The organism is Anabaena sp. FACHB-1237 (assembly GCF_014696225.1).
GTDB lineage: Bacteria > Cyanobacteriota > Cyanobacteriia > Cyanobacteriales > Nostocaceae > FACHB-1237.
Genome location: NZ_JACJPV010000035.1, coordinates 1 through 41,652, shown reverse-complemented (window position 1 = coordinate 41,652; position 41,652 = coordinate 1). Strand labels below are relative to the sequence as shown.

The 41,652-nt window shown below is 33.7% G+C and carries 39 protein-coding genes and 2 pseudogenes; 9 read left to right on the top strand and 32 right to left on the bottom strand.

Annotation, left to right across the window (positions count from 1 at the left end):
- Nucleotides 1-131: 131 nt before the first annotated feature.
- Nucleotides 132-548, bottom strand: coding sequence for a DUF3110 domain-containing protein (locus H6F32_RS15625; protein WP_190370230.1), 417 nt, complete (start codon nucleotides 546-548; stop codon nucleotides 132-134).
- Nucleotides 549-929: 381 nt separating this feature from the next.
- Between H6F32_RS15625 and H6F32_RS15620 the strand changes: the two genes are divergently transcribed.
- Nucleotides 930-6,458: a translocation/assembly module TamB gene (locus tag H6F32_RS15620; protein WP_190370229.1), complete on the top strand. Its 5,529-nt coding sequence runs from the start codon at nucleotides 930-932 to the stop codon at nucleotides 6,456-6,458.
- A 1,370-nt stretch (nucleotides 6,459-7,828) separates the two neighbouring features.
- On the opposite strand, the gene H6F32_RS15615 is transcribed toward H6F32_RS15620, so the two are convergent.
- Nucleotides 7,829-8,527 carry a rubrerythrin family protein gene (locus H6F32_RS15615; RefSeq protein WP_190370228.1) on the bottom strand — a complete coding sequence of 233 codons (699 nt, stop codon included), beginning with the start codon at nucleotides 8,525-8,527 and terminating at the stop codon, nucleotides 7,829-7,831.
- Nucleotides 8,528-8,695: 168 nt separating this feature from the next.
- The gene (locus H6F32_RS15610) at nucleotides 8,696-9,352 is read right to left on the bottom strand and encodes a Crp/Fnr family transcriptional regulator (RefSeq protein ID WP_190370227.1); all 657 of its coding nucleotides are present in this window, start codon (nucleotides 9,350-9,352) and stop codon (nucleotides 8,696-8,698) included.
- Nucleotides 9,353-9,553: 201 nt separating this feature from the next.
- On the opposite strand from H6F32_RS15610, the gene hcp reads away from it, so the two are divergent.
- From hcp to H6F32_RS15595, 3 genes are all read left to right on the top strand, one after another.
- Nucleotides 9,554-11,185, top strand: coding sequence for a hydroxylamine reductase (gene hcp, locus H6F32_RS15605; RefSeq protein ID WP_190370226.1), 1,632 nt, complete (start codon nucleotides 9,554-9,556; stop codon nucleotides 11,183-11,185).
- 125 nt (nucleotides 11,186-11,310) lie between these two features.
- The gene (locus H6F32_RS15600) at nucleotides 11,311-11,724 is read left to right on the top strand and encodes a hypothetical protein (RefSeq protein ID WP_190370225.1); all 414 of its coding nucleotides are present in this window, start codon (nucleotides 11,311-11,313) and stop codon (nucleotides 11,722-11,724) included.
- Between the two features lie 52 nt (nucleotides 11,725-11,776).
- On the top strand, nucleotides 11,777-12,691 hold the full coding sequence (locus H6F32_RS15595; RefSeq protein WP_190370224.1) for a site-specific DNA-methyltransferase: 915 nt from the start codon (nucleotides 11,777-11,779) through the stop codon (nucleotides 12,689-12,691).
- A 99-nt stretch (nucleotides 12,692-12,790) separates the two neighbouring features.
- On the opposite strand, the gene phnE is transcribed toward H6F32_RS15595, so the two are convergent.
- The 20 genes from phnE to serS form a co-directional block, all read right to left on the bottom strand.
- A complete protein-coding gene (gene phnE / locus H6F32_RS15590) occupies nucleotides 12,791-13,585 on the bottom strand; it encodes a phosphonate ABC transporter, permease protein PhnE (RefSeq protein WP_190370223.1) in 795 nt (264 codons plus the stop codon).
- Between the two features lie 114 nt (nucleotides 13,586-13,699).
- A complete protein-coding gene (locus tag H6F32_RS15585; RefSeq protein ID WP_190370222.1) occupies nucleotides 13,700-14,497 on the bottom strand; it encodes an ATP-binding cassette domain-containing protein in 798 nt (265 codons plus the stop codon).
- 97 nt (nucleotides 14,498-14,594) lie between these two features.
- Nucleotides 14,595-15,569 (bottom strand): phosphate/phosphite/phosphonate ABC transporter substrate-binding protein, encoded by a 975-nt coding sequence (locus tag H6F32_RS15580; protein ID WP_190370221.1) that lies wholly within the window; start codon nucleotides 15,567-15,569, stop codon nucleotides 14,595-14,597.
- Between the two features lie 214 nt (nucleotides 15,570-15,783).
- Nucleotides 15,784-16,299, bottom strand: coding sequence for a DUF177 domain-containing protein (locus H6F32_RS15575; RefSeq protein ID WP_190370220.1), 516 nt, complete (start codon nucleotides 16,297-16,299; stop codon nucleotides 15,784-15,786).
- Between the two features lie 22 nt (nucleotides 16,300-16,321).
- The gene (locus tag H6F32_RS15570; RefSeq protein WP_190370219.1) at nucleotides 16,322-16,837 is read right to left on the bottom strand and encodes a R3H domain-containing nucleic acid-binding protein; all 516 of its coding nucleotides are present in this window, start codon (nucleotides 16,835-16,837) and stop codon (nucleotides 16,322-16,324) included.
- Nucleotides 16,838-16,839: 2 nt separating this feature from the next.
- Nucleotides 16,840-17,985, bottom strand: a complete 1,146-nt coding sequence (gene yidC, locus H6F32_RS15565) for a membrane protein insertase YidC (protein ID WP_190370218.1) — start codon at nucleotides 17,983-17,985, stop codon at nucleotides 16,840-16,842.
- Nucleotides 17,986-18,378: 393 nt separating this feature from the next.
- The gene (locus H6F32_RS15560; protein WP_190370217.1) at nucleotides 18,379-18,765 is read right to left on the bottom strand and encodes a PH domain-containing protein; all 387 of its coding nucleotides are present in this window, start codon (nucleotides 18,763-18,765) and stop codon (nucleotides 18,379-18,381) included.
- A complete protein-coding gene (rnpA, locus tag H6F32_RS15555; RefSeq protein ID WP_190370216.1) occupies nucleotides 18,752-19,153 on the bottom strand; it encodes a ribonuclease P protein component in 402 nt (133 codons plus the stop codon). Before rnpA ends, H6F32_RS15560 begins: the two co-directional genes overlap by 14 nt.
- Nucleotides 19,154-19,185: 32 nt before the next feature.
- Nucleotides 19,186-19,320 (bottom strand): 50S ribosomal protein L34, encoded by a 135-nt coding sequence (gene rpmH / locus H6F32_RS15550; RefSeq protein WP_190370215.1) that lies wholly within the window; start codon nucleotides 19,318-19,320, stop codon nucleotides 19,186-19,188.
- Nucleotides 19,321-19,425: 105 nt separating this feature from the next.
- Complete coding sequence (locus H6F32_RS15545; protein ID WP_190370214.1) at nucleotides 19,426-19,623, bottom strand: hypothetical protein; 198 nt, start codon at nucleotides 19,621-19,623, stop codon at nucleotides 19,426-19,428.
- Between the two features lie 197 nt (nucleotides 19,624-19,820).
- Entirely contained in the window at nucleotides 19,821-19,961 is a 141-nt protein-coding gene (locus H6F32_RS21115; RefSeq protein WP_313926655.1) for a hypothetical protein, read from the bottom strand.
- A gap of 46 nt (nucleotides 19,962-20,007) precedes the next feature.
- Nucleotides 20,008-20,241 (bottom strand): hypothetical protein, encoded by a 234-nt coding sequence (locus H6F32_RS15535; RefSeq protein ID WP_190370213.1) that lies wholly within the window; start codon nucleotides 20,239-20,241, stop codon nucleotides 20,008-20,010.
- Nucleotides 20,242-20,790: 549 nt separating this feature from the next.
- Nucleotides 20,791-20,958 (bottom strand): hypothetical protein, encoded by a 168-nt coding sequence (locus H6F32_RS15530; RefSeq protein ID WP_168651017.1) that lies wholly within the window; start codon nucleotides 20,956-20,958, stop codon nucleotides 20,791-20,793.
- A gap of 53 nt (nucleotides 20,959-21,011) precedes the next feature.
- A complete protein-coding gene (locus tag H6F32_RS15525; protein WP_242031155.1) occupies nucleotides 21,012-21,419 on the bottom strand; it encodes a type II toxin-antitoxin system VapC family toxin in 408 nt (135 codons plus the stop codon).
- Between the two features lie 263 nt (nucleotides 21,420-21,682).
- Nucleotides 21,683-21,904 (bottom strand): type II toxin-antitoxin system HicB family antitoxin, encoded by a 222-nt coding sequence (locus H6F32_RS15520; RefSeq protein WP_190370212.1) that lies wholly within the window; start codon nucleotides 21,902-21,904, stop codon nucleotides 21,683-21,685.
- A gap of 2 nt (nucleotides 21,905-21,906) precedes the next feature.
- Nucleotides 21,907-22,134, bottom strand: a complete 228-nt coding sequence (locus tag H6F32_RS15515; protein WP_096572020.1) for a type II toxin-antitoxin system HicA family toxin — start codon at nucleotides 22,132-22,134, stop codon at nucleotides 21,907-21,909.
- Entirely contained in the window at nucleotides 22,118-22,324 is a 207-nt protein-coding gene (locus H6F32_RS15510; RefSeq protein ID WP_190370211.1) for a hypothetical protein, read from the bottom strand. The genes H6F32_RS15515 and H6F32_RS15510 overlap by 17 nt, the downstream gene beginning before the upstream one ends.
- Before the next feature lie 344 nt (nucleotides 22,325-22,668).
- Nucleotides 22,669-22,800, bottom strand: coding sequence for a hypothetical protein (locus H6F32_RS20950; protein ID WP_277875074.1), 132 nt, complete (start codon nucleotides 22,798-22,800; stop codon nucleotides 22,669-22,671).
- The gene (locus H6F32_RS15505) at nucleotides 22,800-23,522 is read right to left on the bottom strand and encodes a hypothetical protein (protein WP_190370210.1); all 723 of its coding nucleotides are present in this window, start codon (nucleotides 23,520-23,522) and stop codon (nucleotides 22,800-22,802) included. Before H6F32_RS15505 ends, H6F32_RS20950 begins: the two co-directional genes overlap by 1 nt.
- Nucleotides 23,523-23,606: 84 nt before the next feature.
- Complete coding sequence (serS, locus tag H6F32_RS15500; RefSeq protein WP_190370209.1) at nucleotides 23,607-24,887, bottom strand: serine--tRNA ligase; 1,281 nt, start codon at nucleotides 24,885-24,887, stop codon at nucleotides 23,607-23,609.
- 457 nt (nucleotides 24,888-25,344) lie between these two features.
- On the opposite strand from serS, the pseudogene H6F32_RS15495 reads away from it, so the two are divergent.
- A pseudogene (locus H6F32_RS15495) lies at nucleotides 25,345-25,926 on the top strand (Uma2 family endonuclease).
- A 27-nt stretch (nucleotides 25,927-25,953) separates the two neighbouring features.
- Here the strand turns inward: H6F32_RS15495 and H6F32_RS15490 are convergent.
- The 6 genes from H6F32_RS15490 to H6F32_RS15465 all read right to left on the bottom strand — a co-directional run bounded on the left by H6F32_RS15490 (nucleotide 25,954) and on the right by H6F32_RS15465 (nucleotide 30,999).
- Entirely contained in the window at nucleotides 25,954-26,523 is a 570-nt protein-coding gene (locus H6F32_RS15490) for a DUF3611 family protein (RefSeq protein ID WP_190370208.1), read from the bottom strand.
- Between the two features lie 117 nt (nucleotides 26,524-26,640).
- A complete protein-coding gene (fabD, locus tag H6F32_RS15485; RefSeq protein WP_190370207.1) occupies nucleotides 26,641-27,531 on the bottom strand; it encodes an ACP S-malonyltransferase in 891 nt (296 codons plus the stop codon).
- A gap of 91 nt (nucleotides 27,532-27,622) precedes the next feature.
- Entirely contained in the window at nucleotides 27,623-28,624 is a 1,002-nt protein-coding gene (locus H6F32_RS15480) for a beta-ketoacyl-ACP synthase III (protein WP_190370206.1), read from the bottom strand.
- Nucleotides 28,625-28,807: 183 nt separating this feature from the next.
- A complete protein-coding gene (plsX, locus tag H6F32_RS15475) occupies nucleotides 28,808-29,833 on the bottom strand; it encodes a phosphate acyltransferase PlsX (protein WP_190370205.1) in 1,026 nt (341 codons plus the stop codon).
- 78 nt (nucleotides 29,834-29,911) lie between these two features.
- On the bottom strand, nucleotides 29,912-30,553 hold the full coding sequence (locus tag H6F32_RS15470) for a glycoside hydrolase family protein (protein ID WP_313926656.1): 642 nt from the start codon (nucleotides 30,551-30,553) through the stop codon (nucleotides 29,912-29,914).
- A gap of 245 nt (nucleotides 30,554-30,798) precedes the next feature.
- Nucleotides 30,799-30,999, bottom strand: coding sequence for a hypothetical protein (locus H6F32_RS15465; protein ID WP_190370232.1), 201 nt, complete (start codon nucleotides 30,997-30,999; stop codon nucleotides 30,799-30,801).
- Nucleotides 31,000-31,396: 397 nt separating this feature from the next.
- On the opposite strand from H6F32_RS15465, the gene mnmE reads away from it, so the two are divergent.
- A complete protein-coding gene (mnmE, locus tag H6F32_RS15460; protein WP_190370204.1) occupies nucleotides 31,397-32,803 on the top strand; it encodes a tRNA uridine-5-carboxymethylaminomethyl(34) synthesis GTPase MnmE in 1,407 nt (468 codons plus the stop codon).
- A gap of 181 nt (nucleotides 32,804-32,984) precedes the next feature.
- Here mnmE and H6F32_RS15455 read toward each other — a convergent pair whose 3' ends face one another.
- On the bottom strand, nucleotides 32,985-34,478 hold the full coding sequence (locus H6F32_RS15455; protein WP_190370203.1) for a phenylacetate--CoA ligase family protein: 1,494 nt from the start codon (nucleotides 34,476-34,478) through the stop codon (nucleotides 32,985-32,987).
- 555 nt (nucleotides 34,479-35,033) lie between these two features.
- Nucleotides 35,034-36,554, bottom strand: coding sequence for a mannosyltransferase (locus H6F32_RS15450; RefSeq protein ID WP_190370202.1), 1,521 nt, complete (start codon nucleotides 36,552-36,554; stop codon nucleotides 35,034-35,036).
- A gap of 194 nt (nucleotides 36,555-36,748) precedes the next feature.
- Here H6F32_RS15450 and H6F32_RS15445 point away from each other — a divergent pair, with 194 nt between their 5' ends.
- Nucleotides 36,749-37,888, top strand: a complete 1,140-nt coding sequence (locus tag H6F32_RS15445; RefSeq protein WP_190370201.1) for a hypothetical protein — start codon at nucleotides 36,749-36,751, stop codon at nucleotides 37,886-37,888.
- Between the two features lie 25 nt (nucleotides 37,889-37,913).
- Nucleotides 37,914-39,338, top strand: coding sequence for a DUF2079 domain-containing protein (locus tag H6F32_RS15440; RefSeq protein WP_313926654.1), 1,425 nt, complete (start codon nucleotides 37,914-37,916; stop codon nucleotides 39,336-39,338).
- On the opposite strand, the gene H6F32_RS15435 is transcribed toward H6F32_RS15440, so the two are convergent.
- Nucleotides 39,333-40,865 (bottom strand): glycosyltransferase family 39 protein, encoded by a 1,533-nt coding sequence (locus H6F32_RS15435; protein WP_190370200.1) that lies wholly within the window; start codon nucleotides 40,863-40,865, stop codon nucleotides 39,333-39,335. The genes H6F32_RS15440 and H6F32_RS15435 overlap by 6 nt on opposite strands.
- Nucleotides 40,866-41,017: 152 nt before the next feature.
- Here H6F32_RS15435 and H6F32_RS15430 point away from each other — a divergent pair.
- Nucleotides 41,018-41,527, top strand: a pseudogene (locus H6F32_RS15430) (DUF2079 domain-containing protein); the annotation flags it as partial.
- Nucleotides 41,528-41,652 lie beyond the last annotated feature (125 nt).

The window sequence follows — 41,652 nt, the reverse complement described above, 5'->3', positions numbered from 1 at the left end:
CAACTGGTATGAAGTACAGAGGAATCTGTTTACTTTAGTTGTACGTGAGCATATTTTTGCTAATCTTAATAGCGATCGCATGATCTAGAATACATAGATAATGTTTTTTGTCAATGCGTAAGTCCTAGAAATTATAATAGTCCTTCCAAACGCCGCCGAATATCATCTAAATCAGAATTAGACATTTCAGAAGTAGATGGAGAATTATTTAATGATTCTTCATAATTTTTGGTTTGTGTTTGGGATTCCCAGTCCGTTTGATCTACATTAGTTTCGGGAGGTATAACTAAATCCTGATCTTTAGGGATAAATTCCCAATCATAACCGGCGCTTTGACAAAATTCTTTAATATCATCAGCAGACATTTTTTCCACTGTGGGTTCGGGAAAGTCTTGGGCTTCTAGCATTAGGGCAAAACGGGTAGCATCGTCTTCAGACTCAAACATGAGGATTTTATTCCGTACTAATCCATCCGGTGTAATGCTGCGAATACTATGTACTCCTTCGTTGTCTGTGCCAGCGTTAAAAATTAGTACAAAAACAGACATGATTCATCCTTTAATCTCAATTTTGATATTCATTCAGATATTTCAAGCCTGGATATCTGGGGATATTCCTGGACATAGCGTGGCATAAACTAAAGTTTTTACCTCGGCAATATCTCGCAATGCTTTGAGGAAAATCTTCAAAGCGCAGGTTCAATCTCTGGGAAGAAAATGTCCACAATTTGGGAATTTGAACTTCTTAGAACCAGTTTAAAACTTTTGGGATTTTTTGGAAATTATAGATCAGGAGGTACATTGGTAGGGGTTACCAGTACTAAACCCCTACTAACTCCTAATAATTTTGATGATGTAAATCTATATTTTTGCCGCTCCTATAGCTATACTCTAAGAATTATTCCTGAGATGATGTTTAATTAAAAGCTCATGTTTAACTCTAATGGGGATTTTTCACCATCTAATAGTAATTTTTGGCGTTTGCGAGTGATTATTTTAAGTCGTGCTAGTTTAGCTGTGGCCAGCCTGTTATTGGTAGGAATTATGGGCGGTACTTGGCGGTTATGGAGTTTTATTAAACAAGATTTAACACCCTTGGCAACACATAATTTAACTAAAACTCTTAACCGTCCGGTGAAGTTGGGTCACGTTGCATCCTTTTCTTTAACTGGTGTAAATTTTGCTGCTTCAGAGATTCCTGCTACTGCGTCAGATCCCGATAAGGTAAGTATAAAATCAGTAGCGGTGAGGTTTGATATTTGGAGATTAATTTTTAAGCGTCATTTATTGTTAGATGTAACTTTGATTAATCCTAATGTATATGTAGAACAGGATGATCAAGGTAGATGGTTAACTACTACTATTGCAAGTCGAGAACCGTCTGCTTGGATTAGAACTGATTTAGATAAGTTACGATTTCGTGATGCTAGGTTAATTTTAGTGCCTAATGCAAAATGGAGAGGCGGAAATAGTGCTAATATCAAGTTAACATCTGTGGGTTTTGGTAGTGTTAATGGTAGTGCCAAATTGTTAGAAAATAACCGTTTAATTAGGTTAGATATTATGGCACAGTCTAATCATGGTGGTGATATTGTTTTACAAGGTGATTTGATTCCTAATAGTAAGAGTCTAGCTGGTGATTTTAGGTTGCGATCGCAAAATCTTTTTGCAGAAGATATTACTAGAATTGTGGGTTTACCTGTGAATTTGCAATCTGGTAAGGTTAATGGTGATTTAAAAATAAAAGCTACTCCTGATCAACCAACTTTATTATATGGTAGTGCGGTTTTAAATAATGTTAATATTGCTATTCCTGGTTTACCACAGTTATTAAATAATTGCCAGGGAAATATATCTTTTGATGGTTTGAAAATTAAATTAGATAATTTAGTCACTAATTATGGAAAAATTCCCTTAATAGCTTCAGGAATTATTGATCAGAAGGCCGGTTTTAATATTCAGGGAAAAGTGAATGCAGTTAGTTTAAGTAATGCCCAGAGTACATTAAATGTGAAGTTACCTGTTCCGGTTAGTGGTATAGCAAAGGCAGATTTACAGTTATTAGGAACTATTAAACAACCGATTTTATCTGGTGTGGTTAGTACAGTAAAAGTTGCCCAAGTTGATAAAATTGATTTTGAAAAAATTAATAGTAAATTTGATTTGAAGGTAGGAAATAATGATTCTTCTATTTTAAAGATTACAGATATTCAAGGTTTAGCTGTTGTTGGTGGTGAAATTAAGGGGGAGGGAATCATTAAATTAGGGAAAGATCCTCAACTTAATTTTAATTTTACAGCAGCTAATGTTCCAGGAGATGCGATCGCTAAAATATATAATATTAATATTAATGATCCCAAAAATAACCTTAAACCATCCTGGAAAATTGGCACAGTATCCGCTAAAGTTTCCTTGACAGGAACAGCGAAAAATGCTCAAACTTTAGTAAAATGGACAGCACCTCAAGGTACTTATCCCGCAACAGGTACAACAATTATCAATAGCGATCGTACCGTAAATTTTGAAAATGTACAAGCGAAAGTAGGAGGAGGTTTAGTTACTGCTAAAGGTAGTTATTTTAATCAAAATTGGCAATTTATTACTCAATCTTCAGGAATTAAATTAATATCTTTTATAAACAAGAATCAAGAACAGAATATCAACTTAAATGGTGCAGAATTTAACGGAAGTTTGCGTTTATCTGGAAAAACACAACCTTTTCTGATTGAAAAAATCACTCCTGAAAATGCTAATGTAAATATTGCTGGGGGAAAAGTTAATGTTAAGCAATTGGAGTTAAAAGATAACCAGTTTAATGTAGAATTAATAGCAAAAAATCTGTATTTATCCAAAATTATTAACAATGCAAATCCTATATTAAATAATCCCTTGATGGGAATTTTTTTCGTTTCAGGAAATAGAGAAGATTTTAGTTTACAAACATTAAATGCTAGAGGTTCAGCACAATTAAATCCCCAACAAGGTATCATTAATATTGATAATATTCAAGTTAGTAATGGCAATTATCAAGCCAAAATTCAAGCTAATAATATCAGTTTTCCCACATTACCAGGAATAGTGACAGGAGAATTACAAATAGCGGGAATTGTGGAATCTTTTAAGCCAGAAAATATTACAGGTTATGGTGCAGGAAAAGTAAAATTAGCTAATGGTAATATTACAGCTTCTAATATTAAAATTTCCCAAGGTAATTATCAAGCATTATTAACAATTCCTGGTTTAAAATTAACTGAATTTCATCAAAAATTACAGGGTAATTTATTTGGTAAATTACAGATTGCAGGTTCTTTAAACACTCCTAAATTAAGCAATGTAATTACAGCAGGAAGAATAGGTTGGAGTGATGATCAAGGAATTAATACACAAGCTGATATTGGTTGGAATGGACAAAGATTAATTATTAATAATGTTGGTAATGGTAAGTTACAAGCTAATGGTTATATATTAGCAAATGCTAAAAAACCAGGAATACCAGAAATTACAGATTTCAAGTTGCAAATTCAAGCAATAAATTATGATTTACAAAAGCTACCTGTGACATTACCCCAGGGAGTAAAAATAGCAGGAGGTATGGATTTTTCGGGAGAAATATCAGGAATACCAGCAGCACCAAATATTTTAGGAAAAATAGGATTAAATAATTTTCAAGTTAGTCATAAAATTCCTAATCAAATTCCTAATCAACCTGCTAATTTTGTCTTTGAACCTGTATTAAATGGTAAGATTGAAGGGGTTAGTGGACAAGGATTCGTTTTTGATATAGCAGGAAAAAAAGACCGTTTAGCAGTTAATTTAGATAAGAATAATCGTCCTCAATCTTTTTTGCTTCAATGGCAAGAAGCAGTGGCTAAAGGACAGTTTTTAGGCAATAATGGAGGTAGTAATTGGGGAATAAAATTAGCCAATTTTCCTTTAGATAAATTAAATTTGGCTTTACCTCAAAATACTCTATTAAGTCCTGGAGGGGTACAAGGGTTATTAACAGCAGATTTAAGAGTTAATCAAAACACATTAGCAACAGTAGGAAATGTGGAGATTATTCAACCAGAACTAGGAAGAATTAAAGGCGATCGCTTAACTACACAATTCCAATATCATACTAATAATAATACAGCTATTTTCACCAATAGTCAATTTACGAAAAAAGACAGTATATATAACTTTAATGCTACCATTAACCAATTAACCACTAAACCACAAATCCAGGCCAATATTAATATTCAAAAAGGGCAAATTCAAGATATATTAAGAACTGCTCAAATTTTTGAGATAGAAGATATTCAAAGAGGAATCAAAGCCCCTAACTATGGTAAAGCAAGTGATTTAACTATTAATTCTCAAGGTTTACCCAATGAAGATTTATTCACACAAATTCAAAGATTATCAGAGATTGATACTCTTATTAGTCAAGATGAAAAGAAACGGTTGGAAGCTAAAATTATTCCAGATTTAAAAGATTTGCAAGGACAATTTAATGGAAATATTAGTATTGATACCCACAAAAATCAAACACTAATTCTAACATTTGATTTGCAGGGTAAGGATTTTGTTTGGGGTAGAAAAGAGGAAACAGGACGTTTTTATCGAGCAGAAAGAGTAATAGTCAAGGGAGGTTTTGAACAAGGTATTTTTCAATTTAAACCCCTGAGAATTGAAACCAAAAACAAACTTATTAACTTTGCGGGAAATATTGGAGGAGAAAAACAGTCTGGACAGTTACAAGTGAGAAATTTTCCCATAGAAATATTACCCTTGGAATTATTAAATAATGTTGTGAAGTTACCCGGAGAAATTACAGGTAATTTGAATTTAACCGCAACCCTAGCAGGAACTATTAATAATCCCCAAGGTCAAGGAAATTTAGAAATTAGCCAGGGAACAATTGATCAGAAACCAGTGAAATCTGCTACATCTAGTTTTAATTATAGTAATGGACGTTTAATTTTTGATAGTAATGTTTTAGGAATAGGAACAGGTAATGAACCAGCCAATATTAATGGTAGTATTCCCTATAACTTTCCTGGCAGTTTAGCTGCAAACAAAGACGATATTACGCTGAACGTAAATATTAAAAATGAAGGTTTAACATTATTAAATTTATTTACCAATCAGATTAATTTTGAAGAAGGTAAAGGAGAATTAAGACTAGAAGTAAGGGGAAATAAAAAACAACCACTAGTAAAAGGAAAAGCTATTTTAGATAATGCTACATTTAGTGCCCAAGCATTACCAGGAAAACTCACAAATGTTACAGGAAATACTCAATTTGATTTGACTAAAGTTTTAGTAGAAAATCTGCAAGGTAAATTTAGTAATGGAAAAATAGAAGTTCAAGGAGAATTACCAATATCTAGCAACCAAACAGTCACAATTGAAAATCCTCTTACCGTAAATTTACAACAACTAGTTTTAAATTTTCAAGGATTATACCAAGGTGGAGCAAGTGGTAATTTACAAATTACTGGTTCTTTATTGCAACCGGTTATAGGAGGAAAAATAGAATTATTTGATGGTAAAGTGTTATTGTCAGAATCTACTAATACTAATAGTTCATCTTTGTCTAGTAATGATGTTAATAATAATGTGAATGTTAATCGTAATATAGAGAATCAATTAACTAAATTAAATAATTTAGAATTAACGCTAGGTAAAAATGTAGAAATTGCCAGCCCTCCGGTATTTAGCTTCCAAGCTATTGGAGATTTAAAAGTTAATGGTTCTCTTGCTAACCCTATTCCTGAAGGTACAATTCAATTAACAAAAGGTGGAGTAAATTTATTTACTACACAATTAAATTTAGCTAGAAATCAGCAACATACAGCTACTTTTAGTAGTCGCAACCCTCGTGATCCTTACTTGAATATTAGGTTATTTGCCAAGGTGTTAGATATCGTGCAAAATTTTGATTTAAGTAGACAAAATTCTCCTGGTTTAGCAGGTTTAGAAACTGTGAGAGTGGAAGCTAGTATTGATGGTTTAGGAAGTCAAATTAATGAGAATTTAGAATTAAAAAGCATTCCTTCCCGCTCACAAACAGAAATTGTCACTTTATTAGGTGGTGGGTTTTTAGATACCCAAGGAAGAGCAGATAGTAGGCTAGGTTTAATAAATATTGCTGGTGCGGCTGTGTTTAATAATTTTCAAACCGCATTTAGTGAAATTGGTACAGCATTTGGTTTAAGTGAATTAAGAATGTTTCCCACTGTTGTATCAGAAAAACCAACTGCTACTGGCAATAATTCCTCTTTAGAGTTGGCCTTAGAAGCAGGAGTTGACGTTTCTTCTAAACTTTCTGTTTCTATTATTAAAATTTTGACAGCTAATGATCCTTTACAATGGGGTTTTAACTACAGAATTAATAATGAGTTACGTTTACGTTCTTCTACTAATTTAACTGATGATGGTCGGATTGTCTTTGAATTTGAACGTCGGTTTTAAACAATACAAGAAAATTTACAAAAAATATTATAGTGATCTTATTATGCTCATTTAGGCATTTTTAGATATATTCTGTGATGACACTGATAATTAATTCCCAGAGGGCTTATTTGTTTAGCTGACTTACCTGCCTGTAACTTATAGCGTTCGTGCAGCTTGCCCTAAGTCATAAGCTGTTATGCTTTTAATTTGGATAATAGATGCAAGCAAGATGCTTGCACTACAGTAATTTTAGGTAGGTGGTCACTGAGCCTGTCGAAGTGTGGACTTTGCCTGTATAGTGGCGATAGCGTGGCGTAAGCCTTATGATATTCGCCCCATCGCCCCATAGTTTTAAAACACCCTCTAAAGTAAACTAAACTCCTGACTCTTGAGTGCGAAGTGCAAAGTTGAGGGTTTAGCATTGCTAAACCCCTAATAACTCCTGACTCCTATTTATTATTAATACTTTACTGTTTTCAGAACTAAACCTAAAGTTAGATTAGGGGTGTCACCCCTCATACTTAAAAACTTAATTTTAGATTATATGGATATGATGTAATTTAGTTACTGCCTATAAGTTAAACATTTTAAAAATAGACAGGAACAAGTACAATCAAGGGTGATGGGTCTCACCCCCTATTAATTATCAGGAAGAAAATGAAGTTAAAATCAAAATAAAAAGGTGAAAAATGAACAAATAAAAAGTTAAAAAAAATGCCAAAATGGCAACTAACAAGAAAATAAACAAGTTAAATTATAGAAGACAAGGAAAAACAAGACATGAGTTAAAAGAGTACATCAATTAACAAATTAATCTTGTAAACTTTGTTAACAAAATCAAAAATAAATAACATTTAAGTTTTGCTGCAATGGGAATACCTGCTAAGTATAGATGTTGTCGTTAACCTGCAAATTACCCCCCTAAATTAACGAATTACGTCTGTATTATATATTCCTGTATCGCTTCAGCAGCAAAAGGTAGAGTGGGAGAGAATGGCGCTTGGTAATGCCTCCTCCCACTCTCTTTTTTGGGGTTGAAAACAGTTATAGTGGTTTAACTTAAAAATGATACGTTTTTTCGCCGGAAACTCTTTGACTGCAAGCAAGATTTGTCTCAATCTAAAGTTAAATGACTATAAGCTCCAGCAAACAATATAGAGACGTTGTGTACAACGTCTCTAACGGAACTTAAACATTTTTGAGAAAAAAATAAGCATCAAACTATTGCAGGGTAAGGGTGCGTCAGACAATATAAATCATGTAAACAACCAATTGTTGATATCTGACGCACCCTACAACAGATTTTTTACTGTGACACTTGCGTAAGTCCTAAGAATATCAGAAAATAGGCATAAACGTCATTAAAAATTTACTGAATGTTTGATAAATTAATCCAATGGTTTAAAAGTTTTCTTACTAGCTCCACAAATTGGACAGTTCCAATCATCAGGAATATTATTAAAAGGTGTACCTGGGGCAATTCCCGAATCAGGATCACCCACTACAGGGTCATATATCATACTACATTGTCTACAAATCCATTTTTGAGTGTGGGGATCTTCGTTAATAATTTTAGTAGTTGGTTCTGCACCATTTAATATTTCTAAAGCCTCAGTGTAGCGATCTGCGTGGTAATTTTCAATGAATTTTAATAATCCAAATCTGTGGGCGGCAGTCTGAAATATGTTAGCATGATCTTGAGATTCTTGGGCTTGTTTGAGAAATTCTGCTACTGCGGGATCATCTCGATCTTTTGCTGCTGCTGCGGCAAATTCAGGATACATTGTGGTATATTCGTAGGTCTCTCCTGCAATTGCTAGGGATAAACAACGAGAAATAATTGCTTTTTTTTCCTCTTCATTTAATAGGGTAACATCTTTAACTACTAATTCTGGATGTAATAATTCAAAATGGGCAAATGCGTGTTCAGTTTCTTGATCTGCTGTTTCTTTAAATAATTTTGCTAGTTCTGAAAACCCTAATTTACGCGCTACTGCTGCAAAAAATAGATATTTGCGATTGGCCATTGATTCTCCACCAAAGGCTGATTCTAGGTTTTGTAATGTGGTAAAATTGGACAAGTCCATAATTTTCGATGGTCTATAAATAGGGTTATTTGCTAATATTAAAGCACGGTTTAATTATGATTACTATTAATTTTATATTAAAAGTAGATGAACTTGAGATCCCGGACTTCTTAAAGAAGTCCGGGATCTAGTTTTGATCTAGTTTTTTGTTTTTCCTATAATTAATAATCATTTAATGATTGTGATTTTTGTTCCATCCATTTTTAAAAAACCCTCTTGATGCAGTTTATAAAAAGCACGTGATAGGGTTTCGGGAACTGTTCCTAATAATGCTGCAAGTTGGGTTTTAGGAATGTCTAAGGTAATGATATTTGTATGATTTTTTTGACTAATATTTAATAAATAATTTTTCAATCTTTCTGGTACTTCTTGAAAAGAAAGAGTATCAACTAAATTAGTTAAATATCTCAGATGTTTGGCGAAAGTTCCTAACATGACTATTGCTAAAGTTGGATGTTGTTGCAATACTCTAAAAAATGAATTTCTAGGAATGAATAAAACTTGACTATTTTCTATTGCTGCTGCTGAGGCTGGAAAATTGCCACCATCAAATGCGGGTACTTCTGCAAAATATTCTTCTGTACCGAAAATATGTATGATTTGTTCTTTATTATTGCCTATTTTAAAAACTTTAATTCTGCCATTTTTGACAATAAAAAATCCTGTTGCTTCATCTCCTTCCCAAAATAAAATTTCTCCTTTTTTGTAATTTTGGATGATGGTAATATGGGCGATCGCTTGTAATTTTTCTTGATTAATATTGGCAAATATTGGTATTTTATGGAGAAAGTTTTGAATTTCTAAGAGGTTTTCTGTAAGTGTCATAATGATAATTTGGTTAGAAAACAGTTCATTTATTTACAAATCCATAAATCAATTTATTTATCTTATTCTAACTTACCAAATAGTTACATTTATTAAAAAAATTAATTTGTAATAAAACTTTACTAATACTCTTGACTTAAATCAAGGATCTTTAATTATCAGTAGCATATACTGAAAAAATCAAGACCGGAGGAATAAATTATGTTCTGTAACCAGTGTGAACAAACTACTCATGGAGATGTGTGTTATCAATGGGGCGCTTGTGGAAAAGGTCCTGAAGTTGATGCTTTACAAGATTTATTAGTACATTGTTTAAGGGGACTTTCTCAAGTTACATTACAAGCAAAATCTTTAGATATTACCACTCGTGAAGTAGATGAATTTACTTTAGAAATGCTATTTGCAACGTTAACCAATGTGAATTTTACAACGGTTGATTTTGTGAATTTTGTCAATCGGGCGATCTCTTTTCGTGAAAGTCTCAAGTTAAAAATCCAAGCATTAGGTAATAAAGTTAAAACTTCTACTATTAATACCTTTGAACCTGCTAATAATTTACAACATCAAATTAAACAAGGAAGAGATGTAGAATTAGCTTTCATCAGTCAATCTGAACAAAATGTAGATATTTTCTCTCTCAAACTTACGGTATTATATGGAATCAAAGGTTTAGCTGCTTATGCTTTTCATGCAGCAGAACTTAATCAACATGATGAAAATTTGTACATCTTTGTTCATCAAGTTTTAGCAAATTTAGATAACCAAGATCAAGACTTATCCTATTGGTTAAACCTAGCTTTAGAAGTTGGTAAATTTAACTTAAAAGCAATGGAATTGTTAGATGCAGGTAATATAGAAACCTTTGGAACTCCTACCCCAACACCTGTAATTTTAGGTTATACAATTGGTAAAGCCATCTTAGTTTCTGGACATGATTTACTAGCCTTAAAAGCGATTTTAGAACAAACTAAAAATACAGGAATTAAAGTCTATACTCATGGAGAATTATTACCTGGACATGGTTATCCTTTATTAAAACAATATCCCCATTTTTATGGACATTATGGCATAGCATGGCAACACCAAACCCATGATTTTGATCATTTTCCCGGTGCTATTATCATGACTACTAATTGTTTAGTACCACCCCATGAATCTTATCAAGATCGCCTTTTTACAATGGGTCCTGTAGGTTATCCAGGTTTACAACATTTACCGATGAATAATATTAGTTTAGCTATTAATAAAGCTTTGGAATTACCAGGTTTTACAGATGAACAAACTAAGGGAAATGTCACTACAGGTTTTGCTAGAAATGCAGTTTTAAATGTGGCTGATACTGTAGTTAATGCTGTGAAAAATGGTGATATTCGTCGCTTCTTTTTAGTGGGGGGTTGTGATGGTGCAAAACCTGGTAGAAACTACTATACTGATTTAGTAGATCAACTTCCTCAAGACTGTGTAGTATTAACTTTAGGTTGTGGTAAATTCCGCTTTTTCGATCACAATTTAGGCAATATTAATGGTATTCCTAGATTGTTAGATGTGGGACAATGTAATGATGCTTATTCTGCTATTCAAATTGCGGTAGCTTTAGCTAATGCTTTTGAAATTAATGTTAATCAATTGCCCTTATCTATGATATTATCTTGGTATGAACAAAAAGCGATCGCTGTTTTATTAACCTTACTTTATTTAGGGATTCAAAACATTCGTATTGGTCCAACCTTACCAGCTTTCCTATCAGCAAATGTGGTTAAAGTTCTCCAGGAAAATTATAATTTGCAGTTAATTACTACTCCAGAAAAAGATTTAGCTGCTATTTTGGGTTAATACATTAAGAAGTAAGAAGTCACGAAAGCGGGCAAAATGCCCGCTTGTACTATATAGCAGGATGTATACAGGTTATTTGGTGGGATTTTTTTTAATGTAGGCATCTACACATAGCGGATGTCATATTGCAGTTTTACAAGCAAAGGAAAGTCGGAAGCGGAGTAACAGCAGAGGTTTATGTTAAAGCAACAGCAGAAAACATTGAATCCAGTGGTAAATCGCCTAATATTACTTCTTATGCTCGTATTCGTACTGCGTATATTGAAGATCCTGACTACATTTTCATTATTCTTTCTTTAAAACACCATGTCTATTCTACTCGTAATCAAAGTACAGGTTTAATGGATGGTATTATGGAAGTTGTTGCATATAACGTTTATGACCTAAAATGGTTATCTGCTAAGGATATTAGCTATAAACCTGCACTTGAAACAGGACAAATTCAAGTTCGAGATATTCACTATGTCGACGTTGAAGAAAGAACTACATGGGAATTTTGCCAACTACTTGATCAAAAATATCTTCGGTCTGAACGTTGATCATTTAATGAATGGTTTAAATTAGCAAATAAATATGGATGGATAAAATCTCATGATTGAACAAAAGATAATTTTAGGAGATGCTATTATTAAAATGCAAGAAATAGCATCAGAAACAGTAGATTTAGTAATTGCCGATCCCCCCTATAATTTGGGAAAAGACTATGGCAATAATCACGATATCAAAGGTTTTGAGGAATATTTACAATTTTCCAGAGAGTGGACTAAAGAAGCCTATAGAATATTAAAACCTCATGGTACAATTTATGTATTTATGGGCTTTAGATTTATTTCCTATCTTTACGATATTTTAGATCGAGAATTAGGAATGTTTTTTAATAGTTGGATAGTGTGGCATTATACCCAAGGAATAGGCAAGAAAAAGGGATTTTCTCCCCGACATGATGATATTTTAATGTTTACTAAATCCAAATATTTTATCTTTAATTTAGATGATATCAGAGTACCACAAAAATATTATCGAGAACGTAATAACATGAGAGGATCAAATCCTGGGGATGTATGGGAATTTTCCCATGTTCACTATTGTCATGAAAATCGCCAAAATCATCCTACACAAAAACCAGAGGGTTTAATTGAAAGAATTGTCTTAGCTTCTAGTGATGAAAAATCTTTAGTTCTGGATCCGTTTTTAGGTAGTGGAACAACATTAAGAGTATGTCAACAATTAAATAGAAGTGCTATCGGTATTGAATTAAATCCTGATTATGTAAAAATGTGTTATGAGCGATTAGAAAAGGATTTTTCGGGGTTTGATAGTATTGATCCGAGAATGAAACGTATTCCTCTTGATTTGCGAAATGATATGATTAGAAATCAATACCTAGAAAATCATAAATCTTGGTTTTTACGTAATCATGATAACGCTATGCAGGATTTTCAAAAAACTGTAGAAACCATGTATCCTGAAAATTCCCAAACTTCCATACAAATAAATTTCTTATAAGTTCATCTAAATTCATCATAGAAACTTGCTATCTGTACTAAAAATTGCAAAATTACCCCGCTAGGAAGTCGGGGATTTGAATTAATACCTAATTAATACCTACATCTTCTCTAAATAACGCCTTAACTTGCTACTAAACCAATCAATAAACGTCACTACTACTAATAACACTAACATCATTGTTGTGGCTTTCGTATATTCAAATCCATCTATATAACTCTTTAATTGAAATCCTATTCCACCTGCTCCTACCACTCCTAAAACTGAAGCAGCGCGTATATTATATTCAAACATCCACAGGGTATAACCTAAACCTAACGGTAATATTTGTGGTAATATACCATACTGAGCAATTTGTATCTTTGATGCACCAATAACCTGTAAAGACTCTAAAGAACGATGATCTACAGATTCCATAGCTTGTTGATAAAATTTTGCAAGATAGCCAATGGTATATATGGATAACGCTAATGTACCCGCAGGTGCGCCTAAACCTGTCGCAGCAACAAAAATCAATCCTAAAATAATTGAGGGTACAGAACGCACAGCATTTTGTAACAAGTTTGCTATCCATCTTAACCATAATGGTGCTAAATTATTAGCACTAGCTACTGCAATTGGTAATGATAAAATTGCTCCTATGGATGTTCCCCATACAGACATTTGTACAGTTTCAATTAATGCTTTAACAGCAATATCCATCACTGTAAAATCAGGAGGAAATAACCGAGAAATAAAATCTGCAATGAAAGGTAAGCTATCTTTTATCAGTTTAAAGTCTACATTTAATCCTTGCAATGCCCAAATATAAACTCCGATCATGCTGATGGCAATAATTAAGGGAATAACCCAAGGATAACGATGGAAAATGGGCAAATTAGAAATGTTTTTCATGGTATGAAATTGTTTAATTAAGATGATTAATAATTAATTACTGGTTGATTATTTGTAAACTATTTGTAGGGGTTTAGCTCATGCTTTACCCCTACAAAATTACAAAATTTATGATTATGATAATTTATCTTGTAATTTATCTTGCAAATTTTCACATTTACCATCATAAATTACTTCACCTTTATCTAAAATTATGGCTCTTGTTCCATATTCCTGCGCTAATACTAAATCATGTAAAACGGTAATGATAGTTAAACCTTTTTGATGTAATTCTGCTAAAGTATTCATTACTTGTTGTGAGGATAATATATCTAATCCTGTGGTGGGTTCATCCGCTAAAAGTATTTGTGGAGACTGCATTAACGCACGAGCGATCGCTACTTTTTGTTGTTGTCCTCCGCTCAACTTACTAGTTTTTTGATATGCTTGTTTTTCTAATCCTAATTGTTTTAATAATTCTAAGGCCAATGTGCGATCGCGTTGAGGAAAACCCCATAAAGTTTGTCCTGTTTTTCTGATTCCTAATCTACCACATAATACATTATCAATAGCCGATAATTGTTTAATTAACCCTCCTCCCTGAAATAACATTCCCACATCCTGACGAATTTGTGCCAAATTGTGATTACTCACAGAAATACCATTAATATTAATTTCTCCCTTAACTAAGGGTACTAAACCAACTAGGGACTTTAAAAATGTTGACTTACCAGCACCATTCAAGCCCAATAATACTACAAATTCACCTTGATTAATGCGACAATTAATATTATTTAAGATAGGACGTTGTAGAGATGAAATATAATCTGATATCAGATGAGAACATTCAATAAAATTCACGATACTTTTAGAGAATTTATTAGATAAACTGGATAAATGAGAATTGGTATTTGCTACTTGATAAATATTCATGGCTCAACCGATAAATTTATTAGAGAATAACTAGACAAAATCGAATGTCCCCAACTTATTTTGTGATATCATGAGTTGAGGATCTGCAATAAATATTCTATGGTTCTATTCCCACATTTTTTAACGCTTCCCTAGTAGGTTTCAGATGACGATTATGATCAACTCTTACCAACTCTGTGGAATTGTATAAACTAGTTAGTAATTGATTATTTTCTGATTTATTCAACTTCAAGAAAGCATTAATTATTTTTTCTCGCATGACAACTGGTACATCATCATCAATAGCAATTCCATGTGCAGGAACACCAGAAATTTTATATAATACTCTTACCTTATCTCTATTTTCTGCTGGTAAATAAGGAGGAAATAGTGCGTATTCTGACACTACAGCCACATCCGCTTGACCTCTAACCACAGCATCTAATGCTTTACTATAATTACCACCATAACTAACTTTACCAAAGAAACTATCCACACGATCCTTATTAGGAACAAAACCCTGTTTTACCAACTCACTCACAGGAAAAATAAAGCCAGAACCAGAGGTAGGAGAAGTAAAAGCCATACTTTTTCCTCTTAATTGTTCTAAGGTTGCTTTAGCTGTATTCTTGCTTTTTAATGGACTATTATTAGGAACAACAAAAACAGAATTGTAAGTATATCTACCAGAATAATTTTTTCTCACTTCCGCTAAATATAATTTAGCATTTGCTAATTGTTCCGCTTTTAACGCTGGACGACTACTTAAAAACGCTACGTCTGCTCTATTTGCTCTTAATGCCTCCACTGCTGCTGTATCATCACCTACTTGCGCTTTTACAGGTATTCCCAACTCTTTTGATAAGAAAGCAGCCACATTATTAGCTTTAGTTTGTAAGTCTGTAGAGTCAGAACGACTAGGAAAAACTATAGTTAAAGTTTTAATATTTTGAGCAACTAAGCGTGGTACTGGTCGTTTTTCGGGAGAATTAGCAAATACGATGTTCATAGTTCCCAAACTGCTCAAAACCATTCCTGTTAAGGCTAAAACCCCTCCAGTAACACCCCATAACCCTTGTTTGCTCATTGCCATGTTTCACTCCAGTAAGAACCAGTAAGAATTATTATCAATATTTTTGCAAATTATTTGCAATTAATCCTAGTGAAAACTTTAGCCCTTTTAGGAATAAAAGTCAATAAGCAAACAAAAAAAATTTTAGGAGTCAGGAGTTAGCTTTTTATTATCAGCTGTTCGTGCAGCGTGGCGTAAACTATAAGCTGATAACTAAAAGCTGATAGATGACATATTACAGTAATTTCTTTTTCAACGCTTCTAAAGAAGCCCAACGACTATCTATAGGTTTTTCAAGCGTTTCCTGAGAACTATCATCAGCAATAGTATCTAAAATACCAGGACAATTGCGATCGCACAATTGACGTTGAGGTATTTCTAAACACATCTGTTCATACAACCATTCGGAGGGATAAAAATAACCATCAGGTGATAGAGTTTCTACTAAATCTTCCACTGGAACTTCCCGTTCCAACGGTAAATCATCTTGATCAGGATTTTCATCCAACCAAATCACTTCTTGAGTGTTGACACTTAAACGATGGTTATACTGTTTTAAACAACGATGGCAAATACAAGTAATAATTGTTTCTGCCTGACTGGCAATTTGTAAATAATTCCCCTGATGGCGAACTTGAATATGTCCGCGTACAGGGGTTAAAGTTTCCAAGCCAGGCAAAAACTCATCAACTTGAACTTCCTCGGTGCGCTCCGATGCTTTTGTTAGCTGCGGAATAAAAATAGCGTCCATTAGGATTCGTGAAATATCATCATTATGGTTCAAAAACTGGTTTAACTACTAAATGACGGTAAGGCTCTCTGCCACGGCTAAAGGTTTCTAAATCAGTAAAATCCTTTAACAGATTGTGAACCATTCTTCTTTCAGCAGCATTAAGAGATTTTATCTCTACCTCTCTCCCAGAAAAACGTACTTCTGCGGCAGCAGTTTCCGCTAAATTAATAATTTCCGCTTGTCGTCTGACACGATAACCATTTAATTCTACCGTGTACAATGTGAGATGCTCTTCTAATTGATTGAAGTTAAACACTGAATTAACTAGATATTGCATTCCATCCAGCACAGAAGCATCAGCACCAATTAACTTCCTAATTTGTTCAGGAGTTAAATTAGAGTCATCTATAGTTAACCAATAACCTTGGCTGACAGAAGTTTCATCATCTAAAGGGGAATTAGTGACTAATTCAGTGCGTACTGTAGTATTTACGCCCATGAATAGGAGTAAATCTTGTAACCATTGTTCAGCACTTTGTAGAGCAAGATCATTCATAATCAACTATTAGCCTTTTTCTTAGAACTTTTGGGTTCAAAAGGCAAAGCCTTTACATCTATAGTTTGTGCTGCTTTTTCCTGAGTTTCGACAATTTTCTGTATTTCCTCTGGTAGAGGTTCACGGGAAAGGATGTAAGTTTGGATAGTTTGGAAAATGTTACCAATTACCATATACATCAAGACTCCAGCAGGTAGGGGAAAAAACAGAAACATTCCTGAGAAAATCACAGGAGTAATTTTGTTAACTGTATCTTGTTGGGGATTACCACCACTGGAATTTTGCCCAGAAAGCATTTGACTAACGTATAAGCTAATCCCAAAGAAGACGATCATCGCTACTATATCCCAGTGAATTTTGCCATCGGGATCTATTGCGCCCACTCTGCCTAAAGCATCAATAAATAAGAATCCTTGATCTGCTGCTAATCCTGGAATAGTACCTTGAATTGTCACATCTCCAGGTTCTAAGGCTTCAATATTACCTTCAGCATCAATTTTAATGCGTTCTTGACCTTTAGTAACTGTCCATTGGGGAGTTAATTTACTTTCTGGGTGATCTGCTAAAAGTGTAGCAAATGATTTACCTTCAATGGTTTGATACTGAATCTTAGTTTTTTCTCCCACTGTTAATTTATTACCACTGGGAAGAATCGCTGTAATTTGCGTATGTTCGCCATCAGCAATATAGATATTTTGGGGAGGGGTAGCAAAGGCTTGAGGTTGAATTTGTTCAACTTGTGCCGCTGGAAAAATTTGTAAGTTGACGGAGTAATTAACTCCAGCAAAAGGCGAACCGCGCAATGTAGCAAATAAAGCCAGAAGTACGGGCATTTGTAGTAACAGAGGTAAGCAACCTGCTAAAGGGTTGCCAAACTCTCTTTGGACATTCATCATTTCTTCTTGCTGTTTTTGCGGATCGTCTTTATAGCGTTCTTTTACTTCTTGCATCCGCTTTTGCATAAGCGGTTGAACTACACGCATCCGTCGCATACTGCGAATAGAACCTGCACTCAAAGGGTAAAGTGCAAATCGGATGATTAAAGTTAAGGCGACTATTGCCAATCCATAGCTAGGAAAAACACCATAGAATAGGTCTATGATTGGCAACATGACGTTATTCGAGAGAAACCCGATACCAAAATCCATTATTCTAAATTCAACCTAGTTAATTTGACATTGTTATCTAATTTCTAATAGATGATATCCAAGGGACATCTTTTGTAGAACTTAGCATAATTTGAGTGCGGGGTGCGGAGTGCAGGATGCAGGATGCGCGGAGAAAATTCTTGATTCTAACTCAGTGACTCCTAGTCCGGGTTTAGCCTTGCTGACACGCCTGCTTGGAAATGAATTTCCAGGCTAATAGCCAAAGTTCACTAAAGTAAACTAAGGATTTGGATAATTCTTAGTCATCTTTAGACAACTTTTGCTAGGAGACACAGGAATTCATTCCCAGTCGGGCTATGGGTTTTACATTAAGTTGACACTTATGTTGCATAGCTGCTAAACCCATACTAACTCCTGACTCCTGATTGCTGTTTATTTCCCACTGCTATATTCGGGATTTTTAGCCATTACCCTTTCATTAATGTAGTCATACATTTCTCTAAATTTGGGAATTGCCCGCATTTCTAAGCGACTGCCATTTTTCAAAGTAATTACCATATCCCCCCATAGGCCAATACCACGAGGTACTGTGATGATTTTGACGATCTCTGAATAAATGACATCCGAGCGATCGCGCCCCATCCATCCTCCAGTGACACAAATTCGTCTATCTGTAATCCGAAACCGTAACCATAATGCCCTAACAATTGCACCTATAGCTAATGGTATTCCCACTACTGTCAGTCCAATCAGTAAGTTTAAAATCAAGTCTCCGATGTGGGGACCACCTTCATAATAAACTTCTTCACGAATGCCCATGTAACACCTCAGTTTTTACCAATAACTGCTCTAATTCTTGCAGAAATTTTTGGCTTCCGCACTGAGATTCTGCTGTTTTTGGTTTGACTACTAATACTATTCGCCATCCTGGGGCTATTTTTGGCAGTAGGCGATGTAATGCTGCCGTAATTTGCCTTTTAATTTTGTTGCGAATTACTGCTCTTTTACTCACTTTGGTACTTATAGATATACCAAATTTTGTGGGAGTAAGGGCGGTGGCAAGGACAGTATCCAAAGAAGGATTTTGAGAAATCACTGGTTTTAAAGCCCTCATCGTAAAATGAGAACTATGTCGCCGTATTCCTTCCCGGAAAACTGCCTGAAAATCCTGACGGGATTTGAGACGATATGCTTTGGGCAAAGCCACTTTTATTATTATCTGGGTTTAGGTAAACTTAACTAAACACTGAGACGATGACGGCCTTTCTTTCTTCTGGCTGTAATTACGTTTCTGCCATCTGGTGTCCGCATTCTAGCGCGAAATCCAGATGTTCTTTTTCTCTTACGGCAAGTGCCTCCTAATGTTCTTTGCATATCCTTCTCCTTTTACCGGATTTTCATAAAAAGTCACAATCTGACATTATACCACTTTTGAGGTGATAATAACAGATTTCTGGCTAGGGGTTTAGTATTGGTAAGCTATAATAATTTTTTCTCAAGTGCTATCATACATAATGCTATGCGAGTATTAATTTGTTTATTACTAGCTTCATCAAGACCTAATTTTACTTTAAAATGCTGGATATGATTTTGTACAACTCTAAGTGATATGTGAAAATGTTCATAAATGGCTTGATCTGTTAAATATTCATCACATAACAGCTTGAAAATTTGCAACTCTTTCTCATTCAGGTTTAATTCTTGACGTAAATGTTTTATTAATATTCATCTACATTTTCACAAAATTGCGCTAATTCTAATATTCTAGAATATCAATGGTATCGAGAAGATATTGCATTTAAAACTCCTCTATTTCATCAATAGGAAGTTGATCTCTAGTCATCAGAAAATTGATCTAAACTATCAATTACAGTTTACCAAGGATTATCTTTACTAATAAGAATAATGGCATTACCAATTTTTTTGATATAAACTTCTGTACCCGTCATTTTAAAATCTGGTGGTAATATTACCGTCTGCTGAGTACCATCACTGGTAAGTTTAGCTGTATTCATAATTATTGCCTCTAATTGATGTTAGTTGCTTATGGTTTAATTGTAGCTAAAAATTGTCATAATCAGGATATCCAGGATTTGAGGATGTACAGGATGGACTAACAATATCACCCAATGTTTTACCTTTACCAGCAATAGAAGCAGGAGGAGTACGGTGTTTTTTTGATGGTAAGTTTTCTTGTAGTATGGTGATAATCACACGAGCAGAATTGACTTGAGGTTGTTCTGATAACCATGTTAATTGCCCATTTTCATAAATTGCTTCGTAACTTTTGAGCATAGTAATTTGATGATGAATGATGGTTATATTTTATTATAGTTTAAACAATTGTATTTTGTCAGAATCAGGATGTCCAGGATTTAAGAATGTACAGGATGTTTTTTTTAATATTTATCTATATTTTCACAAAATTGCACTAATTTTAATATTCTGTTAATATCAAAATCAAATATTATCCTGTTAATCCTTTAATCCTGGTTATCCTGATTCTGACAGTTAAATTTTAATAGAAAACGGTGCGTTACATTTCATTAACGCACCCTACGAGATAAGCGATCGCACTTGATATCCCATCCAGCAATTTGTATAATTAACATACATTAACGTAGGGTGCGTTAGCTTTATTCGTAACGCACCGATTAAATATTAATAAAAGATGGTGCGTTACATTTCATTAACGCACCCTACGATATGAGCTGTGAATATCAATATCAAATATTATTCTGTTAATCCTTTAATCCTGGTTATCCTGATTCAGATAGTGCAATATTTTATAAAAATAATAAAAAATGGTGCATTAAATAAAATTGATTAACGCACCCTAAAAAATCAGCGTGATTTTACCACTGTCTTCAAGGGAAGAGAAATAATTTTTCTGCCACTTGTTGCTTGTTTTTTTCTTAAATCAGCACAAATAGCTGCTAAATCATAATTAAATGACTTAGCTTGTTCATCTCTGATTTTCCGAATTTCTGCCAAAACTTCATCATTCAACATAAATTATTCTCCTAACATTTCATAAGGTGTACATATTGTTGGTAGTTCATATCCTAAACTATCAGCAATTTGTGAGAGTTTTTTCTGAATATAGGGGTTAGCAATGTTAACAGATAATCTAAACCATAGACTGTAGCTGTAGCAATATGAACAGTATCATAAGCAGCAGTGGGTGGTAAATTACTTTGTTTTTGAAATTCCTGTGCTAAGTTTTCGACTGGTTCTGTGATATCAAGTAGAGGAAAGTTATTTAAAACTTCTATTCTTTTATTCACCATTTCCGGATCACCTTTTGCTGCTTCTTGCAATACCAGTTGAGAAATGTAAATAGTAAAAGAATTTCTCTGAGTATCCCACCAATCTCTTGTTATTTCCGCATTAGCAGCAACAATTAGATTTTTACTAGGTCTTGCTGTTAAATAACCAATAATACTTGTTTCTATGTATATTGTTTTGGTCATATTATTAAAGTGTGATTACTTTGCTAAATTTACTATACAGTATCCTGTTAATCTTTTTTTGTCTGAATCAGGTGGTTATCGAGCGACTTGTACTGAGCTTGCCCAAGTAAGTCGAGATAATGTCCAGGATTTGAGGATGTACAGGATGTTTTTTATATTCATCTACATTTTCAGAAATTGCACTAATTCCAATATTCTGTGAATATCAAAATCAAATATAATCCTGTTAATCCTTTAATCGGTCGAAATCCTGATTCTAAAATTTATACGCTACTTAGAGCTTTCACTTTTGCAATAGCACGTTCAACATCTGGTAATTTTTGACCATATTTTTCGGCAGTTTCTAACCATAAGTTTCTGACAATTATCAATTCTTGTAATGTTTCTTCTAAAGTTTCACCCTGTGCTAAACATCCTTTTAATGCTGGAATTTCTGCTACAAAACCGCCTTCTTCACAAGGATAAACAACTATGGGATAATTCATGATTATGATCCTTCTATTAATTCTAATACTCGTTTAACATAAACTGATTTTACCCGATTATTATGTACGGGAATTACTAAAATTATATCATCTTTGATAAAGATATGATGACTACCTGTAATTCTATCTAATACAAAATTATCTAATTCTAACAGTTTACGAATATCACTAAATTTGGCATTATTGGGACTATTTGTTAATTTCTCAATTAATTTATCTTTTTTGACCATTTTCTGCTTCCAGCACTTTTAACATTATATTTGCAGCTTCAAAAGCATCATAACGAGAGGAGACAGGATAAGACATTCCTGGTTTAATTAATTCCGATTCTTCTTGTACTAATTGAGAGGCTAAATATTGGATAATTTGTAATTTTTCAGCCCGACTTAATTTATTTAAAAATGGCATTAATTCTAGCATGGTTTGATGATTGCTATAGTTAGTAGTTGATATTATATCATTTTATCAATGTAATGGGAATTTGTCTGAATCAAGATATCCAGGATTTGAGGATGTACAGGATGGTTTTTTAATATTCATCTATATTTTCAGATTTAATAAAAAACGGTGCGTTACATTTCATTAACGCACTCTACAAGATGAGCTATGATCATAAAAGTAGGGTGTGTTAGCGAAGCGTAACGCACCGATGAAATATCAATAAAAGACGGTGAATTACTAAGATTTAACTATCAATAAAAATGGTGCATTACCGACATTTAACTATCAATAAAAAACGGTGCGTTACATTTCATTAACGCACCCTACGAGATGAGCGATCGCACTTGATATCCCATCCAGCGATTTGTATGATTAACCCACATTAACGTAGGGTGTGTTAGCGAAGCGTAACGCACCGATGAAATATCAATAAAAGACGGTGCGTTACATTTCATTAACTTTCTTCCAAGAACGAGTCAAGAGCTATTTGTCTCCATTCTTCAAGCCGAATTTCGTTTTCAACTAGGTATTTTGTCAGCGATGTATGAGACGCTTTCAACATTTTCCTTGCAATTTCTCTAATAAAATTAAATTTTTCATCTAAATAACTTGTAGACACAACTAATGAATCAAAAAAGGGACGTTTCAATTCAGAGGAAAGCATATTTCTATTCTGGATAATGTAAGCAGATGTATAAGTTCCTCCATGGTGAACTAAGAGATTACGATCTTTAAGTAAATTTTCATAAATCCTCATCTCATCTTTAGAAAAAGGTGAAATCATAAGTAATGCGCTATAAAGAGAGTTAATTTTCTGTGCTGTGCCAAAATCATATTTCTCAGTAACAATAAAACCAATATTGTAAGGAAGATTAGTACCCAAATCAAGTATTTTAATTGGATCAATACTAATATCTTGATTATTTTTTGATAAATTACTCAGAAGTGATGGTTCTATATTAATCATTGAAGCAAAATGGTCTTTGCAAAACGCTTCAAAGTAAGAAATAAGACCAACAAGGCATAACTCATTTAAAAGATGACCACTTAATTTATCTGACTGTTTTAAATAAATTTCCTCTAGCCCATTAAGGGTATATCCCAAGAAAAAAGGGCCTGTTGGGACTCCGCCAGAAAATAACTCTAGCCAATCAAGTGATTTTTGTTCTGAATACATAAATAAGAAAAAGATAGATAACCTGAGATGTATTAAAACCCATGTAGAGACGCACCCCAAAAACGCCTCTACAAAACCCCTAAACTACAACACCACCCTACCCAAATAAACCTGCAAAACCTCCGGTACTTTAATCGTCCCATCAGCTTGCTGATAATTCTCCAAAATGGCCGCCATAGTCCTACCCACAGCTAAACCAGAACCATTTAAAGTATGTACAAACTGCGTCCCTTTCTTCCCCGCTTCCTTAAACCGAATATCCGCCCTTCTGGCTTGAAAATCCACACAATTAGAACAACTAGAAATCTCTCGATACTTCCCAGAAGATGGCAACCATACCTCTAAATCATAAGTTTTTGTGGACGAAAACCCTAAATCTCCAGTACATAAATTAATCACTCGATAAGGCAATTTTAAAGCCTGTAAAATCCCCTCAGCACTTGCTAATAACTTCTCTAATTCCTCAAAGGAATCTTCCGGTTTTACTAACTTCACCAACTCCACTTTATTGAATTGATGCAACCGAATTAAACCCCGCATATCCCGTCCATAACTTCCCGCTTCTCGCCGAAAACAAGGAGTATAAGCACAGTGATAAATCGGTAATTCTTCCGCGCTTAAAATTTCCCCCCGATAAAAATTTGTAACGGGAACTTCCGCAGTAGGAATTAACCATAAATCATCATCTGCACATTTAAAACTTTCTTCCGCAAACTTTGGTAATTGTCCAGTTCCTGTTAAAGAATCTGTATTAACTAACAACGGTGGACTCACTTCAATATACCCATTCTCAATATGTTGAGACAGCATAAATTGAATTAACGCTCTTTCTAAAGCCGCACCCGCACCGATAAGACTGACAAACCGACTTTGGGCAATTTTTACCGCTCTTTCAAAGTTCAAAATACCCAATTTTTCACCGATTTCCCAATGTGGTAAAATATCGGCATTTGTGGGTTTATATTCATCTCCCCATGTTCTCACTTCTTGGTTATCGTCTTCACTTTTACCAAGGGGTGTAAAATCACTGGGTAAATTCGGAAGCGCTAACAGTAATTCGTGAATTTGGGTTTTTAACTCTTTTTCCTGGGGTTCTAAGTCACTTAATGTGGTCTTAATGGCGTTTCCTTCGTCCTTTAAGGCTTGTATTTCTGGATTTTGAGGATCAACTCCAGATTTTACTTTTTGACCCACTAATTTGCCAATTTCGTTGCTGCGGGCTTGTAGTTGACTGCGTTTACCTTCTAATTCCCGTTGTTGTTGGCTTAAATCTAATATAGGTTGAATGTCGTATTTACCGTTACGGCTGTTTAATTTCTCTTGTACGAGTTGGGGGTTTTCTCTAATTTGTTTAATATCCAGCATTTGTTAGTTTTGGTAAGTTTTTGTACATTGATGATAGGGCTTTAGCAATGCTAAAACCTGCTAAACCATAAAATTGTAGGTTGGGTTAAGCGTCACTGCAACCTCAAAAAGTCCTCCAGGGGTTAAATTGATAAAATGTTGGGTTTTGTTTCTTCAGTCAATGTTACCTCAAACCAATGCTATGTTAGGAATTGAGGACTTACGCAAGTGTCACACCAAAAAATCTTGCTAAAAATTGTTACAATGATGGGCTGGGTAAAACGCAGTGAAACCCAACAAAAATAATATAGCCATTTCCATACAAGCAATACAAGTAAGTTACAAACTGTAGTAATTAAACGCAGATACACGCAGATAATTTTGTACTTCATTAAACGAGGAAACGCTATAATTTAATAGAATATGGGTTTTCTCTCTCAAGTCAATTTCCGTAACTTTAAGGAGATTATCAGCAATGATGACATCTGAAGCGGTTGTTTTAAATATCAAAAATGTAGGTTTAAATGATGATCAATTTTATCAGCTATGTCAAATTAACGAAGATTGGAAACTTGAACAAACTGCTAAAGGGGAATTAATAATTATGCCTCCAGTTGGTGCAATTAGTGTTAATAGAGAATCAGATTTTAATGGTTATGTTTGGTTATGGAATCTTCAAAATAAACTCGGAAAAGTATTTAGTTCTTCCACTGTTTTTATTCTACCTCATGGTGGTAAACGTTCTCCTGATGTGGCTTGGATAGCTAATGAACGCTGGGAATCTTTAAGTGTTGAAGAACAGTAAAGGTTTCCTAAAATTTGTCCTGATTTTGTGATAGAATTGCGATCGCGCACTGATTCTTTGAGTCAATTACAGGAGAAAGTGGGGGAATATATTCATAGTGGTTTACGTTTAGGTTGGTTAATTGATCTTCAAAATCAACAAGTAGAAATTTATCGTCAAAATCAATCTGTAGAAATAGTATTATTACCAAAAATTTTATCTGGAGAAAATGTTTTACCTGGATTTATTTTAGAACTACCTATTTTCAAAGATTAGAATATTCCAATCACCGTCAATTTTCAATTACTTAGTAATACGGTTAATTAACCATAAGGACGCTAATAGACCTGTAAAATGAGCTAGAATTGTGTTGAGATTAGACTGGACGACAAACATATCTAAACCGCTAATGAAGGGTTGGTTATTTTGTGGAGCAAAGAAAAACTGTGTTTGTGTAATTGCTCTCGATGTTAACACTCCCACTATTGCTAATGATCCTAATAGTGTAGCCAAAACTCCGCCTAAATTTACCCATAATCCTAAACGCAATACTTGTACTGTCTCGCTTCTACGAGGACGATTATTAGGGTTACTAGATTCTAATTCTAAACCAACTCTAGTATATCTAAAAGCTATGTATATACCTATTCCTAACATAATTAATCCACAGATAGCTAGAAATACACCAAAAGCTGTACCGGGGTTACTTCCTGCGCTATTGGGTTTTTGACTGGATATACTAAATGTCAGTAATATGACGCTGGAAACTACTCCTAATACTAACTGCGTCCAAAAACTAATCCAACCGATAAGGCGAAATTTTTGGGCGATCGCTCTAATATTAGATGATGGGGTTTCTGAACTTTGTGACATAGCAATTAAAAATGGGTAATGGGTAATGGGTGATAGGTAACACTTTACTGGTAAACTAATGTAAACTCATTTAGTTATTATCTTACAAGAAAGAAATCACCAATCACCAATCACCCGTTAGCTACTGTAATTCTCTAGTTCTGGCAAATTACGAATATTTACTAATATTAGTCCTTCTACAGTACGTTTAACTAATCCTGTTAATACGTTACCAGGTCCAATTTCTATCACTTTTCCAATTCCATTTTCTGGTAGTTGTAAAGCAATTTCTCGCCAGCGTACTGAACCTGTCATTTGTTGACTAAGGCGTGCTTTTAAAATATCTGCATCTATTTCAGGATTTGGATCTACATTAGATAAAACTGGACAAACCGCAGTTTTAAAAGTTGCTGTATCCAGAACTTCCTGGAATTGTGTGGCCGCAGCATTCATCAATGGGGAATGAAAAGCCCCAGAAACTTTTAATGGCAGGGCACGTTTAGCTTTAACTTGAGACATGACAGTTTTTACTGCCTCTGGTGTTCCCGAAATGACAACTTGTGCAGGACTATTATCATTAGCTAGAACTACATTAGGTGTATCTTTAATTACTTGCGCTAATTGTGCTTGATCAAAGTTCAATAGGGCGGCCATTAAGCCTCCAGATGTATTATCCATGATTTCAGCACGTTGTTTAATTAAGTGTAAACCCGTAGCCCAATCAAAAACGCCAGCAGTGTATAATGCAGTATATTCACCTAAACTATGACCGGCAACTAGATCTGGCCGATGTCCTTTTTCTAGCAATAAGTCGGACAAAATACTTTCAATTACGTATAAACATGGTTGTGTGTATAATGTGCGTGATAGTGTATCTATATTACTTTGACAGATATCTATGACAGACCAACCTAAAATTTCTTCAGCTTGAGAGAACTTTGCTTTAGCACAGGGCACTTCTAATAATTCCATTCCCATGTTCAAGGCTTGTGAACCTTGCCCGGGGAATACCCATACAGTTTTTGTCATTTCTTGGTTATTTTACAAAGATTGGTAATTGGTATGACTCGTAACTTCTAGGGTTTAGCATTGCTAAACCCCTACTGACGGCTGACTAATTTTATCGCCCCCATTTAAAGATAGCTGCACCCCAGCTAAGTCCAGCGCCAAAACCAGAGATAGCTATTATATCATCACACTGGATTTTTCCCTGTCTCACGGCTTCATCTAGTGCTAGGGGTATGGATGCAGCAGAGGTATTACCATAATTAGCTACGTTACTAATTACCTTATGCTGAGGAATTTCTAAACGTTCGGCTACAGCATTAATTATTCTTTGATTGGCTTGGTGTAAGATTAACCAATCTATATCTTCAGCTTGAAGATGGGCTGTAAATAGAGTTTTATCAATAACTTCAGGGACTTTCTGCACAGCAAAACGGTAAACTTCTCTACCATTCATGGTAATGGGGTGAAATTTTCCCTGGGTTACTTGAATTTCTGATGAGTTTAATTCCTGGGTTGTACCTTTGTAGTTTAGGTTCAGGTATTGATTTTGTGTACCGTCACTCTTTAAAGTGAATCCTAACAGGCGATCGCTCTTATTTGCCTGTATCACTACTGCTCCAGCCCCATCACCAAATAACACACAACTGCCTCTATCTTCCCAATCTACCCAGCGAGAGAGGATATCCGCCCCAATTAAGAGTACATTCTCATAGACTCCCGTTTTAATGTATTGTGCAGCAGTGACTAAACCAAACACAAATCCTGAGCAAGCGGCTGTTAGATCAAATGCTACGGCTTTAATTGCACCTAATTCATTTTGTACCCGACAAGCTGTACCAAATAAATCATCTGGTGTGGACGTAGCTAGTAATATTAAATTAATATCTGCTGCGGTAATACCTGCTGCGGCTAAGGCTTGTTGACTAGCGGCTGTAGCCAGGGATGTTAATGATTCTGGTGCTAAGGCTATTTTACGTTCTTTGATGCCAGTTCTCGTAGTAATCCATTCATCAGATGTGTCTACTATCTGAGTTAAATTTTCGTTGGTTAAACAAGTCTGGGGTACTGCTGAACCACTGCCTGTAATGGCAATACCATTAAATAAATTTTGCACTCTTTAATCTCTCCAAGGATCAATTGTCATTTGTCATTTGTCAGTTGTCAATTGTCATTTATTGAGAAAATATGTATAATAGTTAACAAACTTATCATAAATTATCAACATTTTTATAAATGTTTCCTGATTTGGCTTGTTTCCTGTTATTCAGACTCATGACAAATGACAAATTGTTGAAGACTAACTACTTTCATTTTGCAGGATATTAGATTGGGATTGGAGTCTTGCCAATACCTGATTATCTACCGCTTCTTTGGCCATACGAATAGCGCTAAAAATAGAAGGTGCTTGAGAACTACCATGGCCAATAAAACATATTCCCCCCACACCTAACAACAATGCGCCACCATGTTCTGCATGATCCATACGTTGTTTAATGCGCTTTAGGTTAGGTTTTAATAGTGCTGTACCTATTTGTCCCCTAATACCTTGGGGTAGTTCTTCCCTTAGAATTTGCAAAATTACAGAACCGAGAGATTCAGCAAATTTTAATAATACATTACCCACAAAACCATCACAGACAATCACATCAAAGTCACCGGAGAGAACATCACGCCCTTCAGCGTTCCCGGCAAAATTAATCTGAGCATTTTCTCTTAAAAGTTCATGGGCGCGCAGGGCTAAATCATTACCTTTAGTGTCTTCTTCGCCGATATTTAATAATCCTACCTTGGGTGATTCTGTTCCCAAAACATACTGACTATAAATCGAACCCATGACAGCAAATTGTTCGAGAAATTTAGGCCGACAGTCTACATTCGCGCCTACATCCAGGATCATTACAGGCTTACCTGCAATAATAGTAGGAAATACTGTACCTATGGCTGGCCTGTCTATTCCCCGTAATCTTCCTAAACGCAACAAAGCTGATGCCATAGCTGCCCCAGAGTGGCCAGCAGAAAATACGGCATCTGCTTGTTTATTTTTAACTAAGTCCATCGCTACATTGATGGAAGCCTTTCTTTTCCGCCTCACGGCATTTAAAGGTTCTTCATCCATAGCGATTACTTCTTCTGCTGGAACTATTTCCACCCCTTTCAGATTCGTTTTTGAGGGCATCACTGCTTCTATTTGTTGAGGATTACCCACCAACAAAATACTTACGTCTAATTCTTCTTTAGCTCGCAGTGCGCCAGCTACTATTTCTTGGGGGGCAAAATCTCCTCCCATCGCGTCAATTGCGATCCTTACACCAGTTGATCCCATTGCTCAGAGCTTATAGAAACCTTACAAATTGTATCAGATATTCATGATCATTTAGAAAAATTAATATTTTTGCAGGAATTAATTTTGAGAATTTGGGAAATTTTGGGAGTTATTTAATTCTTCTTGCAAAACTTTCTCATATATTCTTGGTAAGGAACGACTAATAGAGTTATTTTCTATACCATAGCCTAAACTTGTCCAGGTGGGAGAAAGTTCTTTTAAAACTGTTTTTAATTTTTTTTCCCGCAATAGTTGAGAAATATTTACTCCCCAAACGCGGGAATCTGTTAACCATTTATAAACTACGATATCTTGATATTCTGCTTCAAAACTGTAGTTGTGCCACAATAAGAAATTTCCCGGTTTGGGATGATATTTAGGTGCTATATGATACCAAGTGGTATTAATTATTTGATATCTACCTGCTGCGGTAGAACAGTTACCTGTATTTGGTCCTACATTGATAGGAATACATATTTCTGGATGGCGGCTAAGATCATTAACTTGCTTACCTCCATATAATAAAGAATAGGGACGTGATCCATTAGCTTCACTGGCAGATATTGTTCTCATTAATGCGCGAATGTATGGATCACCTCCTTTCATAATTAGTGGTGGTTGTGATTGGGTAAATGTTGGTTCTAATGATGAAGGTATATGATCAAACATATACCACTGAAATAGGTAAACAAAGGCTAAAACGGATGCTATGGGCAAAATAAGCTGTTCTACGCCTTTTTTGGGTTGTGCGTCTTTCAGAATGATCCTCCTGGATAAATCAGTGTTGTAGCTGTTTTTGTGGTATAGATTTAGTATAAACAACCAGATACTCAAAACGGCTTAATTATCTGATTCTACAGGTAGGGGTAAAGCGCAGTGCTAAACCCCTACGCATATCGGTTCTTCGTGATTTTGGAAAAGTCCAAACCCAAGCCGTGTTTAGTATATCTGAGGATCTGATATGATTAAATATCTTCAGGAAGTATCCATTTAGGCGGTTCTGTCATTTTTTTCCTGAGTCTTTCCTCGGCCATTGCCAACATTTGATCTAGGGAAGTCTCTGCAATAAATTGAGATGTTGCTTGTCTAAACTCTATATTGGGACATCCATCACCTAAAATGCAACCATTTATACAGGTTTGAGCGCAATTAATTTTTTGTTCTATGTTTTGTTCCACAGTGGACTCCTCTATTTTGATGATAATCTATAAATATAGAGTAAAAATAGAGTCAGGAGTTCAAGGAGTTACCAAGTCAGTAGGGGTAAAGCATGATCTCATAAGTGTCAATTTAAGCTACTGATGGCTTATTTATTTAGCTTCCGCACGCGCCTGGAAATGAATTTTCAGGGTAATAGCTAAAGTTTACTTTAGTAAACTATTAATTTATAGGCATTTTTACTGAACTTTAGACGACTTTGATGATAGCACATTGGTAAGGTGTCTCAGACAGCATAAATGATGTAAATAAACAGATTCTTGATATATGACGCACCCTACAAAAGATTTTTGATGTGACACTTGCGTAAGTCCTATAATAGCTGATTACAGATTACTGATTTTTATGTCTGAACTTTTAGCTCATACTGGTACTATTGCGGCGATCGCTACTGCTGTTGTTCCCCAACAGGGTAGTGTAGGTATTGTCAGGGTTTCTGGTGATCTGTCCATGGCGATCGCTCAAACTATATTTTATGCTCCTGGTAGACAACTGTGGGAGAGTCATCGCATTATTTACGGTTATATTCGTCATCCCCAAACTAAACAAGTTATTGACGAAAGTTTATTATTAATTATGCAAGCTCCTCGTTCTTTTACTCGTGAAGATGTAGTAGAATTTCATTGTCATGGGGGGATAATTGCAGTACAAGCAGTTTTACAATTATGCTTAGAAAATGGTGCCAGATTAGCCCAACCAGGAGAATTTACTTTAAGGGCTTTTTTAAATGGTAGATTAGATTTAACTCAAGCAGAAAGTATAGCAGATTTAGTGGGAGCAAAATCCCCCCAAGCAGCGCAAAGTGCGTTAGCAGGAATTACGGGAAAATTAGCGCGGCCAATTCGTAAATTAAGAAATCAATGTTTAGATATTTTAGCAGAAATTGAAGCGAGAATTGATTTTGAGGAAGATTTACCTCCTGTAAATGAATTAGGAATTATTACGGAAATTCATAATATTAGTTTAGAAATTCAGCAATTATTAGCCACAAAAGAACGAGGAGAATTACTAAGAACAGGGTTAAAAGTGGCCATAGTTGGTAGACCAAATGTGGGTAAATCTAGTTTATTAAATGCTTGGAGTCAAAGCGATCGCGCTATTGTCACAGACTTACCAGGAACTACCCGTGATGTTATAGAATCGCAATTAGTGGTGGGAGGAATACCTATTCAAGTATTAGATACGGCAGGAATTAGAGAGACAGTAGATCAAGTAGAAAAAATTGGGGTTGAGCGATCGCGTCATGCAGCTAATAGTGCAGATTTAGTATTATTTACTATTGATGCTACTGTGGGTTTTAGTGATACAGATCAAGAAATTTATCAACAAGTAAAACATCGGCCTGTGATTTTAGTAGTTAACAAAATTGATTTATTAAATAGTAGTGAACAGGAAAAAATCACAGGTCAGATTAGGGAATTTTCATCACTAATATCATCATATATTTTCACAGCAGCAGCTAAAAATGTAGGAATTGAACAGTTAGAGAATGCGATTTTAAACCTAGTACAAAAAGATAAAATTGAGGCGGCAAACGTGGATATTGCTATTAACCAAAGACAAGCAGCAGCACTAACACAGGCCAAAATTTCCCTAAAACAAGTAGAAATGACAATTCGAGAAAAATTACCCTTAGATTTTTGGACAATTGATTTACGATCTGCTATTCATGTATTAGGAGAAATTACTGGGGAAGAAATTACTGAATCAGTATTAGATCGGATTTTTAGTAAGTTTTGTATTGGTAAATAACAATGTTAGTATCCACCTAAGCTATTGTATTTAAGTAGTAGCGCAAGCATCTTGCTTGCATACATTATCTACAGCAGTTTCCGTTATTATGAGGTACAGATGTTAATGATAAAACCCTTATAACACACACATCTTGCTGTGTTCATACTGTACCTCATGTATATGGAATGTGCTGTATATGTTATTTTCTAGTATATCTATGTTTGACTCCTACAGGAAAATATTCACTATCTCCTGTGAGTTTTAATTCTATTTGTGGCGCTTGGTATTCTTGGGGAGTGTAATTAGCAAATTCACTATTTAACCGTAATAGTTGACTAAGAATAGAGTTAGTAATTGCCGTTTTTCTGTCCTGAGTTGGTTCTATTCCTGGCAATAATTCCACCACAATAGATAAAAACTTGTTCTGATCTAAATCTTCTTTAACTTGCAAAACAAATTTACCTGTTACCCATTCTCTAATAATGGGTTGTTCTAAACCTACAGAGATATTTTCTGGATAAATATTAGCCCCAAAATAGGAAACTGTAAAGTTAGAACGCCCGAAAATATAAACAAATGGTAATTGATGTATTCCTCTTTTATTTGCTAACTCTATTACAGGATTAAAATTATATTTTTCTAGGAAATTAATCATTTCTTGATAAGTAATAATTCCACCACTGTCTAAGATATTATATCTAATTAAAGGAATGCCATTATTACCAGAAAATAGTAAAGTTTTGTTGATAACTTCAAAATAGCGATCGCATGGATCATACTGTACTAAAGTTGGTAAACGTGACTCTCCAAATAATTCCTTAGCAGCTATTGGGTTATTAGCTAAAAAACGACGAATACAAATACTTAAAGGCGTTTCATTAGCTAAAACTCCTGCATCTGCTGTACCATACATAGAAGCAAAATCATAACAAATATTCTCTAAATTTAACCCTAATCTTTGTCCTACTAAACTGCGCCATTCTTCACTAAATACTTCTCCAGCCATAACTAATTTAACATGATATTTTTGCCAATTAATCTGATTATTTACGCCAGTATCAATCACATCTTTTAAAAATGGAGGATATCCTAATAAAACAACTTGATCAAAATTATGGCCAATTTCTTGAACAATTCGCAGTATTTCCGTTTTATTGTTACCAGGAGTAATCACTGTAATAGGATATCCTTTCATAGCTAAATGACGACAACAATTAGCAGTGAATATTCCTCCTACCCATGTTCCTAATGTAAAACAGATAATAGCTAAACTCCGTTTTTTATCACCGTGAAAACTATCATGAAATATTTGTTCAAATCTCGTAGCTATTTGTAATTCATCAGTTAAAAACCTTGGCCAAAATGTGGGCTTACCAGTAGAACCAGAGGAAGATGCAATAATATCACAATTTTCTATTTTACCTTGATAACATAATTCATTAAATGGATAATTAGTAATATAATTCTCCTTATTAATTATTGGTAAGTTTTGAAAATCCTCTAAGGTTTTAACATCATCTGGGTTAATGTTTTGATTTTTTAAAAATTGTTGATATGCTGGTACATGATGGGCAACATTTTCAAATAAATCTAACAGAGATTTTTCTATTGTTTGTTGATTTATTTCTAGTTTTTTCTTTAGGGGAGTAGAGATAAAATCTGTAATTTTCTCTAGTGTAGTTTTTGGTGTCATGATTGTCTTTAGATAAGATTGAATTATCGGTTTAATAATAGGTCTTAATCAAATAATCTCAGCACTTACGCAAAATATAGGAATAATATTTGATTTATGATGCATATACGTAGGGTGTGTCAGACTCCATAAATTCTATCAATCAACAGATTTATCATAAGCTGTTGTGCCTTTAACTTGAATAATTAATACAAGCAAGATGCTTGTGCTACTGTAACTTCAGGTTTTTTAATTATACAGTGAGTGCTGCACATTAGCTTATCTGACGGACATTACAATACCTAATTTTTTTCAAAATTCAAATATGAGGCCTATACAACGAAAGTCTGGATAATTCATCAATTAGCCCTACACAAGAATCAGGTTTTGATTCCAATCTTGCGTAAGTCCTCAATCTCAGATTTTAGCCTTAATGATGAGAACATCAGGATCAATTATAAATCACTTCTAGGAAATTTTCTAAAATTATAGCCAATAACCCAACAGCGTCAAGATTAATAGATTTACCTGCAACTGTTTTCAATCGCTATTCCATACTCAGCGAAGATGTAAAAACTAATTTCCTGACCGTTTAAGAATATAATTAATATCTCTATCCACTATTCTGTTACAAGAACCTGGACGTTCATAAATACAAGTTCCTTCCCAACATTTTTTTAATTGATAATTTTGATGTTGAGATGGTAAAACAAGACCAGCAACAACATAATTAAACCCAGAATTTAATTCTTGAAAATCTTTGTTTGTTTCCACTGAAAAGATCGGCACATTGTGATGTAAATAAGCATAACCCCCTGATAACGCCCAATGAATATTCCAAAGACCAACACCACAAACATTTTTTTCTTGACTTAAACTTTGCATAGCTAATAAATTATTAGCTACGCCATACCAGTGAGTGTTTTTAATATCAGTGCTAAAAATGGAGAATTTCACATCTTGATAAACATTAAATCTCGTGGAAAGTGGCAGGGAAATATTAACCCAAAATAAAATGGCAAGAAACAATGATATAAAATTTTTGGGCAGGAAAAATATTTGATGTTTTGTCAATTTATTAATTAATTGAGTGAAGATTTCACTAGTTCCTATTCCTGCTAATATCATAAACATTGGCAAAGCTGGATAAATAAAGCGATATTCTTTATGATCGAGAATACTATGAGATAAGATAATAATTAATCCTGACCATAATAAAATGGGACAATGACGCGCACCTATAATGATGAAGATGGTGATAGGAATAATAAACCATGACCAACTTTTAAATAAAAAAATCCCATATTCATACCAAGGAGAAACCCCATAAAGTTTACTTCTACCTTCTACAACATTGACCCAAATATTTAACCAAAAAGATTGAAAAGGATAGGACCATGTAAAGGCATCTACTACACCAAAAACTAGTAGACAAACGATAATTCCTACAAGTATTGGCAACCATTTTAGTTTAAATTTTGTACCACAAATATAGATTAATAAGAAAATAATACATGGTAATAAATGGATTCTTAAACAGAGAGATATACCTAATAAAATTCCAGAAATAAACAACCTTTTGCGATCAGGAAAGTCTGATTTTTTGGTAGCTAAAAATATTCCTGGTAATAGAAAATGAGTAGCGATTACTTCCGTTAAACCTTTGGGAGAAAAATAAATAATTTCAAACCAAATAGCACAAATAATAGCACAAGTTAAAGCTGTGATTTTTCCGCCTATTTCATATCCCCAATAATAGGCAACTATAATAATGGATAAGGAGATTAAACAGAGAAAAATCACAACTCCAGTAATATAACCAGTTGAACCCGATCCCAGGAATTGTGTTAAAGTCATGATGATAGACAATATTCCTGGTAATACCCAAGAACGAATACCATCTCTAAATTCCCAGGTAACAATACTATTGCCAAAAGCAAGACGATGGGCAGGTTCTAATGTTTGGAATATTTCATCTGCCCAGAAGATATTGGGGAATTTTAAGGCTGTGAAAATGCGGAGGGTTAAAGCTGTGATCATGATAATTATTAGTGGTAAATTATCTATTTTTGATGGTTTTTGATGTTGTGTTTGCATTTGTTGAGTGATTTTAATGGATGAAAATTTAAAACTAAATTAAGGTTGATACTTATTCATGGTTAAGATAAATCATAATTCTTGCCATGATAATCAATGTCCATTATAGGAACTAATCCTAAATTGACAAATTCGTTGACAAAAATCAAATAGTTGGTATATAATCCCGATTGATACTGTTCTAAATTATATATATGCGAAACTATATGCGATCGCCAATGCCTAGATATTTATTAATAGGCATTATATTTGCTATAATTATTAGATTAGTGTGTGTTCCTAATAAATCAGTAGATTATAAATATTTTTTAGATCCCTGGTATGATTTTATTGTAACTCATGGTGGATTTAGTGCCTTTAAGCATAATTTTTATGATTATACACCTTCTTATCTTTACTGGCTATTAATGGCATCTACCTTACTATCTGGAGTTCCCAAAATATTAGCAATTAAACTGTTTGCTATGACAATGGATTTTATTTGTGCATCTTTCACTTATAAACTTGTCAAGTTGAAATATACCGATGGTAAAATGGCAAATTTTGCATTCTTAGCAGTAATATTAAGTCCCACTGTCATTTATAATAGTTCACTTTGGGGACAATGTGATGTTATTTATACCACTGGATTAATTGCTTGTGTTTACTTCTTATCTATTTATAAACAAATTCCTGCATTAATTAGTTTTGGAATAGCACTTTCCTTTAAATTTCAAGCCATGTTTTTAACACCTTTATTATTAATTTTATTGATAAAAAAACGTATATCTTGGTATTATTTACCAATAATTCCCCTAGTTTATTTATTGGCAATATTACCAGCTTGGATTGCAGGCAGACCAATTAAAGAATTACTATTAGTATATTTTTCCCAAGCTAATAAATATAAAGAACTTGCTAAAGGAGTACCGAATCTTTATCAATGGATTCCTAATGAATTTTATAATATTGTTGTACCCATAGGGTTATTAATAACTGTATTTGCTATATTTTTATTAGCCTATTTAGTTTATAGAAGTAAATTAGAAATAACTCAAGATAGATTGATATATTTAGCGACAATATCAGTTTTTTCCATGCCCTATTTATTACCCAAAATGCACGAAAGATATTTTTATCCTACGGATATATTATCTATTATCTTTGCTTTTTATTTTCCTCAATATCGTTGGGTAGCAATATCAGTACAATTAGCATCATTTTTTAGTTATTTAGGAACAGATATATATATTAAAATATTTTCTATAACTTTAGGTTTTACATTATGGTTTGTTGTGCGAAATTGTGATATGATTTTTCCAAATATAAAATCTTATCTATCCTTAAAAGATTAATAATCATGAATAGGTAAATAATATCGTGGACAATTCAAATGTAAAAAATACTAATTTAGTTACAATTTTAACTATTAGTACCTTAATATTATTAATATCTAGTATTCTTAGACATGAGTTATTTAATTCATCAGGAGATTTAGCATTTTTTGACCAATGTATTTATTTAATCAGTCAAGGTAAAAATCCCATTTCTTCTGTGCTTGGTTTTCATGCTTTAGCTGATCATGCAGCTTGGATTTTATACCCAATTGCTTTATTATATAAAATTTATCCCACTGTTTATTGGTTATTTTTAGTTCAGTCTTTAGCCTTAGCTGCGGGTATTATACCCACATATTTTTTAGCAAAGCACGCAGGTTTAAAACAAAATCAAACCATAGCTATGATGATAGTTTATCTATTATATCCTGTGGTGTATAACAGTAATTTATGTGATTTCCATCCAGATACTATAGCTATTCCTGCACTTTTAACAGCAGTTTTAGCAGCTAGAAGAAAAAAAATACTGTGGTTTTGTACTAGCATTTTGATAGTATTAGGATGTAAAGCTGTACTTTCCTTAACAGTCACATCTATGGGGATATGGTTGTTATTTTTTGAAAAACGACATGATAGAAAAGATGAAAAAAAATATTTATATGGTGTAATTGCTATTATTAGTGGTGTAGCGTGGTTTTTAATTTCTAACAAAATGATTATTCCTTTTTTTGGTAATGAAACCGCACTAGTAAACCGTCATTTATATCGCTATAGCTATTTAGGAAAATCATTTTCTGAAATGATACAAATTTTCATATACCAACCAGAAATTATTTTAAAAAATATTTTTTCAGCTATAAATTTAGAATATATTATCTGTTTATTATTACCAGTTATTTGGGGTTTAAAACCTCAATATATTTCTCCTTTAGTAGCTGCAATTCCTTGTTTAGCATTAAATATTCTTGCTGATCATCCTACACAAAAAAATCTAGTTTTACATTACTCTTTACCAATAATTCCTTTTTTAATTATATCTTTAATTGCGAGTTTGCAAGCAGGTAAAGCATGGGTACAACAAAAAAGATTAATTATTTTATGGTCTTTAATTTGTTTTTTTGCTTTAGGTAAATGGGGTTTCTTTATTTCCAAATATATTAAATCTGTAGATAATTTACTAGCTACTCAGCAAGCAATATCTTTAATAAAAACCCAAGATAGTATTTTTACTACAGATATTATTACCCCCCATTTAACCCATAGAGAATTAATTAGTTTTAAATATAATATTAATCATAATATTAATGAATTAAATAAGTTTCATTATATTTTACTTAATATTCGTTATCCTGGTTGGGCAGCAAGTGTTGAAAACTATCTTGATTTGATTAAACGCTTACAAAATAACCGAGAATATCAGTTAAGATATCAAAAAGATGATGTATATTTGTTCATCAAGAATTTATAAATTAGTAAATGGTGAAACTAATGTAAATTCTTTAACTGTTCCTATTATTTTACTATCCTTTAAATTCATTTTTTGCAAACTATCATTATCTACCAACAAATAAGACTTTTTAGATAACATTTCCTGCAATAATGCCATATTACCAGAAATAACTTGACAATCACAATAAAAATCTAAACTAGGACGACTATAACCAAAAGAAGTATATATTGTCGTTGCTGGAGGAACAAACTGACGAATTAATGCTGCTACTGGTTTAACAGCAAATGCTTCATTTAACTCCCATATCCAAGAATTTGAACTCATTAATAATAATAATACTAAATACATTCCTGTAAACAAAACAGGGATAAATTTACGATTATTTTGATTAATTAACCAAGCTGTAATTCCCATAGATATGGTTAAAATCATACTCATGAAAATTAATATGATTTGTTTTTCCACAATACTAAAATAAACACATCCTACCAAACCAACTACAGTTAAAAATCCAAAAAATCCTATCAGAAATTTACTTTTAACCTTTTCTTGTTGCCAAATATAATTTAAATTAAACCCAATTGCTAAAGCTAAAAATGGATAAATTGGCATAATATACCAGGGTAATTTTGTCTTCATGAAAGAAACTATAGCCAAATAAATAATTGTACCAATTAAAGTTAAACAACCCCAAGGAGTATCACGATTTTTCCAACTTAAATATAACCCTCCAGGCAAAAACAATAACCAAGGAAACCCATATTTTAGTAATTCTAACAAATAATACCAAATAGGTCCAGTATTACCTTCTACTGCTGTTCCTAGTCTATCAAATGCTTGAGATTGAAAATGTACTTGTAAGAAAGTATTACCATAATGTTGATATTGGGCAAAATACCAAACAATGGCAGGTAAATTTCCTAAAAACATTCCTATCCATAGAAAGGGATTTTTTAACAAAGATAATTGTTTATTAGCAATGACAAATAAACCTGCTATTCCTGCCAAAACTACCACTAACATCCCCTTAGTTAGAGTAATTAAACCTAAACAAAAACCTATACCAATAGCATATTTTTGATTATTTCTTGCTTTAAGAATACAAAACAATAATAATAAGAAAAATGAAATAGTCATCCCATCTAACATTGCCAGTCTACCATGACGTACCACAGGCAATAATGTTAAATAAACCAAAGCTGAAAATAAAGCTGGTAAGGTTTCAGAGAAAACTAATTTACCTAGCAAATACAGTAAAGGAACTCCTAAGGCTGTTAAAAATGCACCAGGAACACGAGTGGTAAATTCTTGTACTCCTCCTAATTGGTAACATAACGCAATTAACCATTGCATCAACGGAGGTTTTAATAAAAAAGGTTCTCCTTGTAATGTCGGATAAAACCAGTTACCAGTTCTGTAAATTTCTCTAGCGACTATAGCATAAGTTCCTTCATCCCAGTCTCTTAAAGGTAGGTTTCCGAGAAATGTTAACCATAATATTAATGATGCTATTAATAACCCTGATAGTAGTTGTTTATTGTTCATATTTATACTCGAATTGACTGAATAATATGGTAAATTTTAATGTGTGAACTAAAAAATGAAAATAAATTATACCATCTTATGGTAAACTTGTGTTGTTATCCATTGTCAAGGATAAAAAAGTTACATGATCTATGAGGTATATATAACGTGATATGGAAAAACGACTAATTAAAGCTAGTCCTTTAAGTTCGATGATTGTTATTAGTGCTTTGGTTTTATTTGCTAGTAGTAGTTTACGGCATTTACTGTTTAAATCAAGTGCTTTTGATTTAGGCATTTTTGACCAAGCAATTTATTTAGTCAGTCAAGAAAAAACACCCATTTCTTCTTTTATGGGTTTTCATATTCTTGGAGATCATGCTGCTTGGATTCATTATATTTTGGCTTTACCATACAAAATTTATCCTAGTGTCTATTGGCTATTTATTGTGCAAGCATTAGCATTAGCTTTAGGTGCTTTACCTACATGGTATTTAGCTATTCAAGCCGGATTAAAAGAAAGTGAAGCTATAGCAGTAGCAACTGCTTATTTATTGTATCCAGTGGTATTTAATGCCAATTTATTTGATTTTCATCCTGAAGTTATTGCTGTACCATTGCTGTTATCAGCAGTTTTAGCCGCACGGTTGCAAAAATTGATTTTGTTTTGTGTATGTTTAATAGGACTTACGCATTGACAAAAAACATTATCTATGTATTCTAGATCATGCGATCGCTATTAAGATTAGCAAAAATATGCTCACGTACAACTAAAGTAAACAGATTCCTCTGTACTTCATACCAGTTG

Bases quoted from the DNA above. Each gene is read 5' to 3' on its own strand.
- hcp (WP_190370226.1), top strand. From the start codon at position 9,554: ATGTTCTGTAACCAGTGTGAACAAACTACTCATGGAGATGTGTGTTAT.
- serS (WP_190370209.1), bottom strand. From the start codon at position 24,887: ATGCTGGATATTAAACAAATTAGAGAAAACCCCCAACTCGTACAAGAG.
- plsX (WP_190370205.1), bottom strand. From the start codon at position 29,833: ATGGGATCAACTGGTGTAAGGATCGCAATTGACGCGATGGGAGGAGAT.
- H6F32_RS15585 (WP_190370222.1), bottom strand. From the start codon at position 14,497: ATGAATATTTATCAAGTAGCAAATACCAATTCTCATTTATCCAGTTTA.
- rpmH (WP_190370215.1), bottom strand. From the start codon at position 19,320: ATGCAAAGAACATTAGGAGGCACTTGCCGTAAGAGAAAAAGAACATCT.
- H6F32_RS15575 (WP_190370220.1), bottom strand. From the start codon at position 16,299: ATGGACGCTATTTTTATTCCGCAGCTAACAAAAGCATCGGAGCGCACC.
- fabD (WP_190370207.1), bottom strand. From the start codon at position 27,531: ATGACAAAAACTGTATGGGTATTCCCCGGGCAAGGTTCACAAGCCTTG.
- H6F32_RS15490 (WP_190370208.1), bottom strand. From the start codon at position 26,523: ATGTCACAAAGTTCAGAAACCCCATCATCTAATATTAGAGCGATCGCC.
- H6F32_RS15520 (WP_190370212.1), bottom strand. From the start codon at position 21,904: ATGAATTATCCCATAGTTGTTTATCCTTGTGAAGAAGGCGGTTTTGTA.
- H6F32_RS15515 (WP_096572020.1), bottom strand. From the start codon at position 22,134: ATGGTCAAAAAAGATAAATTAATTGAGAAATTAACAAATAGTCCCAAT.
- H6F32_RS15530 (WP_168651017.1), bottom strand. From the start codon at position 20,958: ATGTTGAATGATGAAGTTTTGGCAGAAATTCGGAAAATCAGAGATGAA.
- H6F32_RS15615 (WP_190370228.1), bottom strand. From the start codon at position 8,527: ATGGACTTGTCCAATTTTACCACATTACAAAACCTAGAATCAGCCTTT.
- H6F32_RS15620 (WP_190370229.1), top strand. From the start codon at position 930: ATGTTTAACTCTAATGGGGATTTTTCACCATCTAATAGTAATTTTTGG.
- H6F32_RS15435 (WP_190370200.1), bottom strand. From the start codon at position 40,865: ATGAACAATAAACAACTACTATCAGGGTTATTAATAGCATCATTAATA.
- mnmE (WP_190370204.1), top strand. From the start codon at position 31,397: ATGTCTGAACTTTTAGCTCATACTGGTACTATTGCGGCGATCGCTACT.
- yidC (WP_190370218.1), bottom strand. From the start codon at position 17,985: ATGGATTTTGGTATCGGGTTTCTCTCGAATAACGTCATGTTGCCAATC.
- H6F32_RS15445 (WP_190370201.1), top strand. From the start codon at position 36,749: ATGCGAAACTATATGCGATCGCCAATGCCTAGATATTTATTAATAGGC.
- H6F32_RS15510 (WP_190370211.1), bottom strand. From the start codon at position 22,324: ATGCTAGAATTAATGCCATTTTTAAATAAATTAAGTCGGGCTGAAAAA.
- H6F32_RS21115 (WP_313926655.1), bottom strand. From the start codon at position 19,961: ATGAATACAGCTAAACTTACCAGTGATGGTACTCAGCAGACGGTAATA.
- H6F32_RS15525 (WP_242031155.1), bottom strand. From the start codon at position 21,419: ATGACCAAAACAATATACATAGAAACAAGTATTATTGGTTATTTAACA.
- H6F32_RS15505 (WP_190370210.1), bottom strand. From the start codon at position 23,522: ATGTATTCAGAACAAAAATCACTTGATTGGCTAGAGTTATTTTCTGGC.
- H6F32_RS15560 (WP_190370217.1), bottom strand. From the start codon at position 18,765: ATGGGCATTCGTGAAGAAGTTTATTATGAAGGTGGTCCCCACATCGGA.
- H6F32_RS15625 (WP_190370230.1), bottom strand. From the start codon at position 548: ATGTCTGTTTTTGTACTAATTTTTAACGCTGGCACAGACAACGAAGGA.
- phnE (WP_190370223.1), bottom strand. From the start codon at position 13,585: ATGAAAAACATTTCTAATTTGCCCATTTTCCATCGTTATCCTTGGGTT.
- H6F32_RS15580 (WP_190370221.1), bottom strand. From the start codon at position 15,569: ATGGCAATGAGCAAACAAGGGTTATGGGGTGTTACTGGAGGGGTTTTA.
- H6F32_RS15450 (WP_190370202.1), bottom strand. From the start codon at position 36,554: ATGCAAACACAACATCAAAAACCATCAAAAATAGATAATTTACCACTA.
- H6F32_RS15595 (WP_190370224.1), top strand. From the start codon at position 11,777: ATGATTGAACAAAAGATAATTTTAGGAGATGCTATTATTAAAATGCAA.
- H6F32_RS20950 (WP_277875074.1), bottom strand. From the start codon at position 22,800: ATGAAATGTAACGCACCGTCTTTTATTGATATTTCATCGGTGCGTTAC.
- H6F32_RS15610 (WP_190370227.1), bottom strand. From the start codon at position 9,352: ATGACACTTACAGAAAACCTCTTAGAAATTCAAAACTTTCTCCATAAA.
- H6F32_RS15455 (WP_190370203.1), bottom strand. From the start codon at position 34,478: ATGACACCAAAAACTACACTAGAGAAAATTACAGATTTTATCTCTACT.
- H6F32_RS15535 (WP_190370213.1), bottom strand. From the start codon at position 20,241: ATGCTCAAAAGTTACGAAGCAATTTATGAAAATGGGCAATTAACATGG.
- H6F32_RS15570 (WP_190370219.1), bottom strand. From the start codon at position 16,837: ATGAATGATCTTGCTCTACAAAGTGCTGAACAATGGTTACAAGATTTA.